Raw genomic sequence first — 54,358 nt, forward strand, 5'->3', positions numbered from 1 at the left:
TACGCCGCCCTGAACGCCCTCTCCGCCGTTGTGCGCGAAGGCAGCTTCGAACGCGCCGCGCGCGCGTTGCACGTCACGCCTTCGGCGGTGTCGCAGCGCATCCGTCAGCTGGAGGAGAAAACCGGCGGGGCGCTGCTGGTGCGCGGCCAGCCCTGCGTGGCGACCGAAGCCGGCCAGCAACTGTGCCGGCACGTCGAGCGCGTGGGCATGCTGGAGCACGAGCTGCGCGACGCCCTGCCCGCCCTCGGCATGGGCAGCGGCGAAGCGGGGGACGAGCGCGTCACGATCCGCGTGGCGGTCAATGCCGACACGCTTGCGACCTGGTTCATCGCAGCGGCGTCGGCCTTCACCGCGCAGGAACCGGGCGCGCTGCTCGACCTGACGGTGGACGACCAGGACCACACGGCCGAGCGCCTGCGCAGCGGCGCGGTGCTCGCGGCGGTCACCGCGCTGGCCCAGCCGGTGGCGGGCTGCAACAGCGAGGCCCTGGGCACGACGCACTACGTGGCGGCGGCCAGCCCCGGTTTCGTGCGGGAGCATTTCGCAAAAGGCGTGGGCGCCCGCACGCTGGCGAGCGCGCCCAGCCTGGTGTTCGACCGCAAGGACAGGCTGCAGGCGCGCTGGGTGCGGCGCATCTGCCACCGCAATGTCGAGACGCCGAGGCACTGGATTCCGTCGCCCAGCGCTTTCGTCGAAGCTGCGTGCTCGGGGATGGGCTGGGGCATGCACCCGGTCAGCATGGTGGCCGGGGCACTCAAGGAGGGAAGGCTGGTCGAGCTGGTGCCCGATTCGATGCTGCCGGTGCCGCTCTACTGGCAGCACGCGCGCGCGGCGCCGAAACTGCTCGAACGGCTGGGCGCCGCGGTGCGCGCGGCCGCCACCAGCGGGCCGCACGCATTGGCCCAGTAGCTATTGCTGCGCCTTGGCAGTACTGGCGTCCTTGCCGCCCACCACCACCGTCACCATGCGTTCGGGCTGCAGCTTGCGCTGGAACGCGGCCTTCACGTCGGCGGCGGTGACCGCGTTCATGCGCGCGGTCCAGGTGTCGAGATAGTCCAGCGGCAGGTCGTGCCAGGCGATGTTGGCGACGTTGCCGATCAGCTTGCGGTTGCTGTCCAGCAGCAGCGGGAAGCCGCCGATCAGGTTGTCCTTGGCCGCCTTCAGCTCGGCGGCGGTCGGGCCCTCAGCCACGAACTTCGCGAGCACTTCGCGCGACACCTTGACGGCCTCTTCGGCCTGGTCGGGACGGGTCTGGAAGCCGATGCGGAACGCGCCTGCCTCGAGCCCCGGCGCGAAGCCGCTGTAGATGCTGTAGGTGAGGCCGCGCTTCTCGCGCACCTCGTTCATCAGGCGCGAGACGAAACCGCCGCCGCCCAGCACATAGTTGCCCAGCGTGAGCGCGAAGTGGTCCGGGTCCTTGCGCGGATAGCCGGGCTGGCCGATGAGCACATGGGCCTGCGCCGAGTCGAAGGCGATGCGCTCGTTCTTCGGCGCGGTCAGCGCAGCAACCGGGGCGACGGCCGGCAGCGGCGTGCAGGCCTCGGGGCCGGGCAGGCGCGACAGCAGCGTGGTCGCGATGGTCTCGGCCTCCGCGCGCGTGACGGCACCGACGATGCTGAGCTTGGCGCGGCACGGCACGATGAGCTGCTGGTAGCGCTGGCGCATGGCGGCGGTGTCGATGCGCGCGAGCGTCTCTTCCGTCACTTCCTGGCCGTAGGGGTGCGTGCCGTACACGTCTGCAGCGAAGGCGCGGCCAGTAACGGTGGCGGGCTTGGTGTTGGCCTCCTTGATGGCGGCGTTGATGCGCTCGCGCTCGCGCTGCCACACGTCGTCGGGGAAGGAGGGTTCGCCGATCTCGCGCGCGGCCAGCGCCACCGCCTTGTTCAGCAGCGCCGGATCGGACAGCGAGCGCAGCGAATAGCTGGTGCGATCGGTGCCGGCGCTCACGTCGAAGCTGGCGCCCAGATCGGCCCAGGCTTCGCCCAGCGCGTTCTGGTCGAGCGCGGGCTCGCCATTCTTTCCTGCACGCACGCCCTTCTCGACCATGGTCGCGGTCACGCTGGCCAGGCCGGCCTGCGCGGCGGGGTCGCGGCGGCTGCCGGCGTCGAAATCGATCTGCGCGTCGACGATCGGCAGCGCGTTGGTCGACACGAGATAGATCTTCGCGCCGTTGGCCAGCGTCCAGTGCTGGATGGGCAGCGCGGCCTGCGCGCCGGTGATGCCCGCCACGGCGACGGCACCCGCGATCAGGGCGCGACGCGCGGTCTTCATGAAAGTCTTCTGCATGGGAATCGTCACCTTTCAGCGCATCTCGCCCGCGGGGGCGGCGAAGCCACGGCCACGCGGCTTGGCCTCGGGTGGCAGGGGGCGCAGCGTGGCGACGGTGAGCTGGTCGTCGCCGAAGTACTTTGCGGCCACGGCCTGCACCTGGGCGGCCGTGACGGATTGCAACCGGGCGACGATGCGCTCGCTGGCGTCCAGCGGCAGGCCCTGGATCCAGTTGCTGCCGAGCTCGCGCGCCTGCGCCATCACGGAGTCGCGCTTGTAGGTCTCGCTCGCCACCCACTGGGTCTTGACGCGGGCCAGTTCGGCCTCGCCCACGCCCTCCTTGGCAATGCGCACGACCTGTGCACGCAAAGCGGCCTCGACCACCTCCGCGCTCTTGCCGGCGGCCGGAACGCCGTCGAGCACGAAGAGCTGCGGGCCGCGGCCGACGAAGCCCGAGTAGGCGCCCGCGGAATCGGCGACGCGATCGGGTCCCTGGGTCAGCGCGCGGTCGAGCCGGGCGCCGGAATAGCCGTCGAGCACGGCCGAGAGCACCACCAGCGCCCAGGCGTCGCTGTTCACGTCGTCGATATTGGCGAGCTGCGGCACGCGGTACGCGAGCGACACGTAGGCCTGTTCAGCCGGGGCCTTCAGCTCGATGCGGCGGATGCCGCGCTGTGGCGGCTCGATGCGCGGCTTGCGCGCGGGCACGGCGCGCGAGGGGATGCGGCCGTAGTACTTCTCGGCCATGGCGCGCACCTGCGCCACGTCGACGTCGCCGGCCACCACGAGCACGGCGTTGGCGGGCACGTACCACTGCTTGAAGAAGGCGCGCGCATCCTCGGGCGTCATGGCGTCGAGGTCGCTCATCCAGCCGACCACGGGGCGGTGGTAGGGAGAGGCGGTGAAGACGGCGGCGTTCTGCTGCTCGCCCAGCAGGGCGCGCGGCTGGTCTTCGGTGCGCAGGCGGCGCTCTTCCTTGACCACCTCGATCTCGCGCTTGAACTCGTCGTCGGGCCACTGGTTGTTGGCGAAGCGGTCCGATTCGAGCTTCATCACCTGCTCCAGGCTGCCGACCGGGATCTGCTGGTAGTAGCCGGTGTAGTCGCGGGTGGTGAAGGCGTTTTCCTGGCCGCCGAGGGCGGCCACGCGGCGGGAGAACTCGCCGGGCTTGATGTCCTTGGTGCCCTTGAACATCATGTGTTCGAGCGCATGGGCCACGCCGGAGGTGCCGTCGACCTCGTCGATGGAGCCGACGCGGACCCACACCATCTGCACCGCCGTCGGCGAGCGCCGGTCGGGCTGCACGATCAGCGTCATGCCGTTGGCGAGCGTGAATTGCTGGGGACCGGGAGCCGCGGCGGCGGCTGCGGCGGAAGGCGAAGCGGATTGAGCCTGGGCAGGCACGGCCCATGGCGCCAGGAGCGCCATCGCCAGCACCGCACCAGACGCAGCGCGGCGTGGCGGGAGGTGTTTCATAGAATGGCTCGGATTGTAAAAAGCTCCCGATGTTCAGTTTCTTCAAGAAAAAACCGTCTGCCGAGGCCCCCGACGCGCCGGCGCCCACCCCGCCGGCCCCGGCGGCGCCTGCCCCGGAGCCCGCGCCCGCACGCTCGGTGTTTTCGCCTTCGAGCTGGTTCGGCTCGAAGCCGGCGGCGGAAGAAACGCCGGCGCCCGCACCCGTCACCACGCCAGCGTCCGTACCGGTTCCCTCCCCCGCTCCCGCACCGGCCGCTACACCGGTCGTGCCATCCTCCCCGGCCCCCGCTCCTTCCGCCACGCCTGCGCCCGCGCCGACTCCGGTGGCCGCCGCGCCGGTTGCCGAACCCGTGATCGCCACCGAGCGCAAGGGCTGGTTCGACAAGCTCAAGACCGGCCTGCGCAAGACCGGCACCGGCATCCAGGCCGTGTTCGTCAATGCGAAGATCGACGAAGAGCTCTACGAGGAGCTCGAATCCGCCCTGCTGATGGCCGACACCGGCGTCAAGGCGACCGAATACCTGCTCGAAGACCTGCGCGGCCGCGTGAAGCGCCAGATGGCCACCGATGCTTCGCAGGTCAAGGCACTGCTGGCCGAGACAGTGGCCGACCTGCTGAAGCCGCTCGAGAAGCCGCTGGTCATCGGCCAGTTCACGCCCACCGTGATCATGGTGGCCGGCGTCAACGGCGCGGGCAAGACCACCTCCATCGGCAAGCTCACCAAGCACCTGGCCGACGAAGGCGCCTCGGTGCTGCTGGCGGCGGCCGACACCTTCCGGGCGGCGGCGCGCGAGCAACTGCTGGTCTGGGCCGACCGCAACACCGTCGAGATCGTGAGCCAGGAAGGCGGCGATCCGTCGGCCGTGAGCTTCGACGCGGTGAACGCCGGCAAGGCGCGCGGCAAGGACGTTGTGCTGGTCGACACGGCCGGCCGCTTGCCGACGCAGCTGCACCTGATGGACGAGCTCAAGAAGATCAAGCGCGTCGTCACCAAGGCCGACGGCACCGCGCCGCACGAGGTGCTGCTGGTGATCGACGGCAACACCGGCCAGAACGCGCTGGCGCAGGTCAAGGCCTTCGACGAAACGCTGGGCCTCACCGGCCTGGTCGTGACCAAGCTCGACGGCACGGCCAAGGGCGGCGTGCTGTGCGCCATCGCGCGGGAGAGGCCGATTCCGGTCTACTTCATCGGTGTGGGCGAGAAGCTGGAAGACCTGGAAACCTTCAACGCCCGCGAGTTCGCGCAGGCGCTGCTCGGATAAAAAAAACGGCCCCGGCTTGCGCCGGGGCCGCTCACTTTCTCTCTCCCCTACCTACTACTCCATCGCGAGCGACGCGATGCAGTGAAGATAGGTCACGGCGCCGTTACCCGCCAGTGTCGAAAGTCATGGGCGCTGCCGAACACGACGCCTACTCGCCGCATCTGGCGTCAAAAATAATACAAATGAATTCAAATGCAGCCGGACCTGTTGCGGTCGGCTGGCGCTATCTGGCAACGGCAACCTCGGCCATCGCCTGCAGCAGCAGGTCGGCCACCACCGGCTTGAAGAGCACCGGCACCTGCGACTCGCGCACACGCTGCAGCCGGTCCGGCGAGGTTTCGCCGGTGATGAGCAGCAGCGGCGTGGCAGCGCCCTCGGACTGGCTCAGCCGCAGGCCGGCATCGAGCCCGTCGACGCCGTCGGCCAGCCGGTAGTCGCACAGCAGCAGATCGAAGGGCCGGCCCTCGCGCGCAGCCTGGCGCAGGGCGGCCGCGGCACCAGCCTCGTCCGACACGGCGTGGGCGTCGATGGCGTGGGAGCGCAGCAGGCCGGTCATGGCCTCGCGGATTTCCAGTTCGTCGTCGAGCAGCAGCACGCGGCCAGGCAATGCCAGAGTCGACACCTTGCGCTCCCCGGCGGAGGCTGCCTCGTTCAGGGAGGCCGCAGCCAGCTCGGCCTGCGCCCGCTCCGGCGCACTCGCGATAGGCACCACCACGCGGAAATGCGTGCCCCGCCCCGGACGTGAATGCATCTGCACCGGATGGCCAAGCAGCCGCGACAGCCGCTGCACGATCGACAACCCGATGCCCAGCCCCCGCGAACGGTCGCGGCCCGGATTGTTGATCTGATAGAACTCCTCGAAGATCCGCCCCGACTGCTCGGGCGCGATGCCGATGCCGGTGTCGCGCACCTCGATCCACACAGCTTCGCCGCGCTCGCGCGCCGTGACGGTCACGCCGCCGCGCATCGTGTACTTCAGCGCGTTGTCCATGAGGTTCGACAGCATGCGGTGCAGCAATTGAGGGTCGCTGTACACCCACAGGCCGCTGGCGCGCACGCGCAGTTGCAGCTCCTTGTGCTCGGCCCGCGCCGCGAAGGTGTGGTTCAGCGGCAGGAAGAGCGCGTCGAGCTGCACCGGCTGGGGCGCTGGCGTGATCACGCCGGCATCCAGGCGCGAGACGTCGAGCATGGTGTCGAGCGAGGCGCCCAGCGCGTTCACCGCTCGCATCAGGCGCTCGGCGTTGCGGCCTTCGGGGCGGTCGCGCAGCTCGTTCTCGAGCGCGGCACCGAAGAGCGCGATGGCGTGCAGCGGCTGCCGCAGGTCGTGGCTGGCCGTGCCGAGGAAGCGCGTTTTCTCCTCGCTCGCGCGTTCGGTGGCGGCGATCTGCTCGCCGAGCCGGGCGGCGAGTGCCTCGTTCTCGAAGCGCAGCATGAGCGATTCAGTCAGCAGCTTGTGCTGGCCGATGCCCGCATACAGCGTGAGCAGCAGGTAGGCCGCGCCGGCCGCCGCCAGGAACAGGTGCAGCCCGTCGCCCTGCCAGGCCAGCGCGGTGATCATGCCCAGCGACATCGGCATGGTGTAGCCGAAGAGCGCCGGCTTCAGCGGCCAGAGCGACTGCGCCGCCCGCGCGCAGCTGCCGACGATCACCGCCATCAGCAGCGAGGTCATCGGCAGGTTGTTATGCGGCACGATGAGCCAGGGCACCACCGCCGTGACCATGCTCACCAGCGTGACCACGCGCGAGATCTTGCGCGCCCAGTAGGCACTCTCCCGCACCGGCCGCGACGGGTTCCAGCGCGGCGTGAAGAAAACGTAGATGTCGGCCATCAGCAGGCCGGCGAGCCAGAACAGCAGGCTCGGGTCTTTCAGCTGCGAATAGATGATGCTGCCGAACACGACCACGAAGGCCATGTGCGTGAGCGTCGAGGCGCTGTAGGTGCTGTAGACCGAGGCGACGTGCTCGCGCAGCACCCGCTGGCCGAGCGCGTGGTCGGCGGTCGGGGCGTTCGGCGCGGCGGGCTGCACGCTCAATGCAGGGTGCTGATCAGCTGGGCACGCGAGCGCATGCCGAAGAGCAGCAGGATGGTCGAGACATGGTTCTTCACCGTGCCTTCGCTCAGGTTCGCGAGCTGGGCGATTTCCTTGTTGGCCTTGCCTTCGAGCACCCACTGCAGCACCTGCATCTGCCGGGGCGTGAGTTCCTGCCAGGCGCTGGCGTGGGCGAACTCGGCATATCCGCTGAGTGCCTTGCCGGGCATGGCCGGGGCCGCCGGTTGCTGCTGCTGTTGCGTGGCGTCGGGGCCGCCGTCGAGCAGGCCGCAGGCGCGGATGAAGCTCACGACCTCCTTGAGATCGGCCGACTTCGGCAGGAAGGCGGCGGCGCCCAGCGCGAGCACGCCTTGCGCCAGGGTGCTGTTGCCGGTGCCCGAGAGCACGACGATCCGTGCCTCGGGAAAGCGCATCCGGAACTCGGCCAGGCCGCTCAGGCCGTGGGTGTCGGGCAGCGCCAGGTCGAGCAGCACAAGGCCGATGGAAGCCCGATGGGCCTCGTAGAGCCTGAGCGCATCGGCGACGTTGCTGGCCTCGAAGACCTCGATGCGCGCGTCGGAGGGACCGGCCTGGGCCTGCACCAGGGCGCAGACACCCAGGCGCAGCAGATCGTGATCGTCCACGACGAGGATCGCCCGGGGCATGCGGGTGGCCGTACCGGTCTCCGCGGCCGGCGACTGGGATGCGGGTGGAGAGTCGAAGGGAGGCACATGCCGATCTTAGCGATGTAACCTTCTTGTGACAGTGTAGAAAGTCACGGCAACAACCGTGGCTGTAGTACCTTATGCTACTTATTTGATAGCATTTTCACATGGCGGCCGCCCTTGCCATCGGGCTTCTCTGTGGGCACCATCGAAAGCCTCGCCGCATCGCACGGCGCCCACGGAGACTTGCCATGACGCACACCGCTGCCGCCCCCCTCGAGTCGAGTGATCGCAAGGTCGACCGGCTGCTCGCCCACTACGAGGAGAGCCACCGCAATCCGACCAACGAGCTGATCCACTTCGCGGCGATCCCGGCCATCATGCTGAGCATCGTGGGGCTGCTGTTCGCGATCCATCCCTGGGTGGCCTACGCCTTCGTGGCGGCCAGCCTCGTCTACTACGTCCTGCTGCGGTCCCCCGCTTTCCTGGTGGCCATGCTCGTGCTGACCGCCCTGGCCCTGGTGCTGGTGCATGCGATGGGGGGACTTGTATTGCCGGTTTCCGCCGCTATCTTTGTAGTGGCCTGGGTCTTCCAGTTCGTGGGCCACAAGATCGAAGGCAAGAAGCCCTCGTTCTTCGAAGACATCCAATATCTCTGGGTCGGTCCCCTTTTCGTCTTGTCCAAGCTCTTCCTAAGATTGGGCATCCGCTGGTAGCCATTGGCTATTCCGGCGATAGAAATTCAAGGGAACCCTTGGATTAGCACTCCCTCTAACCGAGTGCTAATATGGCCAACACAAAGGAGTTCCCCCTGATGACAACGCTGTCTGGAGTCTCTGCCAACCAGCTGGCCGTCGCCAACCCGTGGTCGATGGTTCCCCCGCTGGGCAACCTGGACGCCTATATTTCGGCCGCCAACCGCCTGCCCATGCTCACGCTCGAAGAAGAGCAAGGCTACGCACGCAAGCTGCGCGACCACAACGATCTCGAAGCCGCCGGCGCGCTCGTGCTGTCGCACCTGCGCCTCGTGGTCTCCATTTCCCGCCAGTACCTGGGCTACGGGCTGCCGCACGGCGACCTGATCCAGGAAGGCAACGTCGGTCTCATGAAGGCCGTGAAGCGCTTCGACCCCGACCAGGGCGTGCGGCTCGTGAGCTACGCCATGCACTGGATCAAGGCCGAGATTCACGAGTACATCCTGAAGAACTGGCGCATGGTCAAGGTCGCGACGACCAAGGCCCAGCGCAAGCTGTTCTTCAACCTGCGTTCGATGAAGCAGGGCTTCAAGGCCGACTCTGCCGCTGCCGACAACGGCACGCATCGCGAAACGCTGAGCTCCGACGAGGTTTCGCAGATGGCTACCCGCCTGAATGTGAAGCCCGAGGAAGTGCTCGAGATGGAAACCCGCCTCTCCGGCGGCGACGTGATGCTCGATCCGGGCCCGACGGACGACGGCGACGAAGCCTTCGGCCCGATCGCCTACCTGGCCGACGCTTCGCAGGAACCGACTGCCCTGCTCGAATCGCAGCAGCGCGACCGCCTCTCGAGCGACGGCATCGCGACTGCGCTCGAAGCGCTGGACGACCGCAGCCGCCGCATCGTCGAAGAACGCTGGCTCAAGGTCAACGACGACGGTTCGGGCGGGATGACGCTGCACGATCTGGCTGCCGTGTACGGCGTGAGCGCCGAGCGCATTCGCCAGATCGAAGTGGCGGCAATGAAGAAGATGAAGAAGGCCCTCGCGGACTACGCGTAAGTACCTTCCCCCTTCCACAAAGACAAAGCCCGGCAGTGCCGGGCTTTTTTCATTGTCTGGACAGCGTTCGCAGCGCCCGCTTCGCGATGTAGCGGGTCTCGGCGGCATCCGACTCCGCCAGCCAACGCGCGCAGAGCTTGTCGACCCACTCGGGCTGGCTCTTGCTCGCGTCGTTGAGCCAGTTCGCCACCGAGTTCTGCACATAGCGGCTGGTGTCGGCGCGCAGCGGTTCGATCAGCGGCAGCGCGCGCCAGGGCTCGGCCTTGAGCACCTCGATCTGCGCGCACCACACGCCGCGCGGCCGCGTGAGTTCGCTGGCGAAGCGGCGGATGTTGGGGTCGGCGTCGCGCACCCAGGGCTGCAGCAGCACGAGCGCCTCGTCGAGCGATGCATTCACAGCGTCGCGCACCGCCATCCACGCGATCTCGCGCACGCCGAAATGCGGGTCGGCGGCGAAGCGGCGCACCGATTCCAGCTGCGCCGCCAGCGGCAGGCCCGAGAGCGTGACCCACTGCGCCGCCCAGCAGCGGGCCACGTCGCTGGCGTGCGTGGCCAGCCGGTGAGCGACGGCATCGCGCTCGTCGTGCAGCGCGGCCAGGTCGTAGAGCGCACGCGCGATGTGCCCGTGCCGCTGCATCGGCTTGAGGGCGCCCAGCATCGCGATCGTGTCGGCCAGCCGCTCGCTCTGCGCGTCCAGCCCGATGTGCCCCGCCACGCTGCGCGCCAGCCGGGGCAGTTCCAGCGCGAGGAATTCGTTGAGATTGACGGTTTCGATCAACCCGTCGTTGAGGGCATCGAGCACCTCGGGCGGGATCAGCGCGATGCGGAACGCGCCCTTGCGCCCCTTCAGGTGCCCGAGGGGATCGATGGCGGACATCGGGTGGCGGCCCCTTTCAGGAAGCCAGCAGCGTTTTCAGGTCGGACACCATCGGCGCCACGCCCGCGCCGTAGCGCGCATAGAGCCGCAGCCGGCCCTGCGTGTCATAGACGTAGCTGGCGGCCGAGTGGTCCATCGAGTAGCTGGTCGGCGTCTTGCCGTCGACCTTCTTGTAGTAGACCTTGTAGTCCTTCGCGACCGCAGCCAGCTGGTCGGCCGTGGGAATCAGCGCGACGAAGCTCGGGTCGAACGCGCCCATGTAGGCCTTGAGCACCTCCGCGGTGTCGCGAGCCGGGTCGACCGTGATGAACAGCACCTGCAGCTTGTCGCCGTCCTTGCCGAGCTGCTGCTTGACCTGCGCCATCTCGGTCATGGTGGTCGGGCAGACGTCCGGGCACTGCGCGTAGCCGAAGAACAGCACGACCAGCTTGCCCTTGAAGTCGGCGAGCGTGCGGACCTTGCCGTCGGCGTCCTTCAGCGAGAAGTCCTTGGCGTAGTCGGCGCCGGTGATGTCGACGGCATTGAAGCTCTGCCTGGTCTCGCTGCACGCCGAGAGACCCAGGCCGAGCGCGGCGCTGACGCCCACCCAGCCGGCGCCGGCAGCCATCAGTCGAAGAACGTTGCGCTTGTTCATTGAAACTTGATGCTCACTGGATGTAGTGATCCACCAGCAGCGCCAGGAACAGCACGCTCAGGTGGATCAGCGAGAAGCGGAAGGTCTTGCGCGCCAGCGCGTCGGAGTAATTGCGCCACAGCGCGAAGGCATAGCCGGTGAAGCCGATGCTCACCGCGACCGCCACCGCCAGGTACAGCCAGCCGCTCATGCCGTGGATGAAAGGCATCAGGCAGGCCGCGAAAAGGATGAAGGTGTAGAGCAGCACCTGCAGCCGCGTGAACTCGTTGCCGTGCGTCACGGGCAGCATCGGAAGGCCGGCCTTGCGGTAGTCCTCCACGCGGTAGAGCGCCAGCGCCCAGAAGTGCGGCGGCGTCCAGAGGAAGATGATGAGAAAGAGAATCCAAGCGCCCGGATCGAGGCTGCCCGTCATCGCGGCCCAGCCCAGCACAGGCGGCATAGCACCCGAGGCGCCGCCGATCACGATGTTCTGCGGCGTGAGCGGCTTGAGGATCACGGTGTAGATCACCGCATAGCCCACGAAGGTGGCGAAGGTCAGCCACATGGTCAGCGGGTTGACCATGAACCACAGCAGCGCCGAACCCGCCGCGCACAGAAGCGCCGAGAACACCAGCGCCTGCCGGTCGCTGAGCTCGCCGCGCGCCGTCGGGCGCCAGGCCGTGCGCTTCATCTTCGCGTCGATGCCCTTCTCGACCAGGCAGTTGAAGGCCGCGGCCGCGCCGGCCACCAGCCAGATGCCGATGCAGGCGACCACCGCGCGCTTCACCTCGGCCCACGAAGGCAGCCCCGGAACGGCCAGCACCATGCCGATCAGCGCGCAGAACACGATCAGCTGCACCACGCGCGGCTTGGTCAGCGCGTAGTACTGGCGCAGCACGTTGGCGCTGGCGGTTTGCTGAACGGAAATCGGGGTGCTCACGCGGCGGCCTTCCTTTGACTGTTGTTGCGACCGGCCGTATTTTCACTGGCATGGGCGATCTGCGCCGCCGGAGCGCGCCGGCTCTCGCACAGCGCCCAGGTGAGCACCACGGCGAGCGCCGCGGCGCCGCCGGTATGGAGTACCGCAGCGGCCAGCGGCCAGCCGAGCAGCACGTTGCCCAGGCCGGTGGCCAGTTGCAGCAGCGCGAGGCCCGCGAGCCACCGCGCCTGCGGGCGCAGCGCGCCGATGCGGCGCATGTGCCAGGCCAGCACGCCGAGCGCGACGAAGACCGCATAGGCCATCAGCCGGTGCGCGTAGTGGATGGCGGTGAGCGCGGAGAAATCGAGCGGCTGGCCGTCACCGGTCACGCCCAGGTGGCGCCAGATCTCGAAGCCCTGCGCGAAATTCATGGTCGGCCACCAGCTGTCCTGGCAGGTCGGAAACTGCGTGCAGGCCAGCACCGCGTAGTTGGTGCTGACCCAGCCGCCCAGAGCGATCTGCAGCACGAGCAGCACGGTGGTCGCGATGAGGCCGTTGCGCAGCGCGGGCGACACGGGAGTGGGCAGCCGGTCGGCGGCCGCCTGCCGGTAGTGCACGGCCTGGATGCACAGCAGCGCCAGCAGCACCACGGCGCCGAGCAGGTGCAGCGTGACGATCGCGGGGAACAGCTTCCACGTCACCGTGAGCGCGCCGAAGGCTCCCTGCAGGCACACCCAGACCAGCGTGAAGGCCGGCCACCAGGCGCTCAGCGTGGCGTGGTGCTCTCCGCCCTTCTCAGGCGGGATGCGGCTCTGGCGCCGGCGCACGATCCAGGTGGCCGCCGCGAGCGTGAGGATCAGCACCCCCACCCCAGTGGCCAGGTAGCGGTGGACCATCTCGACCCACGCCTTGCTGTGCGTGACCGGGCCGGTCGGCTGCGCCGACTGCGCCATCGCGATCTCGTGGCGTGCGCCGTGCGGACTGGCGTTGCCGTAGCAACCCGGCCAGTCGGGGCAGCCCAGGCCCGAATCGGTGAGCCGCGTGAAGGCGCCGAACAGCGTCAAGTCGAAGGTGAGGAAGAGCGTGAGCACCGTCAGCGCATGCAGCCGCCGCGCAGGTCCACTGCCTGCATTGCGGCGCCACACCCACACCAGCGGCCCGAGCGCGATCAGCACGCCGACCGCCATGAGCCAGGCGATGGGCGTCAGGTCGTAGAGCGAGCTCGTGGTGTCCATGCGGCGTCCGTCGTGCCGTCAGCGGCCGGGTTCGTCCCACGACGCCGAGGCGCGCAGCAGGCGGTCGAGGTCGCGCTTGGCGCGGCTCGCGCCGGCGACGTCCATGCGGGCCGGAAAACGCATCATCCAGTTGCCCATGGGGTCGACCACGTACAGGTGTTCGGCCAGCGAGTGGCCTTGCGCGGGCGCTAGCCATTTCGAGAGCTGGTCGGCCGGCACGCGCAGCACGGTCGCGCCGTGCAGGCCGTTGTTCAGGCGCTCGGGCACGGGAGCGGCGTCGCTCACCAGCCAGACGCGGTCCATGCGATCTTTCTCGCGGCCCAGGCTCTCGCGCAGCTGCCGCGCCAGATAGAGCTGCTGCTCGCACAGCGTGTCGCACGCGGCATCGGCCACCGTCACCAGCAGCCACTGGCCCTTGAGCGTAGCGAGATCGACCGGCGCACCGCTGCGGTCGGTGGCGGCGATCTTCGGCAGCTCGCGCTGCGGGTCGATCAGCTCGCCGTAGACGCTGCGCCCTTCGGGCCGGATCACGTAGTACGTGAAGTACGAGGCGATGACGGGCGATGCGCACATCAGCATCACCGCGATCATCTTCCAGCGTCCCATGGCCGTGCGCCGGCCCTCCGCGCCGTCGAGCGCCTGGTTGGGCGACGGCATCGAATGCACCGTCAGGCCCAGGGGCTCGTCAGAAGCGGTCATCGCGTGCGCGGCGCCTTGAGCGGCGGATGGGCGTGATGAATTGGAACCAGACATAGAGGATGACGACGAGGGCCGACAGGCCGAACCACTGGAATGCGTAACCGTAGTGCCTCTCGAGGCCCAGTGCCGGCGCCGGCCAGTCGCGCTGCAGGCCCTCGGAAGCCGGGCCGCCCTGCTGCAGCGACACGTCGGTGCGCAGAGGCAGCCTGGTTTCGGCACGGAAGGCCTCAAGGTCGAGATTCTGCCGGATGGGCGAATACCCTTCGGCGACCGGTGCCGCAGCGGCGGTGGAAGCCGGGGCCGAGGCCGCCGCGGCAGGCGCGGAGGCTGCGGGCACGGGCGCCGGCGCGGCGGAGCCCAGTTCCAGCAGGTGGCTCGGCGGCGGCTCGATCAGGCCGGTGACTTCGACGATGCCGGCCGGCGTCTCGACCGCGCCCAGCTTCGTTCGGTCGACGAAATTGCGCTGGATCCAGCCGCGCTGCACCATCACCGTCTGCTCGGTGCCCTCGAGGGCGAAGGGCGTCAGCACGTAGAAGCCGGGCGTGCCGTGCATCTGGCGGTTGTCGAGATACACAGTCTGCGGCGTGAGCCAGAGGCCGCGCAGGCGCACTGCGCGATGCATCGCGTCGGAGGCCTTGCCGAGGGCGAGGAACTCTGCCTGCGTCAGCGGCGGCTTCAGCTTCTCGGCATCGATGCTGGCCTGAAGCGCTTCCTTCTGGGCGGCGCGCGAGAGCTGCCAGCGGCCCAGCGAAATGGTGGCCGACACGGTCAGGGCGGCGGCAATGGTCATCACCCAGAAGCGGCCCCGGCGCAGGCGAGGTTCGTCGGGATACAGGGATACGGGAGTCACTGGAGGGGGCGGGGCGTGCGGCCGATAATGCGGGTCATGAAATACTTCGTCGCCCTGGTGTTTGTGGGCATCTTCGCGAGCCTCGCGTTTGCCCTGTACTTCATGCTGAAGGACGGGCGCAACGGGCGCGCCAAGAGCGGCGGCATGGCGCGCGCGCTCACCGTTCGGATCGGCCTCTCGGTGTTTTTGTTCCTCTGCATGCTGCTCGCCTGGAAGTTCGGATACATCCAGCCAACCGGGCTCCCGCTCGGCAAGTAGATGATGCTCGTGCCAGGAGAACCAAGAAAAAGGCGCCTTCCGGCGCCTTTTTTTTGGAATGCCGCGAGGTTCTTCGCTCAAAGCCAATAGACCAGCAGATAGAGGCCGAGCCAGACCACGTCCACGAAGTGCCAGTACCAGGCCGCGCCCTCGAAGCCGAAGTGGCGCTCGGGCGTGAAGTGGCCCTTGCGCAGTCGCAGCGTGATGAACAGCAGCATCAGCATGCCGATGAACACGTGCAGGCCGTGGAAGCCGGTCAGCATGAAGAAGGTCGAGCCGTAGGTGCCGGAGCTGAGCTTGAGGTTCAGTTCGGTGTACAGGTGGTGGTATTCGTAACCCTGCACGCCCAGGAAGATCACCCCCAGCAGCACAGTGAGCCACATGAAGCGGATCGTCTGCGCACGATGGCCGGCGCGCAGCGCGTGGTGGGCGATGGTGAGCGTCACGCCCGAGCTCAGCAGCAGCGCGGTGTTGATCGTGGGCAGCCAGAACGGGCCGACGGTCTGGAAGGGCTCGACGATGCCTGCCGGCGAGGCGGTGGCGCCGGCGGCGACGCTGGGCCACACGGCCTTGAAGTCGGGCCACAGCAGCGCGTTGTCCAGGCTGCCGAGCGATGGCAGCGCGTGAGTGCGTGCCCACCAGAGCGCGGTGAAGAACGCGCCGAAGAACATCACTTCCGAGAAGATGAACCAGCTCATGCTCCAGCGGAACGAGAGGTCGATCTTGTGGCCGTACTGGCCGCTCTCGCTCTCGCCGATGGCGGCGCGGAACCAGACGAAGAGCGTGCCGAGCCAGATCACCATGCCGGCCAGCAGGGACCATGCGCCCCACTGGTGGCCGTTGATCCATTGCGCGGCGCCAAGGATCACGAAGAACAAACCGATCGCGGCCGAGACCGGATAGGCCGAGGGGCCCGGCACGAAATAGTAGGGCGTGGTGCCGTGGGTGGTTGAACTCATATCAGCTCCTGGCTCTCTTTCTTCTCTTCTCGGTTCAATGGATTCTGCTTGCCGTGGAAGGCTTCTTTTCCGTCAGGCCCCGGCCGACGCGACCACATGGCGCACCACCAGCACGAGGGCGACCACGAAGACCACCACCGCCACGAACGCCACCGCGATGATGTGCAGCGGGTTGAGCTTGCGCAGGTCTTCCTGGTAGGCGCTGTTCTTGCGCACACCGAAGAACGACCAGCCCACCGCCTTCACCGTGTCCCACAGCGAAGCCTTCGGCCGGTTCGAGGGATCGGTCACGAGCGGGGCTCATTCGTGGTGCCGGAAACTGCGGCCACCGGGGCCGCGGGCGTCTTGCCGCCCACCTCGAAGAAGGTGTACGACAGCGTGATGGTCTTCACGTCCTTGGAGATCTTCGGGTCGATCACGAACGCGACCGGCCACTGCTTCTTCTCGCCCGGATCGAGCGTGTACTGGTTGAAACAGAAGCACTCGAGCTTGTTGAAGTACGGCGCGGCCTGCTGCGGCGCGTAGCTCGGGATGGCCTGCGCGGCCATGCGGCGGTTCTGCACATTCTGGAATTCGTACATCACCGTGTTGAGCTCACCCGGGTGCACCTGGATGGTCCGCTCCGCGGGCTTGAAGTCCCAGAGGCCGCCGCGCACGTTGGAATCGAACTCGACCGTGATGGTGCGGGTCTTGTCGACCTGCGTGTTGTCGGGCACGCGCACGTTCTTGCCGCCGCTCGCACCGCCGGGCACCTCGAGCTCGGAGAGCGCGAGGATGTTGATGCCGGTCATCTCGCAGATCGCGCGGTACATCGGCACCAGCGCGTAGCCGAAGGCGAACATGCCGCAGGCCACGAAGGCCAGCTTGCCGACCATGCGGACGTTGGCGCGGCGGATGCGAGGACCGAGGCTCATGCGCGTGTGCTCCCGTTCGTTGCCTGCTCGAATGCCCGGTTCAGCGGCCGCTGAACCAGACCATGCGGACGATGAAGCCGATGAAGAACACCACGGCGATGGAGGCCAGCGTGAGCCCCATGCGGCGGTTATTCCTTTTCTGCTCGGGCGTCATCGTGCTGCGTAGACTGACAGTGCGTTCAACCGATCACCTTGGTGGCGGTCGCGTCGAGCTTGGGCGGGTTCTCGAAGGTGTGGAACGGTGCCGGCGACGGCACTTCCCACTCGAGGCCCTCGGCAGCTTCCCACGGCTTCTGGGCAGCCTTCTCGCCCTTGCCGCGCATCGTGGGCAGCACGATGAACAGGAAGAAATACAACTGGGCAAAACCGAAGAAGAAGGCACCGACAGACGCGACGGCGTTGAAGTCGGCGAACTGCATCGGGTAGTCGGCGTAGCGTCGCGGCATGCCGGCCAGGCCCAGGAAGTGCATCGGGAAGAAGGTCACGTTGAACGAGATCAGCGACCACCAGAAGTGCACCTTGCCGCGCGTCTCGTTGTACATCACGCCGGTCCACTTCGGAGCCCAGTAGTAGAAGCCCGAGAACATGGCGAACAGCGAGCCGGCCACCAGCACGTAATGGAAGTGGGCCACCACGTAGTAGGTGTCCTGCAGCTGCGTGTCGATGGGTGCGACGGCCAGGATCAGGCCGGTGAAGCCGCCCATGGTGAACACGAAGATGAAGCCCACCGCGAACAGCATCGGGGTCTCGAAGGTCATCGAGCCTTGCCACATCGTCGCGATCCAGTTGAAGATCTTCACGGCCGTGGGCACCGCGATCAGCATGGTCGCGTACATGAAGAACAGCTGGCCGGTCAGCGGCATGCCGGTCGTGAACATGTGGTGAGCCCACACGATGAACGACAGGATGGCGATCGACGAGGTGGCGTAAACCATCGAGGCGTAGCCGAAGAGCTTCTTGCGGGCAAAGGCCGGCACCACCTGGCTGATGATGCCGAAGGCCGGCAGGATCATGATGTAGACCTCGGGGTGGCCGAAGAACCAGAAGATGTGCTGGTACATCACCGGGTCGCCGCCGCCGGCGGGGTTGAAGAAGCTGGTGCCGAAGTGGCGGTCGGTCAGCGTCATCGTGATGGCGCCCGCGAGCACGGGCATCACGGCGATCAGCAGGTAGGCGGTGATGAGCCAGGTCCAGCAGAACATCGGCATCTTCATCAGCGTCATGCCGGGGGCGCGCATGTTGAGGATGGTCACGATGATGTTGATCGAGCCCATGATCGACGAGGCGCCCATGATGTGCATCGCGAAGATGCCGGCGTCCATCGAGGGGCCCATCTGCAGCGTGAGCGGCGCGTACAGCGTCCAGCCCGCGGCGGGCGCGCCGCCGGGCATGAAGAAGGAGCCCACCAGCATCAGCGCCGCCGGGATCAGCAGCCAGAAGCTGAAATTGTTCATGCGCGCGAACGCCATGTCGGAGGCGCCCACCTGCAGCGGGATCATCCAGTTCGCGAAGCCCACGAAGGCCGGCATGATCGCGCCGAACACCATGATCAGGCCGTGCATGGTGGTGAACTGGTTGAAGAGCTCCGGGTTCACCAGCTGCAGCCCGGGCTGGAACAGCTCGGCGCGGATCAGCAGCGCGAGCACGCCGCCCACCATTAGCATCGTGAAGCTGAACAGCAGGTACAGCGTGCCGATGTCCTTGTGGTTGGTGGCGAACACCCAGCGGCGCCAGCCGGTGGGCGCGTGGTGGTCGTGATGATCGTCGTGTGCGTGGTCGCCGTGGCCTGCTGCGTGACCGTGGGGGTCGAGAACTGCGCTCATTTCGTTGTTCCTTGCAATTTCTTCGTCGCGGGGCGCTCGCGCATCACTTGGCGCGCAGGGCCAGCACTTCGGCCGGCTGCACCAGCTGGCCCGTCTTGTTCGACCAGCTGTTCTTGGTGTACGTGGCCACGGCCGCGAGGTCGGTATCGCTCAGTTGCTTCCAGGAGGGCATTGCACCGTTGTTCTGGCCGTTCAGCAGCACCGTCAGCTGGACCTTGTGGTCGGCGTCGGTCACCTTGGCCGAGCCGTCCAGCGGCTTGATCGGGCCGGCGCCCTTGCCGTTGGCCTGGTGGCAGGCCGCGCAGTTGGCGGCATAGACCTTCTCGCCGCGCGCAAGCATGTCGGGCAGGGTCCAGACCTTGGTCGGGTCGTCGAGCTTGGCGGCAGCTTCCTTGCGCTTGGCGGCCACCCAGGTCGTGTAGTCGGCGGCCGAGACCACCTTCACGTGGATCGGCATGTAGGCGTGTTCCTTGCCGCACAGTTCCTGGCACTGGCCGTAGTAGTCGCCCACGGTCTCGGCGCGGAACCAGGTGTCGCGCACGAAGCCGGGGATGGCGTCCTGCTTGAGGCCCAGTTGCGGCACGGCGAAGGCGTGGATCACGTCGTTCGCGGTGGTGATGATGCGGACCTTCTTGTTGACCGGCACGACCAGAGGGTTGTCGACCTTGAGCAGGTAGTCGTCGGGCATCTGGCCCCTGGCGCCCGCGTCGGACATGGCGCGCTGCGAGCTGTCGAGCGTGGAGATGAAGGCCAGGCCCTCGCCTTCGCCGTTGAGGTAGTCGTAGCCCCACTTCCACTGATAGCCAGTGGTCTTGATCGTGAGGTCGGCGTTGGTGGTGTCCTTCTGGGCCACCAGCACCTTGGTGGCGGGCAGCGCCATGATGATGACGATGAGGAAGGGCACGATGGTCCAGATGACCTCGACCACCACCGATTCATGGAAGTTGGCGGCCTTGTGGCCCACCGACTTGCGGTGCTTCCAGATGGAATAGAACATCACCGCGAACACGCCGACGAAGATGACCGTGCACAGGATCATCATGATCGTGTGGAGCAGATGCTGCTCCTGCGCGATCTTGGTCACGCCGACCGGAAGATTCAACTGGCGCACCGAAGGGCCGCCGGGCAGATCGTTGACTGCGTGCGCCGCGCTGCTGAAAGCCGCGCCGGCCGCCAGCAACAGATTCGCCGGCCTGTACTTATTGCGCCAAATGCTCTTCATCGTGTTCACGTTTCTTCAATTTTTCGACAAACCCAACCGTGCAGCACTGCGCGAGCCCCCTCAGGCGCCACGCAACGCCATTCGAATCTCGCGGGCCAAGGCCGCACGCAACTCCGGGCGTACATAGCGCCCCACCCTGACCGATCGACCCTGCCCCGAGACCTCGATCAGCGAGCGATCGCCGGTCTGGGGTTCGATCCGCACCTGGTGCGGAAGAAATTCCGTGCGCTCGTAGTGCCCGCCGTTTTCGAGCTCCACGACGAGCCGTCCCTCCTGCAATGCGATCTTCTCGCCGTCTGTCGCATGCCGTGCGTAGACCATGAACGCAAACCCGACAGCGGCCAGTTCGAGCCAGGCAAAAGGCAGCACCATGGGCGCACCGTGCAGCCAGAACAGGGTGCCGATGCCGAGAGATACCACGCACAGCGAAGCGTAGAGCCAGCCCAGCTGGCTCGGCGTCACCGAGCAGTTGCGCTTCAGGAACCAGTGGATGCTCTGGCCTGAAACGGTGGCAAATCGAAACACGGAATTCGACACGGGCGAGTTCAGCAAATCGGTGCGTCGACGGTCGCCAAACCCTCTCGTACGAACAGGATCCGACACCCCTCGATCGCGGGACAATACCCGCGAGTTTCACGCAACGGCGGATTGTAGCGGGTAGATACCTGCGCCCGAGTGCCCTGTGGGACGCCTACGGGTCACTACTAGTAGGCAAGAAACGCCCTGTACGACTAGCGTTTCCGACACGCGTTTTCCACACGCGCCCGCCGCGATCGCTCAGGCGCCCGGACGCCCGCGCTGGAGCATCGATCGCATCTCGCGCAACGACACCGCGCTCTCGGCCGCGAGCGACACGCGCGGCACCGGCTTGAACGCGTGGCCGTAGACGACCTCGAAGGTCAGCGCGATGCGCCCGTCGCCGCCCTCGGCCGGCGCGAGTTCGGGCAGCGCCTTCTTCAACGACTGGAGCCAGCCCTTGCCCCGCAGCGCCGGAAAGCGCGCCGGATGCAGGTTGCGGCCCAGCGTGCGCAGCTCGGCCAGCGCCGCCTCGGGCGTGGCCCAGGTCAGCACGATGCGCTCCATGTCCATCACCGGCTCGGCGAAGCCGGCATGCACCAGCATGTCGCCCCAGTCGTGCATGTCGGTGTACTCGTGGCCCGCGGCCGGCCAGCCGAGGCGGGCATGCAGCGCGCGCAGCTCGCGCACGGTGTCAGGGCCGAGGCAGGAGAACATGAGGAAGCCGTCGGTCGCCACCAGCCTGTGCCAGTGCGAGATCAGCGCCTCGGGGTCGGCCGCCATGTGCAGCGACATGTTGGCCCAGAGCAGGTCGACGCCGTCTTCGGGCGGTGCCTCGAAGCGCGCCTTGCCGGCCTGCCAGCGCCGCGCGCTCCACCACGGCGCGGCGAGCGCCTGGCCGGTGGCCGCGGCGAGCGCGGGCTCGGGTTCGATCACGTAGGAGGCCGCGTCCTTGTAGCGGCGGGCGACGAGTTCATGCGCCTCGAGGCCGCTGCGCAGCGGGGCCCAGTCGGCCCAGTGGCGGGGCTGGGCCTTGATCCATTGCAGCCGGTCTTCCATGCGGCGGCCGATTTCCTCGTGCAGCCAGGGAGAGGCGCCATCGGCGGGCGCGAGCCGGCGCCAGCGGGCGGCCGCCGTGGCATCGATGGTCGGCGGTCGTCTTGTGGGGTCGGTGGCCATGGGGCCGTGAGTATATTGAGCCGATGTCCAGCCACCGGGCCATGTGGCCTTTCGCTCCTCTTTCCCCTTTCGCGTCCTTCGGCTCGCTGCTCGCGCAGCTGCCCAGCCAGTGCGCGGTCTGCCGCGCCTGGCCCTCGCGCCCCGTGTGCGACGCCTGCGTGGCCCGCTTCGCGCCGCCAGCCGCGCGCTGCGGGGGCTGCGCCCTGCCCGTGCCCGATGGCGTTAGCCGCTGCGGCGTGTGCGTGAAGAACCCGCCGCCGCTGGATGCCTGCCTCGCCGCCTGCACCTACGCCTGGCCCTGGCCGGACGCCATCGCCGCCTTCAAGTTCCGTGGCGAGGCCGGCTGGGCCGGTCCCTTCGCCACGCTCCTGCGCAGCGCGCCCTGGGTGGAGCCCGCGCTGGAAGCCGGCGACATCGTGCTGCCGATGCCGCTTGCGCGCGGCCGATTGCGCGAACGCGGCTTCAACCAGGCGCACGAACTGGCACGCCGACTGGCGCCAACGAAGACCGACGCCACCCTGCTCCTTCGCACGCGCGAAACGCCGGCGCAGAGCGGCCTGTCGCGCGCCGAGCGGCTGCGCAACCTGCGCGGCGCCTTCGTGGTGGAGCCGCTGCGCGCCCACAAGCTGCGCGGCCGGCGCGTCGTGCTGGTGGACGACGTGATGACCAGCGGCGCATCGATCTTCACCGCCGCGGAGGTGCTGCGGCAGGCCGGCGCGGCCCACGTCACCGCCATCGTGCTCGCCCGGACCGATCCGCCGCGCTGAGCCTCGTGCCGCCCCGCCGACAATCGCCGCATGTTCAATATCGTCCTGGTCCACCCCGAAATCCCGCCGAACACCGGCAACGTGATCCGGCTCGCAGCCAACACCGGCTGCAAGCTGCACCTCGTGGAGCCGCTGGGTTTCTCGATGGACGACCGCCTGCTGCGTCGTGCCGGCCTCGACTATCACGAGTACGCCGAAGTCAGGCGCCACGCCGACTGGCAGGCCCTGCTCTCGGCCGAGCAGCCGGCCACCGATCGCATGTTCGCGCTCACCACGCGCGGCTCGCGTCCGGTGCACGACATACGCTTCCAGCCCGGCGACTGGCTGGTGTTCGGCTCGGAAACCAGCGGCCTGCCATCCGCGCTGCGCGACGGCTTCCCCGAGGCCCAGCGCCTGCGGCTGCCGATGCGCGAGGGCCAGCGCAGCCTGAATCTCTCGAACGCGGTGGCGGTGACGGTGTTCGAAGCCTGGCGGCAAAACGGCTTCGGCTGAACCATCGGCCGCCCCTACGGGCAACAGGGGCGGACACATCCGACCGGCGAGGTGCGCCGTAAGGAAGACATGCCGGCCATCAGCCGACCGGCATTTGCTCCATCCACCACCTTGCTCCAAGGAGTCCCGCCATGAACGCCAAGCCGATTGCCCTCGCCGCCTTCGCCACGCTCGTTTTCGCCAGCGGCGCGCAAGCCTTCCAGGGAGAGCAGAACCCGCTGCCGCCCGCGCCGTTCCAGTCGACGCTGTCGCGCGCGCAAGTGCAGGCCGATGCGCGCCAGCCGCTGCAGATCGGCAACGGCGGCACCGGCGTGACGCAGGCCAGGAACGGCAATACCGACCGAGACGCAGTGCGCGCCAGCGCCCGCAGCATCACCCGCCAGGGCGCAGCCACCTATGGCGAAGTGACCGACCGCCGGATCTAGAAAGAAAGAGAAAGAGAAAAGAAGGCCGCCGCGCCTTCAGCGGTAGCGGCGCACCACCGACTCGGCCACGCAGGCCGGCTTGGCGGCACCCTCGAGCTCGATGGTGGTTTCCCAGGTCATCTGGAAACCATCGTCGGCAATGGGCTCCGCCGTCAGCAGCTTCATGCGCGCCCGCAGGCGCTTGCCCACCGGCACCGGCGACATGAAGCGCACCTTGTTGAGGCCGTAGTTCACGCCCATGCGCGACTCGACCACGTCCAGCGCCGTCTCGTAGAAGCGCGGCAGCAGCGACAGCGTGAGAAAACCATGCGCGATCGGCCCGCCGAAGGGGCCAGCCTTGGCCCGCTCGATGTCGACGTGGATCCACTGGTGGTCGCCCGTCGCCTCGGCGAACTGGTTGACCTGCTCCTGCGTGATGGCGATCCAGTCGCTCACGGCGACTTCCTGGCCGACGCAGGCGGCGAGATCCTGAAGGGTCTGGAATGTCTTCTTGGTCATGCGGGGCATTCTGGCGTCTGGGGTCGCCGCGCGGCTGTCGGCCTCGCGACAACCGGGATCAGGGTAAACCGGGAGCAGGCAGCACGCCGTTCAGGCGTCGAGCCATTCGCAGATCGGCTGCCACTGCTCCAGGTCGCGCTGCACGCGCCCGGGTGCGATGTCGAACAGCGTGAGCCCGCGCGCGGCCAGCTGCACGTAGTTCTGCGTGTCGCGCAGCTCGCCGATCACCGGCACGCCAAGCCCCGCGATGAACTCGTGGAGCCGGTCGGCCGCCAGCGTGCGGGCGTTCACCCGCATGCCGACGAGGCCGATCTTCGTCTTCTCGGCGCGGCGGTTCTCCAGCAGCCGGTCGAGGAAATCGCGCGTGGCGTAGATGTCGAAGATGCTGGGCTGCAGCGGCACGATCACCCGGTCGGCCAGCGCCAGCACTTCCTTGAAGCGCCAGCCGTGCAGGCCGGCGGGCGTGTCGAGCACCGCGTGCGTGGTGCCGCGCGGCGGGCGCACCACGGTGCTTTCGCCGGTGGCTTCCCAGGTGGAGATCGGCCGGGCCATCGGCGGGCGCAGGCCCAGCCACAGGCGTGAGGATTGCTGGCGGTCCACGTCGCCCAGCATCACGGCATGGCCGCGGCTTGCGAAGTAGCCCGCGACGTTCGTCGCGATCGTCGACTTGCCCACGCCCCCCTTGGGATTGGCGACCAGAACCACCGGCATAAAAGCACTCCTCCAGAACGGCAACAGCGCAAATGGTAGTCGCTGAGCGTTTTTGCCCGGCGAAACGCCTTGCAGCGTGCTCTTGAGATATGTTCGCGGGATGACGACAACAACACCGACGGGAACTCCCGCCGAGGGCACCGAAACCGGCTCCGGCGGCATCTATGTGCTGGCCGCGCACCCCCACTGGCGCGACTCGCGCGTCAACCGCCGCATGCTCGCAGCCGCGCGCGGCGTGCCGGGGGTCGACGTCAACGACCTCTACGGCAGCTACCCCGATTTCGCCATCGACGTCGAGGCCGAGCAGGCCCGGCTCGCCAGGGCCAGCCTGGTGGTGCTGGTGCATCCGATCCAGTGGTACTCGATGCCCGCGCTGCAGAAGCTCTGGCTCGACGACGTGCTCGCCTACAGCTGGGCCTACGGCCCCGGCGGCACCGCCCTGCAGGGCAAGGACCTCTGGCTGGTCGCCACCACCGGCAGCCCCGAGGCCAGCTACCACCCGCAGAACTACCACCGCTATTTCTTCGATGCCTTCCTGCCGCCCTACGAGCAGACCGCCGCGCTGTGCGGCATGCGCTTTTTGCCGCCGATGATCTTCTACGGCGCGCGCAGCGCCGGCGAGGCGGCGGTGAAGGCCCATGTCGACACCTTCGCCCAGCGGCTGGGCAGCTATCCCGACTGGCCGGAGATCGAGGAGATCGACGCCTGCATCGCCTGCCCCGTGCCCGAGAGCGACCGGCCTGCCGACAACGACGAGGTCGGCAAGGTGGTCTCCGACGCATTCCGCGCGGCAATGACCCATGGGCTGGCCACCACCACAGCCTCCACTGGCGGAAACGGGAAGGCGGCCTGAATGGAACACGCACCCGCCTGGCTGACCAACAGCCTGATCTACCTGAGCGCCGCCGTGCTGGTGGTGCCGCTGTCGAAGGCCCTGGGCCTGGGCTCGATCATCGGCTACCTCGTGGCCGGCATCGCCATCGGCCCCTGGGGCCTGGGGCTGGTCTCCAGTGTCGAGGACGTGCTGCACTTCGCCGAGTTCGGCGTGGTGCTGATGCTCTTCCTGGTGGGCCTGGAGCTCGAACCCAAGCGCCTGTGGAACCTGCGCCGGCCCATCTTCGGCTGGGGCACGGCGCAGGTGCTGAGCTGCGCCGCCGTGCTGTTCGCGGTCGGCTGCGCCGTGGGTGCCAGCTGGCGCGTGTCGCTGGTGGCCGCGCTGGGACTGGCGCTCTCTTCCACCGCCATCGCGCTGCAGGTGTTCGGCGAGCGCAACCTGCTGAAGACGCCCAGCGGGCAGGCCGGCTTCTCGATCCTGCTGTTCCAGGACGTGGCGGCCATTCCGATCCTCGCGCTGCTGCCGCTGCTGGCCGGCGCCACCGCGGCAGAGCAGTCGATGACCGGGCTGGAGCGCGCGCTGGAGGCAGCGAAGATCATCGGCGTGATCGGCGGCATCATCCTCGGCGGCCGGCTGCTGCTGCGGCCCATCCTGCGCTGGATCGCGCGCAGCGACACGCCCGAGATCTTCACCGCCGCCGCCCTGCTGCTGGTGGTGGCCATCGCGGCACTGATGCAGCTGGTGGGCCTGTCGATGGCGCTGGGCGCCTTCCTCGCCGGCGTGCTGCTGGCCGAGAGCGAATACCGGCGCGAGCTGGAGACCGACATCGAGCCCTTCAAGGGCCTGCTGCTGGGCCTCTTCTTCATCGCGGTGGGCATGTCGATCAACTTCGGCGTGCTGATCGCGAGCCCGTGGATCATGGCGATGCTGGTGGTCGGCTTCATGGTCGTCAAGCTGGTGGTGATCTACGCGCTCGCCAAGGCCATGGGCATCGCCTACCAGGAGCGGCCGGTGTTCACGCTGCTGCTCGCGCAGGGCGGCGAATTCGCCTTCGTGGTGTTCCAGGCGGCGGGCCCCGACGTGCTGCCGCCCGAGGTCACCTCGCTGCTGATCGGCGCGGTGGCGCTGTCGATGCTGCTGTCGCCGCTTCTGCTGGTGCTGCTCGACCGGTTCGTGCTGCCGCGCTACAGCCGCAACGGCGGCACCAAGCTCGAGGAGATTTCGGAGCAGCAGGACGCCAAGGTGCTGATCTGCGGCTTCGGCCGCTACGGCCAGATCGTCGGGCGCATGCTGATGTCGCAGGGCCTGCGCGTGACGGTGCTCGACCACGACGCCGACACCGTCGAAGGCCTGCGGCAGTTCGGCTTCCGCGTGTTCTACGGCGACGCGACGCGGCTCGACCTGCTGCGCACCGCAGGCGCGGGCACGGCCAAGGTGATCGTGGTGGCGGTGGACGACATCGAGCAGTCGCTCGAAATCGTCGACCTCGTGAAGGAGAACTTCCCGCAGGCGCGCATCATCGCGCGGGCGCGCAACGTGACACACCTGTTCCAGCTGCGCGACCGCGGCGTGACGGAGGTGGAGCGCGAGGTGTTCGAGTCCTCGCTGCGCAGCGCGCGCTCGACGCTGGAGGCGCTGGGCTGGCCAGCGCACGAGGCGCGCGAATCGGCGATGCGCTTCCGTCGCCGCAACATCGAGCTCAGCAACGAGATCTACCCGCACTACAAGGACCGCGCCAAGCTGATCGCCGCCAACAAGGCCGGCCGCCAGCAGTTCGAGGAGCAGATGGCACGCGAGCGCGAGGAGCGCCAGCGGCGGCTGGGGCGCGACTGGGGCAAGCTCGACGACGAGGAAGTGCCGGCATCGGAAGCCGAGCCGGAATCGCAGTCCGCGCCCTGAGCGCAGGCGCAGCTAGATCGGCACCGTCAGGTACACGCCCTCGCGGCCCACCAGCGGCGCGCGCGTGGGCATGAAGATCGTGCAGTCGTCGCAGGGCGAGCGGATCTCCTGCCCCGCGTCGGTCGCGATCAGCTCGCCCTTGCGGAAGACTTCGAAGCCCAGCACCGGTCGAGCGAAGGCGAAGCTCTCGGTCTTCACCATGTGCACTTCGAGCAGCCGGAAGCGCCGCGCGGGCGCCTTCGCCGCTGCACTGGCCGGCGCGTCGACCAGCCCCAGGTGCGCGAGGAAGCGCAGCGTCACGTCGGTCGCCAGGTCGGCCGCCGACTGGCTGAAATGCTGGCCGCATTCCACGACCACCGCGCCGCCGTCGACGCCCTCCTCGCCATGGCGGCCGTAGGCCGTCACGCCCGTGCCCGGAGCGCCACCCACCGGCATCACCAGGTGCACCAGCGGATTGCCGATGGTCAGCGCCAGCCCGGCGTTGCGCTCGAACTCCGGGTATACCCAGAAGGGCTGCACCGGTGCGCGGGTCGAATGGATGTCGAGCACGTAGTCGGCCGCGTCCAGCACCGGCCGCAGCTCGCGCGCCCGGCGCAGTTCGGGGCTGTCCTCGCTGCCATCGAGCATGGCCTTCGACCAGATGCGGTTGAGGTTGTGCACCAGCTGGCGGTTCTCGTAAGGCAGCGTGATGTCGAAGGCGTTGTAGGCCTCCACGTTCGCGAAGCTCACGGTGAGCGTGCCGGTCTTCGGCCGCACGCCGGTGTCCAGCAGGTGCGTGGCGGCGACCATGCCGCAGATCTCGTTGCCGTGGGTCAGCGCGTTGACCAGCACGTGCGGCCCCGGCCGGCCCGACTCGAAGCGGTGCACGTAATCGATGCCTGTGTTTCCCTGCCGGTAGGCTGAGATGTCACGCGGCAGCACTTCCAGCGGCGCCGTGTCGGGTGCGAAAGATGGCTCTGTCATGCGGCGCTCACTCGCCGCGGATGCCGGCGCGCTTGACCAGGTCGCCGTAGACCGCGAGCCGCTCCGACATCATGGCGGTGAACTGCGCGGGCGACTGAGCCTCGGGCGGCAGCGAGCCGCGCGACTGCAGCGCCTCGACCATCGAGGGCTGGTCGGCCACCGAGCGCACGGCCTTGTGCAGCGCCTCAACGATCTCGGGTGGCGTCTTCGCGGGCGCGGCCAGGCCGATCCACGAAGTGGTGTTGAGCACCGGATAGCCCAGCTCCGCGAAGGTCGGGATGTCGGGCAGCGCCGCCACGCGCGTGGGCGCGGCCACGGCGAGTGCGCGCAGCTTGCCCGACTGGATCAGCGGCAGGAAGGGCGCGAGGTTGTCGAGGCCGAACTGCACTTCGTTCGAGATCAGCGCGGTGACCAGGGGACCACCGCCGCGATACGGCACGTGCGTGGCGTTGAGCTGCAGCTGCGACTTCATCAGCTCCACGTTGAGCTGCCCCATGCTGCCGGGGCCGGCGCTGCAGAAGTTGAGCTCGCCGGGGCGCGACTTCACCAGCGCGATGAATTCCTTGAAGTTCTTTGCAGGCACCGCCGGATTGACCAGCAGCACGTTGATCGAGCGCGCGAGCTGGCTGATCGAGGCGAAGTCCTTGATCGGGTCGTAGCCCGGGTTGGGCTGGGTCAGCGGATTGGCCAGGTGCGAGCTCTGCGACGAAGCGACCAGCGTGTAGCCGTCGGGCTTGGCGCGCGCCACCTGCGCGCTGGCGATGGAGCCGCCTGCACCGGCGCGGTTGTCGATGACCACCGCCGTACCCAGCGCCTTCGCCAGCGGATCGGCGTACAGCCGCGCGATCAGGTCCACCGAACCGCCCGCCGGGAACGGCACCACCAGCGTGACCGGCCGCGAGGGCCAGGCCTGCGCGTGCGCCGCCAGAGGCAGCACCGATGCGAGGCCGGCGGCGAGGAGCTCGCGGCGGCGCAGTGCCGCGGCGGTGAAGAAGGATTCCATGGGGCGTCCTGTCGTGCAATAGAAAGTGCGTGCATTGTTGCAAGATGATTTAATTTTTGCAATGATCATTGCAAAATTGGGTGTAACAGCGCTGCGCGTGCAGAATGCCCCCGACCATGAACCTGAACCAACGCATCGCGGGCTACGGCAGGAAGCTCACCCGGAGCGAGCAGCGCCTGATCGACGAACTGCAGACGCGCTACCCGCAGGGCCTCCTCGAATCTGCAACGAGCCTTGCAAAGAAGGTGGGCACCAGCGCCTCGACCGTGGTGCGGCTGCTGGCCAAGCTGGGCTATCCCAGCTACGCCGACGCACAGATCGAGGCGCGCTCGGAGGTGACCGCGCGGCTGTCGTCGCCGGCCACGCGTGCGGACGCCGTCATCGCCGATGACGCCTCGGTGCGCAGCTGCCTGGACAACGCGCTGCTGCACGACCAGCACAACCTGGCCTCGACCTTCGCGGCGCTCGACGTCGCGGCCTTCGAGGGCGCGGTGCGGCTGCTCACGCAGCGCAGGACGCGGGTGCACGTGACCGGCCAGCGGCATGCCGCCGCGCTGGCCGGCCATCTATCGCTGCACCTGAACATGTGCCTGCCCGACGTTCGTCCGATGAACGGCGGCGGCCCGCTGCTGCTGGAAGACCAGCTGCTGTGGATCGGCGAGAACGACGTGCTGCTGGCCCTCACCTTCAGGCGCCACGGGCTCGCCACCGCGCGCGCGGTCAGGTACTTCAGGGAGAAGGGGGCGAAGGTCATCGTCATCACAGACGGCCCGTCGGTCGCTGCGGCCTCTGCGGCCGACCATGTGATGCTGGTGCGCACGTCGAGCGCGTCGCCCTTCGATTCGTACACGGCGGCGCTGTCGCTGTGCAACGCGCTGGTCACCGCCGTCGTGCAGCGGCGCAAGAAGGAGCTGGGCGCAGCGCTCGAACGTGGCGACGCCCTGTGGGAGCAGCACTGGAACGACACGGCCGCGCCGGCCGGCCGTTCGCGCAAGGCGGCTTCAGCCGGCTGACGGCGCGGGAGCGGCCGGCGCGGCATCGAGCCGCAGCAGCCGAATCGCGTTGCCCTTGAGGATGCCGGGCATCACCTCGGGCTTGAAGCCCGCGTTCTCGAAGTCGCGCATCCAGCGGTCCGGCGTGATCAGCGGGTAGTCGCTGCCGAAGAGCACGCGGTCCTTCAGCAGGGTGTTGGCGTACTGCACCAGCTGCTTCGGAAAGTACTTGGGGCTCCAGCCCGACAGGTCGATCCACACGTTGGGCTTGTGCGTGGCCACGCTCAGCGCCTCGTCCTGCCAGGGGAAGCTGGGGTGCGCCATGACGATCTGCATGTCGGGGAAGTCGATGGCCACGTCGTCCAGGTGCATCGGGTTGCTGTACTCCAGCCGCAGGCCGCCGCCGCAGCGCATGCCCGAACCGATGCCGCTGTGGCCGGTGTGGAAGATGGCCGGCAGGCCGTATTCGGCGATGACCTCGTAGATGGGCCAGGCCATGCGGTCGTAGGGGTGGTAGCCCTGCACCGTGGGATGGAACTTGAAGCCCTTCACGCCGTGCTCCTCGATGAGCCGGCGCGCCTCGCGCGCGCCCATCTTTCCCTTGTGCGGATCGACGCTGCCGAAGGCGATCATGATGTCGCTGTTGTTCTTCGCGGCCTCGGCGATCTCCTCGTTGGGGATGCGGCGGCGGCCCATGTTCGATTCGGCGTCGACCATGAACATCACCAGGCCGATCTTCCTTTCGCGGTAGTACGCCACGCTCTCCGCAATGGTGGGCCGGCCGCTGGAGCCGAAGTACTTGTCGGCCGCGCGGTCGTATTCCTCGCCGTAGTTGTCGAACGGGTTCCAGCAGCTGACTTCTGCGTGGGTGTGGATGTCGATCGCGATCAGGTTCTGATGGTCCATGCGCTGTCTCCTGTACGGGTAAATCCCTAGTCTCTGGGGGCTCCAAATTCCTTGAATTGATTATTTCCCATAACCATAATTCGACGCAACCCCGGACCCCATCATGACCAATCCAGACCTCCAACTCGACATCCGCGACGAAGTCGCCATCGTCCGCCTGACGCGCGGCTCCAAGCGCAACGCGCTGTCCGACGGACTGATCCTCGCGCTGCGCGACACCTTCGAGAAGCTGCCGTCCAGCGTGCGCGCCGCGGTGATCGACGGCGAGGGGCCGCACTTCTGCGCCGGCCTCGACCTGAGCGAGCTGAAGGAGCGCGACGCCGGCCAGGGCATGCAGCACTCGCGCATGTGGCACGCCGCGCTCGACCTGATCCAGCACGGCCCGGTGCCGGTGATCGCCGCGCTGCACGGCGCGGTGGTCGGCGGCGGGCTCGAATTGGCAAGCGCCTGCCACATCCGCGTGGCCGACCGCACCACCTTCTACGCGCTGCCCGAGGGCTCGCGCGGCATCTTCGTGGGCGGCGGCGGCTCGGTGCGCATCCCCAAGCTGATCGGCGTGGCCCGCATGACCGACATGATGATGACCGGCCGCGTCTACAACGCCGAGGACGGCGAGCGCGCCAACTTCGCGCAGTACCTCGTCGACGAAGGCCAGGCCTTCGACAAGGCTTTCGAGCTCGCCAGGCGCGTGGCCACCAACGCGCCGCTCACCAACTACGCGCTGATGCACGCGCTGCCGCGCATCGCCGAGCAGTCGGCCGACCATGGCTTCTTCACCGAGGCGCTGATCTCCGGCATCACGCAGGCCGCGCCCGAGGCCAAGCAGCGCGTTCGCGACTTCCTCGAAGGACGCGGCGCGAAAGTGAGCAAGGGATGAGCGCCCCCGCCGTCCGCTACCGCCCGCTGGTCTTCGGCGTCACCCGCGCGGTGCTGCGCGACGGCGCGCCGGGCACGCAGTACCTGAGCGCCGAAACGCCGCTCGCCCCCTACCGCGAGCGCATGACCGACCGCCTCGCCCACTGGGCAGAGCGCACGCCCGACCGCACCTTCATCGCCCGCCGCGAACGGCTGGCCGACGGCAGCACCGGCGACTGGCTGCGCGTGAGCTACGCGCAGGCGCTGGAGGAAGCACGCGGTATCGGACAGGCACTGCTGGAGCGCGGCCTGAGCGCCGAGCGCCCGGTCGCGATCCTCAGCGAGAACGGCATCGAGCACGCGCTGATGGCGCTGGGCTGCCTCTACGCCGGGGTGCCCTATTGCCCCGTCTCGCCCCCTTACTCGGTGGTGAGCCAGGACTTCGAGAAGCTGCGCCACGTCTTCGACACCCTCACGCCCGGCCTCGTCTTCGCGAGCGACGCGGCGCGCTTCGCCAAGGCTATCGCCGCCGTGGTGCCCACCGGCACAGAGGTCGTGCTGGCCGAGGGCAGCCTCGAGGACCGGCCCGTCACCGCGTTCAGCGCCCTCGCCTCCACGCCGGCCACGAGCGCCATCGACGAGGCGATGCGCGCCACCGGCCCCGACACCATCACCAAGTTCCTCTTCACCTCGGGCTCGACCAAGATGCCCAAGGCCGTGATCAACACGCACCGCATGTGGTGCGCCAACCAGCAGCAGCTGCGCCAGTCGATACCCGCCCTGGGCGACGAGCCGCCCGTGCTGGTCGACTGGCTGCCCTGGAACCACACCTTCGGCGGCAACCACAACGTGGGCATCGTGCTGGACAACGGCGGCACGCTCTACATCGACGACGGCAAGCCCACGCCCGCCGGCATGGCCGAGACGCTGCGCAACCTGCGCGAGATCGCGCCCACCATCTACTTCAACGTGCCCACCGGCTTCGAGGCCATCGCGCAGGCGATGGAAACCGACGAGGTGCTGCGCCGCAACCTGCTGTCGCGCGTGAAGATGTTCTTCTACTCGGGCGCGGCGCTCTCGCAGCCGGTGTGGGACAGCCTGCACCGCACGCAGGAGTCGGAAGTCGGCGAGCGCATCGTGATGGGCACGGGCCTGGGCATGACCGAATCGGGCCCCTTCGCGCTCTACGTGACCGGCCCCGACGTGAAGTCGGGCGACGTGGGCCTGCCTGCGCCGGGCATCGAGCTCAAGCTGATCGAGGTCGACGGCAAGACCGAGGTGCGCTACCGCGGCCCCAACATCACGCCCGGCTACTGGCGCGCGCCCGAGGCCACGGCCGAGGCCTTCGACGAGGAAGGCTTCTTTTCCACCGGCGACGCGGTGAAGTGGATCGACGAGGGCAACATCCATCGCGGCCTGCGCTTCGACGGCCGCATCGCCGAAGACTTCAAGCTCGCCACCGGCACCTTCGTGAGCGTGGGCCCGATGCGCGCGAAGATCATCGCGGCCGGCGCACCCTACGTGCAGGACGCGGTGCTGACCGGCATCAACCTGAAGGAAGTGGGCGCGCTGATCTTCCCGACGCAGAAGGTACGCGATCTCGCCGGCCTGCCCGCCGACGCCACCATGCAGCAGGTGCTGGAAAGCGCGCCCGTGCAGGCGCACTTCCAGCAGGTGGTCGACACGCTGGCCGCCGCCTCCACCGGCAGCGCCAACCGCATCGCGCGGTTGCACCTGATGGCAGAGCCGCCTTCCATCGACAGGGGCGAGGTCACCGACAAGGGCTCGATCAACCAGCGCTCCGTGCTCAAGCACCGCGCCGCGCTGGCCGATGCCATGCACGACGGCAGCCTGCCCTTCACCCTGAAGCCGCGCTGAGCTTTTTCCAACCTTTCCTGGAGACGAGACACATGAAGATCGAAGGACAAGCCGCACTGGTCACCGGCGGCGCATCGGGCCTGGGCGAAGCCACCGCGCGCGAGCTCGCGCGGCTGGGCGCGAAGGTCGCGGTGCTCGACCGCAACGGCGAATTGGCCGAGAAGGTGGCGGCCGAGATCGGCGGCGTCGCCTGCGCCTGCGACATCACCGACACCGACAGCGTGAACGCCGCGCTCGACAAGGCCGAGGCCGCGCACGGCCCCGCGCGCATCCTGATGAACGTGGCCGGCATCGGCAGCGCCAAGCGCATCGTCGGCAAGGACGGCAGCCCCGCGCCGCTGGAAGACTTCGTGCGCGTGGTCAACATCAACCTGATCGGCGGCTACAACATGGCGCGCCTGTTCGCCGCGCGCTGCGCGAAGCTGGAGGCGCTCGACAACGGCGAGAAGGGTGTGATGCTCTTCACCGCCTCGGTCGCCGCCTTCGACGGACAGGTGGGCCAGCAGGCCTACAGCGCCTCCAAGGGCGGGCTGGTCGGCATGACGCTGCCGATGGCGCGCGACCTCGCGCAGCACGCCATCCGCGTGTGCACGGTGGCGCCGGGCATCTTCGCCACGCCGCTGCTGCTGGAGCTGCCCGAGCCGGTGCAGCAGTCGCTGGCCGCCTCCATCCCCTTCCCGCCGCGCCTGGGCAAGCCCTCGGAGTTCGCCGAGCTGGCCTGCCACATCGTCACCAACGGCCACCTCAACGGCGAGGTGATCCGCATCGACGGCGCGCTGCGCATGGCGCCGCGCTGAGGCCCTTCTTTCTTTTTCGCGTTCGTTCCGCCCGCTTCACAACGTACCCAGGAGACACCGATGACCTTCAAGAAGACCACCCTTGCCGCCGTGCTGGCGCTCATGGCCATGGGCCTCGCCCATGCCGACATCACCGTGGGCGTGGTGCAGCCGCTCACCGGCCCGGCCTCGGGCCTGGGCATTCCGGTGAAGAACGGCATCGCCATCTGGCCGAAGACCATCGCGGGCGAGACGCTCAAGGTGGTGGTGCTCGACGACGCCACCGACCCGACCACCGGCGTGAAGGACGCGCAGCGCCTGGTCACCGAAGACAAGGCAGACATCATCATCGGCTCCAGCGCCACGCCCGTCGCCATCCCGATGGCCGACGTCACGGCCGAGTCGGGCACGCCGCAGCTGTCGACCGCGCCTGCCGGCCTGCCGCCGGGCAAGGACAAGTGGTTCTTCCGCCTGCCGCAGTCGAACGACGTGATGGCCTACGCGGTGGTCGCGCACATGAAGAAGCAGAACGTGAAGACGGTCGGCTTCCTCGGCTACACCGACGCCTACGGCGAGCTGTGGCTCAAGGCGCTGACGGCCGAGGCCGCCAAGAACGGCATCAAGATCGTCGCCACCGAGCGCTTCGCGCGCGCCGACACCAGCGTGACCGGCCAGGTGCTCAAGCTCACCTCGGCCAATCCCGACGCGATCCTGATCGTGGCTTCGGGCAGCGGCGCCGGCATGCCGCAGAAGGCGGTGATGGAGCGCGGCTACAAGGGCAAGGTCTACCAGACGCACGCCGCCGCCACGCAGGACCTGATGCGCACCGCGGGCAAGGACGCCGAGGGGACCTTCGTGGTCTCGGGCCCCGCCACCGTGGCCGAGCAGCTGCCCGACAGCCATCCCTCGAAGGCCGCCGCCGTCGCCTTCGTGCAGGGCTACGAGAAGGCCTACGGCCCCGGCTCGCGCAACCAGTTCGCCGGCCACGCGGCCGACGCGCTCACGGTGCTCGAGAAGGCCGTGCCGGTCGCGCTCAAGAAGGCCAAGCCCGGCACGCCCGAGTTCCGCGCCGCGCTGCGCGACGCGCTCGAGGGCATGGGCCGCACGGTGCTCGCGCACGGCGTGCTGAACTGGACGGCGCAGGACCACTGGGGCTACACGACCGAGACCGGCGTGATGCTCAAGGTGGTGAACGGCGCGTTCAAGGTCGAGCAGTAATCCTCTTCTTCAGCCGCATCGAACACACGCCATGGATCTCTCGATCGCCAGCATCCTGACGCTGGACGGCCTCACCAATGGCGCGATCTATGCCCTGCTGGGCATGGGCATCGTGCTCGTCTTCACGGTGACCCGCGTCATCTTCATTCCGCAGGGCGAATTCGTGGCGTACGGCGCGCTGACGCTGGCGATCTTCCAGACCGGCAAGACGCCGGGCACGGTGTGGCTGCTGCTCATCCTGGCCGGCGTCGCGGCGCTGATGGACCTGGTCACCACCTGGCGCCACAACGGCAGCGCGGCGGCCGGGCTGAAGGCTGCCTTGCGCACGCTCGCGGCACCCGCCGTCATCTGCGCGATCTCGGCCTGGGCCGGCCCGCGCAACCTGCCGATCGGCGTGCAGGCGCTGCTCACGGTGTTCATCGTCACGGCGTTCGGGCCACTGGTTTACCGCGTGGCCTACCAGTCGCTGGCGGGTGCGAGCTCGCTGGTGCTGCTGATCGTCTCGGTGGGCGTGCACTTCGCGATGACCGGGCTGGGCCTGCTCTTCTTCGGCGCGGAGGGTTTCCGCAACCCGCCGTTCTGGGACGAGCGCATGGCGCTCGGGCCTCTCAACGTGAGCGGGCAGGCGCTCATCATCTTCGGCATGTCGGCCGCGCTGATCGTGCTGCTGTACCTGTTCTTCGAGCGCAGCCTGTACGGCAAGGCGCTGCGCGCCACCGCCGTGAACCGGCTGGGCGCTCGGCTCATGGGCATCTCCACCCAGGCGGCCGGGCAGCTCACCTTCGCGATGGCGGCGCTGATCGGCGCGCTCTCGGGCCTGCTGATCGGTCCGACCACCACGGTGTTCTACGACTCGGGCTTCCTCATCGGCCTGAAGGGCTTCGTGGCCGGCGTGATCGCAGGCCTGGCGAGCTACCCCGGCGCGCTCGTCGGCGCGCTGGCCGTGGGCGTGATCGAGTCCTTCGGCTCCTTCTGGGCCAGTTCGTTCAAGGAAGTGATCGTGTTCACCATCATCCTGCCGGTGCTGCTATGGCGCTCGCTGAAAAGCGGCCATTCGGACGAGGAACATTGACATGGAAGCGCTCCTGAATCCCTCGACGGCCCATGCGCCCGACAAGAGCGCGCTGCGCACCTGGGGCCCGCTCGCGCTGGTGCTGGTGCTCATCGCGCTGCCGCTGCTGCCGCTGCCCGACTTCTGGATCATCCAGCTCAACTACGTCGGCATCTACACGCTGCCGGTGCTGGGCCTGGTGCTGCTCACCGGCGTGGGGGGCCTCACCTCCTTCGGGCAGGCGGCCTTCGTGGGCATCGGCGCGTACACCACCGCCTACCTCACGGTGAACACCGGCCTGTCGCCGTGGGTCACGCTCTTCATCGGCATGGCGCTCACGGGCATCAGCGCGGCGATCATCGGCGCGATCACGCTGCGCATGTCGGGCCACTACCTGCCGCTGGCCACCATCGCGTGGGCACTGTCGCTCTACTACCTCATGGGCAACCTGGAGGCGCTGGGCAAGTACGACGGCATCCTCGGCGTGAAGGGCCTCACGGTGTTCGGCTTCGAGATCGGCCAGCAGCGCATGTTCTATGCGGTGGTGTGGATCTTCGCGCTGCTCGCGGCCTTCGCGGTGATCCGCCTGCTCGACTCGCGAAGCGGCCGCGCCATCCGCGCGCTGGCCGGCGGCTCGCAGATGGCCGAGGCCATGGGCGTGAACACGCTGCGCTTCAAGATCGGCATCTTCGTACTCGCCGCCCTCTTCGCATCGGTCTCGGGCTGGCTCTTCGCGCACTTCCAGCGCACGGTGAACCCGTCGCCCTTCGGGCTGAAGATGGGCATCGAGTACCTGTTCATGGCGGTGCTCGGCGGCGCGGCCCACGTGTGGGGCGCGATCGCCGGCGCGGGCGTGGTCAAGCAGCTCGAAGACCAGCTGCAGGTGCTGCTGCCCAAGCTGATCGGCACGGCCGGCAGCTACGAGCTGATCGTCTTCGGCATCATGATCGTGCTGGTGCTCAAGTACCTGCCCGACGGGCTCTGGGCCTTCGTCGACCGCCGCCTGCCGCGTCCGCGCCGCGCGGTCGACTGGCGCGATGCCGGCGACCTGCCCGCGCGCGCCAGGCCTGCCGCCGGCGAGGTGGTGCTCGACGTGCGGGCCATCCGCAAGACCTTCGGCGGACTGGTGGCGGTGAACGACATCAGCTTCCAGACACGCGCCGGCCAGATCGTCGGCCTGATCGGTCCGAACGGCGCGGGCAAGTCGACCACCTTCAACCTGATCACCGGCGTGCTCGGGCTCTCGGGCGGCGCGGTGAGCTTCCGCGGCGAAGCCATCGGCGGACTGGGCGCGCGGCAGATCGCGCAGCGCGGCGTGTCGCGCACCTTCCAGCACGTGAAGATGGTGGCCGACATGACGGTGCTGGAGAACGTGGCGCTGGGCGCGCACCTGCGGGGGCGCAAGGGCGCCGTCGCCGCCATGCTGCGCATCGACCGCGCCGAGGAGCGCGCGCTGTTCCGCGAGGCCGAGCGCCAGCTGCAGCGCGTGGGCATGGGCGACTACCTGCACGAGCTCGCGGGCAACCTCGCGATGGGCCAGCAGCGCCTGCTGGAAATCGCGCGCGCCCTGTGCGCCGACCCCGCCCTGCTGCTGCTCGACGAACCCGCCGCCGGCCTGCGGCACAAGGAGAAGGAAGCGCTGGGCAAGGTGCTGCGCCAGCTGCGCGGCGAGGGCATGAGCATCCTGCTGGTCGAGCACGACATGGGACTGGTGATGGACATCTGCGATCACATCGTGGTGATGGAATTCGGCACGCACCTGATGGAGGGCACGCCCGCCGAGGTGCAGGCGAGCGACAAGGTGCGCGCTGCGTATCTGGGAACGGAGCACTGACATGACATCTCCATTGCTCCGCATCCGCGGCCTGCACGCCGGCTACGGCCGCGCCGAGGTGCTGCACGGCATCGACCTGCAGGCCGGCCAGGGCAGCGTGGTCACGGTGATCGGACCGAACGGCGCCGGCAAGTCCACGCTGCTGAATTCGCTGATGGGCGTGCTGCCCTCCAAAGGCACCATCGAGTTCAAGGGCCAGCCGGTCAACGGGCTGTCGCTGGAGGAGCGCGTGATGCTCGGCATTGCGCTCGTGCCAGAGAAGCGCGAACTGTTCGGCACCATGCCGGTGGAAGACAACCTCGTGCTCGGCGCCTTCCGCCAGGTGCGGCTGCGCAACCGCCAGTGGCGCGACCGCATCGACGAGGTCTACACGCTGTTCCCGCGCCTGAAGGAGCGCCGCGCGCAGCTGGCCGGCACGCTCTCGGGCGGCGAGCGGCAGATGCTGGCGGTGGGCCGCGCGCTGATGTCGCGCCCCACGCTGCTGATGCTCGACGAGCCCAGCCTCGGGCTCGCGCCGCTGGTGGTGCAGGAGATCTTCCGCACCGTGGAGGCGCTGCGCGCCACCGGCGTGACCATCCTGCTGGTGGAGCAGAACGCGCGCGCCGCGCTCGAAGTGGCGGACCACGGCTACGTGCTCGAGATGGGCAGCGTCAGCCTGGAGGGCGAGGCGAAGAAGCTGGCCGTCGACTCGCGCGTGATCGACACCTACCTGGGCGCCGCGAGAAAAGCCGCCTGAGCCAACGACAACGCCGCGACCCGCGCGGCCGCAAGGAGACCACAGCATGAAGAAGCCACAGCGCCGCTTCCATCCAGCCCTGTGCGCGACCGCGCTCGGCGCCGCCGCGCTGCTCGCGGCCTGCGCGAGCTGGTCCACCGCGCCTCCGGCGCCTCATGCGCCGCTGGCCGCCGCGCGCCCCGGCACGCTGCAGTCCTGCACCGACCTCGCCGCCCGCGCGGCGCTGCCCGGCACCGTCTACACATCGGCCACCGAGGTGGCGGCCGGCACCGTCACGGTCGGCGGCGTCGCGATGGCGGCGCCTGCGCACTGCCTCGTGCAGGGCCGCATGAACGAGCGCACCAGCCCCGTCGACGGCCAGCGCTATGCCATCGGCTTCGAGATGCGGCTGCCGGTCGCCTGGAACGGCCGCTTCTTCTACCAGACCAACGGCGGGCTCGACGGTGTAGTGGTGCCCGCGCTCGGCGGCATCGGCGGCGGCGGGCCGCGCAGCAGCGCGCTGCAGATGGGCTTCGCGGTCATCAGCTCCGACGCCGGCCATGCGGGCTCGATGGGTCCGCGCTTCGGGCTCGACCCGCAGGCGCGGCTCGACTACGGCTACAACGCCGTCGCGCAGCTCACGCCGATGGCCAAGAACCTGATCGCCAAGGCCTACGGCCGCGGGCCCGACCGCTCGTACATCGGCGGCTGCTCCAACGGCGGCCGGCATGCGATGGTGGCGGCCGTGCGCTCGGCCGGCCAGTACGACGGCGTGCTCGCGGGCGACCCCGGCTTCAACCTGCCGAAGGCGGCGGTGGCGCAGCTCTACGGCGCGCAGCAGTACGCGGCGGTGGCCAGCGCGAAGACGCCCGCCGGCCAGCCCGACCTGCAGAGCGCCTTCACGCCTGCCGAGCTGAAGCTGGTGGCCGACAAGGTGCTGCAGCGCTGCGATGCACTCGACGGCTTGGCCGACGGCATCGTGTCGGACGTCAACGCCTGCCGCACGCGCTTCGACATCCAGCGCGACGTGCCGACCTGCGCCGCCGGCACGCGCGACGCCATGTGCCTGAGCGCGCCGCAGAAGAACGCGCTCGCCAACGTGTTCAAGGGCGCGCGCAACAGCGCGGGCCAGCCGATCTACAGCGGCTTTCCGTTCGACGCGGGCGTGAGCGGCGCCAACTGGCGCGAATGGAAGTTCGCGAGCCCGCCGACGCGCGACGCAGGCGCGGTCGGCTTCATCTTCAGCACGCCGCCGCTGGCCGACCGGCCGCAGGGCCTGCCCTTCGCGCTGGGCTTCGACATGGACCGCGACGCGCCGCGCATCGCAGCCACCGACGGCGTGTTCCGCGAATCGGCGCTGTCGTTCATGACGCCGCCCGACGCGGCCAACCTGGGCGCGCTGCGCGAGCGCGGCGGCCGCATGATCGTCTACCACGGCACCAGCGACCCGGTGTTCTCGTCCGACGACACGCAGGCCTGGTACGAGCGCGTGCGCGCCGCGAACGGCGGCGATGCCTCCTCGTTCGCGCGCTACTTCCCGGTGCCCGGCATGAACCACTGCGCGGGCGGTCCGGCCACCGACCAGTTCGACATGCTCAGCGCGCTGGTCGACTGGGTCGAGCAGGGCAAGGCGCCCGCATCCGTTACCGCCTCGGCACGCGGCGCGGGCACGCCGGTGCCGAATGCCGAAGTGCCTGCCGGCTGGGCCGCGCAACGCACGCGGCCGCTGTGCCCCTATCCGCAGGTCGCCACCTACACCGGCGGCGATGCCGAGCGCGCAGGCAGCTTCGCTTGCAAGCTGCCCACGCCCTGATATCTAGCCAGTTACCGAGCCTCCGATGGATTACCAGCCCCGCCCCGATGACGTCCGCTTCCTGCTGAACGCGGTGCTCGATGCGCCCGCGCGCCTTGCCGCGCTCGCGCCCTTTGCCGAAGTCGACGAGGCGCTGCACTCGCAGGTGCTCGAGGAGGCGGGGCGCTTCGTCGGCGAAGTGGTCGCGCCGATCAACCGGGCCGGCGATGAAACAGGCTGCAGTTTTTCCAATGGCGAAGTCACCTCGCCGCCTGGCTTTCGCGAGGCGTACCAGGCCTTCGTCGACGGCGGCTGGCCCGCGCTCTCGGCCGCGCCGGAAGACGGCGGCCAGGGCCTGCCGGCGGTGCTCGAAGCGGTGCTCTACGAGTGGCTGGCCGCCGCCAACCACGGCCTCACGATGGCGCCCGGTCTGCTGCACGGCGCGTACGCCTGCCTCAAGCACCACGGCAGCGACGAGCTGAAGCAGCGCTACCTGCAGAAGATCGCCACCGGCGAATGGCTCGCCACCATGTGCCTCACCGAGGCCCACGCAGGCAGCGACCTGGGCCAGGTGCGCACGCGCGCCGTGCCGCAAGCCGACGGCAGCCTGCGGGTGAGCGGCAGCAAGATCTTCATCTCCGGCGGCGAGCACGACCTGACGCCGAACATCGTCCACCTCGTGCTGTGCCGCCTGCCCGATGCGCCGGCCGGCCCCAAGGGCCTGTCGCTGGCGCTGGTACCCAGGCTGCTGCCCAACGGCACGCGCAACACGGTGCACTGCGAGCGAATCGAGGAAAAGATGGGCCTGCACGGCAGCCCCACCTGCAGCATGCGCTTCGACGACGCCACCGGCTGGCTGGTCGGCGAGCCCGGCCGTGGGCTGGCCGCGATGTTCGTGATGATGAATTCGGCGCGCCTGCACGTGGCCCTGCAGGGCATCGGCCTGCTCGACGCGGCCTGGCAGAAAGCCGACGCCTACGCGGCGGAGCGCCGCCAGATGCGCGCGCCGGGCCCGGTGCCCGCGAGCCGCGGCGGCGAGAGTGCCGACCTGATCGCCGAGCATCCGGCGGTGCGCCGCATCCTCGACACGCAGCGCGCCTGGATCGACGGGGCGCGCACCATCGCCTACCGCAGCGCGCTGATGCTCGACGTGGCCGCGCACGACGCCGACCCCAAGGCCCGCGAGCGCGCGCAGCGCTGGTGCTCGCTGGTCACGCCGGTGCTCAAGGCCGCGTGCACGCACCAGGCCTTCCACGGCGCGAGCGAGTGCTTGCAGGTGTTCGGCGGCCACGGCTACGTGCGCGAATGGGGCATCGAGCAGATCGTGCGCGACTCGCGCGTGACGATGATCTACGAGGGCACCAACGAGATCCAGGCCATCGACCTGCTCGTGCGCAAGGTGCTGCCCGACGGCGGCGCGGCCATGTCGGCCGTGCTGCTGGAGCTGCGCGACACGCTGGACGCCTCCCGCGAGGCCGACGCCGACGTGCAGCGCCGGCTGGCGCAGCTGCGCTACCTGGGCACCACCGTGGCCATGGCTGCGCATGCCGACCCGGCGCTGCCGTACCAGGTGGCCGACGACTACCTGCGCTCGACCATGCTCGCGATGCTGGCGTGGGCCTGGGCGCGCATCGAGGCGGCCTCGCCCGGCGATGCGGAGAAGGCGCGCGTGGCGGCCGCCTTCAGGCGCTGGGTGCTGCCTGAATTCGAGATGCGGATGGGCATCGTCAAGAAGGCCTGCGAAACGGTGGCGCTGACCCATGCGGCCGCGCCCGGTGGCGGTGTCTCCAACTAGCCACTCCGGGCGTTCGCGGGCGTCCGGGCGGGGTTACGCTCGGGCCATGGCCTCCACCCCGAAATCCGCTCCCGCCAAAGGCGAGCAGGCCGCGGCGCCGCAAGGCAAGCCGGACCGGCTCGATGCGCGCATGCTCGAAACCCTGGTCGGCTACAACGCCCGCCGGGCCTGGCTGATCGTCAGCGCCTTCTTCGCGGAGCGCATGGCGCCCTACGGGCTCAAGCAGATCGATTTCTCGGTACTGTCGCTGCTGGCGCACAACCCCGGCGCCACTTCGCGGCAGCTGTGCAATGCGCTGGACATCCTGCCGCCGAACCTCGTGAGCCTGGTGGCGACGCTCGACAGCCGCGGATTGATAGAACGCCGGCCTCATCCGCATGATGGCCGCGCGGTCGGGCTGCATCTCACGGCGGCCGGAGAGGCGCTGATCCGCGAGGCGGAGCAGACCGTGATCCAGCTGGAAGCCGATGCCAGCGCCAAGCTCACGGCGCGGGAGCGCGAGACGCTGATACGGCTGCTGCAGAAGATCTATCTGTAGCAGCGGTCGTGGGGCTCAGAGGCCCCGTTCGACCATGTCGATCAGCTGCTGGCCCAGCTTGTAGGCCGCTTCGGGCGGGATCTCGCGCAGCGGCCCGTCGATGATGAGCAGCGCCAGCCCGTGCACCGCGCTCCAGGCGCAGTACTCGGCATTCGGGCGCCGCGCCGCATCGAGCACGCCGGCATCCACCAGCCGGTCGATGGCCTTGCCCAGCAGCTGGAACGGATCGAGCCCGCTCTCACCGGCCTTGCCTGGGCCGAGTTCGCCGCGGCCCTCGTCGGAGATCACGAAGGCCGTGCGGAACAGGCCCGGCTCGGCCTGGGCGAAGCGCAGGTAGGCGGTGCCGATGGCGCGCACCTGCCCGCGCGCGAAGTCGGCGGGGGGCTGGTCGCAGGGCTGGGCCGCCAGTTCTTTTTCCATCGCCTGCGCCGCCGCGGCCAGCGCTGCCTCGCGCACCGCGAGCAGCAACTCCTGCCGGCTTTCGAAGTGGCGGTAGGCCGCGTTGGGCACCACGCCGACGCGCCGGGTGGCCTCGCGCAACACGACCGCGTCGGGACCGCCGTCGCGGGCCAGTTCGATGCCTGCTTCCAGCAGCGCCCGGCGCAGATCGCCGTGGCGATAAGTGCTGCGGGCGGGCGGCAGGCTCTCGGGGACGTTGTTGAGCTTCATCGCTTCTCCATGTGGACACTGTCCATTATCTCTGCTATTCTTTGTGGACGGTGTACACAAAGTAATCCGATTGTTTGCGGCCCGAGACACCGGGGGCCTCCGAGTCACCTCTTCAGTCCAAAGGAATCGTCATGAAAGTCCAGTCGTATCTCTCATTCGAAGGCCGCTGCGACGAAGCGCTCGGCTTCTACAGGAAGGCGCTCGGCGCCGAAGTCACCCAGCTCATGCGCTACAAGGAAGCACCCGCGGGCGCCCCTTCGGAGAATGCCGAAGCCGGCTGTGCCGGCGGCACGCCCGATGCCGAGAAAGTGATGCACGCGGTGTTCCGCATCGGCGAGACCGAGCTGATGGCCTCCGATGGCCGCTGCTCGGGCCAGCCGAAGTTCGAGGGCGTGATGCTCGCCCTCACCGCCAGCACCGACGCCGAAGCCGTCAAGTGGTTCGACGCGCTGGCCGAAGGCGGACAGGTCATGCAGCCGCTGATCCCGACCTTCTTCACCTCCAAGTTCGGCATGCTGACCGACCGCTTCGGCGTGGGCTGGCTGCTGGTCGTCGCACACCCTGCCTGATCGCACCCGCCCGCGCCGCCAATCTCCCGGAAGCCCCGCCATGCTCAAGAAAATCGCCCTCGTCATCGTGCTCGCGATCGCCGCGCTGCTGGTCTTCGCGGCCACCCGGCCCGACACTTTCCGCGTCGAGCGCACCGCGCGCATCGAGGCGCCGGCCGAGAAGATCTTTCCGCTGATCGACGACTTCCACCGCTGGGGCGCCTGGTCGCCCTACGAGAAGCTCGACCCCGCCATGAAGCGCAGCTTCGGCGGCAGCGCGAGCGGCAAGGGCGCGACCTATGCCTGGGAAGGCAACGACAAGGCCGGCGCGGGCCGCATGGAGATCGTCGAGTCGGCGCCTTCGTCGAAGGTCGCGATCAAGCTCGACTTCATCAAGCCCTTCGAAGGCCACAACACGGCCGAATTCACGCTGCAGCCCCAGGGCAATGCGACGCAGGTCACCTGGGCCATGTACGGCCCGAGCCCCTACGTCGCCAAGCTCATGGGCATCTTCTTCAACATGGACCAGATGATCGGCAAGGACTTCGAGACGGGCCTTGCCAACCTGAAGGCCGCCACCGAAAAGTAATTCCCGAAAGGAAAAATCATGCCCCACATCCACGCCTACCTCACCTTCGACGGCAACGCAGCCGAGGCCATGCGCTTCTACGAGAAGACGCTGGGCGGCACCATGCAGATGATGATGACCGTCGGCGAAGCGCCCGACACCGAGCAGTTCCCGCCCGAGGCGAAGAAGCGCATCATGCATGCCTCGCTCGCCTACGGCCAGGGCATCCTCATGGCCTCCGACTCCATGCCCGGCCAGCCGTACGAAGGCATGAAGGGCTTCGGCGTCGCGCTGACCATCGAGACCGTGGCCGAGGCCCGCCGCGTGTTCGACGCCTTCGCCGAGGGCGGCCATGTCGGCATGCCCTTCGAGAAGACCTTCTGGGTCGAAGGCTTCGGCATGGTGACCGACCGCTTCGGCACTCCGTGGCTCATCAACGGCGGCAAGCCGCTGGTCTGAGCCGCTTCCTGTCCACTCCAAGAAACCCGCTTCCCATGACCAACCAACTCGACAGCCGCAAGCGCTGGCTCGCATTGATGGTGCTGTGCCTCGGCGTACTGATGATCGTGCTCGACACCACCATCGTGAACGTGGCCCTGCCCTCGATCCGCACCGACCTGGGCTTCACCGAGACCTCGCTGGTCTGGGTGGTGAACGCCTACATGCTGACCTTCGGCGGCTTCCTGCTGCTGGGCGGCCGGCTGGGCGACCTGTACGGCCACCGCCGCGTGTTCCTCGCGGGCCTGGTGCTGTTCACGCTGGCATCGCTGGCCTGCGGGGTCTCGACCTCGCAGGGCCTGCTGGTGGCGGCACGCGCGGTGCAGGGCCTGGGCGGCGCGGTGGTGTCGGCCGTGTCGCTCTCGCTCATCATGAATCTCTTCACCGAGCCGGCCGACCGCGCAAAGGCGATGGGCGTGTACGGCTTCGTGTGCGCCGGCGGCGGCAGCATCGGCGTGCTGCTCGGCGGCCTGCTCACCAGCACGCTGAGCTGGCACTGGATCTTCCTGGTCAACCTGCCCATCGGCATCGCGGTGTACGCGCTGTGCGTGGCGCTGCTGCCGAGCGCGCGCGGCCATGCGCACGGCGAGAAGCTCGACGTGGCCGGCGCCGTCACCGTCACGCTCTCGCTGATGCTCGCTGTGTACGGCGTGGTCAACGGCAACGAGGCCGGCTGGACCTCCACCCAGACGCTCGGCCTGCTCGGCGCCGCCGTGGTGCTGCTGGCGATCTTCATCGCCATCGAATCGCGGGTGCAGCATCCGCTGATGCCGCTGGGCCTGTTCAAGCTGCGCAGCGTGTCGGTGGCCAACGTGGTCGGCGTGCTGTGGGCCGCGGCCATGTTCGCGTGGTTCTTCATCTCGGCGCTCTACATGCAGCTGGTGCTGAACTACACGCCAATGCAGATCGGCCTGGCCTTCCTGCCGGCCAACATCATCATGGCGGTGTTCTCGCTGGGCCTCTCGGCGAAGATCGTGATGCGCTTCGGCATCCGCAAGCCGTTGGCCGCCGGGTTGTGGCTCGCGGCCATCGGGCTGGCGCTGTTCGCGCGCGCGCCGGTCAACGGCAGCTTCGTGGTCGACGTGCTGCCCGGCATGATGCTGCTGGGCTTGGGCGCGGGCATGGCCTTCAACCCGGTGCTGCTGGCCGCGATGAGCGAGGTGAGCCCTGCCGACTCGGGCCTGGCCTCGGGCGTGGTCAACACCTCCTTCATGATGGGCGGCGCGCTGGGCCTGGCCGTGCTGGCGAGCGCCGCAGCGGCGCGCACCGCGTCGATGGAAGCCGCCGGCGCGCAGATGCCGCTGGCGCTCACGGGCGGCTACAACCTCGCGTTCCTCGTCGGCGCCGTGTTCGCGGCGGTGGCGGGTCTGCTCGGTGCCTTGCTGCTTCGCTCCGCCATGCCGGGGCAGATGCAGAACAACGAAGAAACAGCGGCACCCCAGGGAACGGCGGCATCGCAATGAGCGGCAACGTGCCATGCAGCCGCCGGTCTTCTTTCTTCAACGGTTCCACAGACTCTTCAGGAGAACAAACATGGCTCGCTATGTAGACGGCTTCATCATCGCCATCCCCACGGCCAACGTCGAGGCCTACCGCAAGCTGGCGCGCAAGGCCGGCAAGGTATGGATGGAGTACGGCGCGCTCGAATACGTGGAGTGCATCGCCGACGACGTGAAGCCGGGCAAGCTCACTTCATTTCCGCAGAGCGTGAAGCAGAAGCCCGACGAGACCGTCGCTTTCTCGTGGATCGTCTACAAGTCGCGCAAGCACCGCGACACGGTCAACGCGAAGGTGATGGCAGACCCGCGCATCGCCGGTATGGACCCCAAGTCCATGCCCTTCGACGGCAAGCGCATGATCTTCGGTGGCTTCAAATCCATCGTCGAGTTCTAGGCTCGCCCCCAGGCTTCGCGCACTTCGTGTCGCTACGCCACCCCCTACCGGGGGCAACACCTGCGGCCCGGCAAAGCCGGTTCCGCGGTGTTCGCGAAAAGGCCTCGCTTCGCCGGCCTCAGGCCAGGAAGCCGTCATAGACGAGCTTGAGGCCGGTCAGAAACATCCCGAGATAGACGAAGCGATAGAACCACGTCGCATCGATGCGCCGCGCGATGCGGATGCCGACCCACACGCCGAAGGGCGCGATCGGCATCAGCACCAGCGAGGTGGCCAGCGTGCGGAAGTCGAGCAGGCCGAGCCACGCGTAGGGAATCCACTTGCTGAGATTCACCACGAAGAAGAAGTAGGCCATGGTGGCCGTGAAGATCACCGGCGAGAGCCGCAGCGGAATCACGTAGGCGTTGATCGGCGGCCCGCCCGCGTGGGCGATGAAGCTGGTGAAGCCCGACACCGTGGTCAGCACCGCGCCGACGCCGCGCGAGGGCAGCGGATCGTCGGGCTTCGGCGGAAACAGCAGGCGCTGCGCCAGAAAGAGCAGCGTGAACACGCCGACGATGCCCGCCACCGTGTGAGCCGAGAGCATGCGAAACAGCAGCGTGCCGATCACCGTGCCCAGCAGCCCGAACGGAATCAGGAACTTCAGCAGCGAGCGGTCGAAGTCGCGCCGGAACGCGGCAAGGCCCAGCACGTCCATCAGCAGCAACAGCGGCATCAGGATCGCCGCCGCCTGCGGCACGGTGACGGCCAGCGCCATCATCGGCACCGCCAGCGAGCCGAAGCCCGCGCCGAAGCCGCTCTTGCTGATGCCGAGCAGGAGCACGGCGGGAATGGCGACCGCGTAGAAGTACGGGTCGGTGATCAGGGGAAAAGCCATGGAGGGAGGAAGCAGCCGCACAAGCCCCGCCATCGCGGCGGGCCTGCCGAGCGTAGCAGGACGGTGCCGGCCGCGCCCGCCAGGGGACTACTCCGTCCGCTGCAGAACAGCCGCTATCCCTGCTTCAGCGGATTGAGCACGAAGTCGAAGTCGAGCCGCCAGCGGCCGTTGTCCTGCTTCGTCCAAGGCGCGACCAGCGACTGGCGCACCGCGAACACGGCATCCGAGTCGAGGTACTCGTCGCCCTCGCGGAACACGTGCGTGATGAGCCGCTCGTAGCCCGGCGCCTCGATCTTGAAATGCAGGTGCGCGGGCCGCCACGGATGGCGCTTCGTCGCGCGCAGCAGGTCGCCCACCGGCCCGTCGACCGGGATCGGATACGCCACCGCCACCACGCTGCGGAAGTGCAGCGAGCCGTCGGGCCCCGTGCGCAGCGTGCCCCGGTTCTCCGCGTGGTCGAGCCCCGCGTGCTGCACGTCGTAGTGCCCGCCCGCATCGGCCTGCCAAACATCGACGACCGCATTCGCCACTGGCTCGCCGTCGAGACCGCGCACCGTGGCGAACACGTCGCAGGGCTCGCCCTCGGCGCCGTTGGCCACGTCGTCGCCATGCTCGTACTCGGGCGCGCCATCGAAATAGAAGGGGCCGAACACGGTGGCCTCCGTGCAGCCGGCCGGCTTGTCGTTGTTCATCGCGATGGTGAGCATCGAGAGCCCCAGCACGTCCGACAGCAGGATGAACTCCTGCCGCTTGTCGTCGCACTTCCGGCCGGTGGCCGTAAGGTACTGGATGCCCTGGAACCACTCGTCCTCGGTGAGCTTCACCTCGCGCGCGAAGGCGTGCAGGTGCTGCACCAGGCTGGTCAGGATCTCGCGCAGGCGCGGGTCGGGCGTGTCGGCGAAGCGCGCGAGCACGGCCTGCGTGATGTTGTCCTGGTTGAGGTTGCGCATCGTGGCTGTCTCCATGTTGTCCGGTCGAACTTCGACTTCGCCAGACTGTAGGCCGCTCTCCGCGCCGGTTGAAGCACCCCGGGCGCAAATGATTTTTCCGTGCAGCGGAAAGGTCGTTCGCCCTGTGGCGGCGTTCCGTCTGCGGCTGGCTATCGGGGAGACGCGCTCACCGCTTCCGGCCGCTGTCACCACAGGCGGGGGAGCAACCTCCAGCGCACGCGACCGGCATAGTCCGCGTAACCGGAAAGCTCTGCCTGCAACAGGCGATCTTCCCAGGAGGTTCGCAGTACCAGCAACGCCGAAGCGAGCGCGGCGGGCAGGAGCGCCCACAGCGAGCCCAGCGCGAGCGCCATGCCGAAGAACAGTGCGAGCGCCGCGGCATAACCCGGATGCCGGATGAACCGGTAAGGCCCCGCATCGATCACGCGCTGATGGCGCTCCGACTGGATTCGAACGCCGGGCTCGAAGAAAGGATTCACGGCCTGTGCCCAAGCGGTCATTGCGATCCCGGCGAGCAACGCGACGTGCCCCACCACCATGACCCAGGCCGGCACTGGTGACCACTGATAGCGCCCGGCATCGAGCGCCGCGACGGGAAGAATCGCCACCATCGCCGGCAGGATGACCGCAAGCAGCGCCTTGTCCCAGTCTTTCGTCCCCGGCTGGAAGCGACTGCGTGCACGATAGATCATCGGGTTGACTCGCGCGAGCACCAGTGCCGAGACACCGAACCCAAGAAGCAGCACTGCAAGGAACACCCACCCAGGTCGCCAGCCGATGGAGCCTGCGGGCAGGAAGATCAGGACGAGCAAGGCCAGCGGCAGGCCGATCGCATAGGCGATCGCTGCAGGCGGTGAGATCGATGGCGGTTGCCTGGGGGCTTCCATGACTGGTGCTCCTTCCGGGGTCATCCGATCTGGCGCGCTTCTTCGTCATTGCGCTGCCGCGCGCGAGCCGATGACGTGCGTTGCGGGTCTCGATGATGTGGTCATCATGCCGGATCAGGCATGTCAATTTTCTTCAAGACAGGCGTTTCCTGCGCTGCAAGAATGGCTTCATGCGAGAAGACGGACACCGTGAAGAAGCACTCGGGCCTGATGCCCCCCGATCCCGCAACGCGCTGCGGGACGACGCACGCTTCTTCACCTCGGGGTGCATGACAGGCGAGGAACGGGTGGACTGCCTGACCGCGACCTTCAGGAAGCACCGCTATGCCCTGCATGCGCACGAGACTTTCGTGATCGGAGCGATTACCTCGGGCTGCGGCACCTTGTGGCTTCAAGGTACGCGGCATCGCGCCAGCCCGGGAGACCTGACGCTGCTCAACCCGGAAGACGTGCACGACGGGACGCCCCATGACGACACGGGCTACAGCTACCGGGTGACCTACCCTTCCGCGTCGCTCGTTCAGCGCCTGGCGGCCGAGATCACCGGCCATGAAGTCCAGCCGCATTTCCGGTGCCGGGTGATCCGGGACCCCGCCGCGGCCACTCGCCTGGTGGCCGCGCACCTGGCACTGGAGACCTCTGGCTGGTCGCTGGGCACGGAGGAAGCGCTGCTGCTGGCCTATGCCTGCTGCCTCGAGCGACACGCCGAGGGCTTCCGCCCCGAGGCCCCGCGAGGCCGGGAGCAGCAGCGAGTGTCCAGGGTCAAGTCGATGCTGGAAGATCAAGCCACGTCGAGCGACGTGTGCCTGGCCGACCTCGCCGGCGAAGTCGGCGTGAGCCGGTTTCACCTGATCCGCATGTTCCGCAATGAAGCGGGGACCACACCGCACGCCTATCTGGTCGGCCGCCGCATCGAGGCGGCAAAGCGCCGCCTGCGCCGGGGAGAAGCGCCGATCGCCGTGGCGTCGGCAACCGGCTTTGCAGACCAGGCCCACCTGACACGCGTCTTCAAGGCCAGGGTCGGCGTGACGCCCGGTGCCTACAGGGACGGGGTGTCGAAATGAGGCCGCGCGAAGGCCCCGCCTCATCCGCGGCTCCGCCGGATCGCCGACCCTCCTCGCTCGCCACAGCCGCCGAGGGCGCAAGGGACATCCTGCCTGCGGTGATGGTCGCGGTTCCGATCGGCCTGCTGCTCGGAGCCCTGTGCAGGTCCAAGGGCATCCACGCCGCGGAGGCCGGATGGATGTCACTGCTCGTCAACGCGGGCGCATCGCAGTTCGCGGCGGTCCAGCTGTGGGCGAACGACGGGCCGAGGCTCGGGCCGATCCTGCTGTCCACCTTGCTGATCAATGTGCGCCACGCGCTGATGAGCCTGACCCTCGTTCCGAAGCTCGCGAAGGCCGGCATGACGCGCCTGCGCATGTGCGTGGCGCTGGCCTTGCTCACCGATCCGACATGGGGATTCGCAGAGCAGCGTGCGCGCGCGGGCCTGCCGGTCACCTGGTCCTACTGGATGGGCCTGGCGCTCGTCTTCACGGCCGCGTGGGCTGGTGCGACCATGGCCGGCGCGTGGCTGGGCGCCTATCTCGGCGATCCCCGGCAGATCGGCGCGGACTTCGCGCTGGCGGCCTTGTTCATCGGCATGACGGCCAGGTTCTGGATGGGGTGGCGGCGCACCGGTTTTGCCATCGCCGCCAGCGGCCTGTCGTCGGCGGCCGTGTTCCACACCCTGGGTGCGCCGTGGCACGTGATGGCCGGCGCCATGGCCGGCATCGCGGTGGCCTACTTCGCGGCGCGGCCGGAGCAAGCACAGGAGCCGCAGCCCGCATGACGTTCCACGCGACAACCCTCGAGGCGATCGCGGCGATGGCCATCGTCACCTATCTCACCCGGGTCGCCGGCATGCTGTTGGTGCGCGGGGATCGGTTCGCCGTCCGCGGCCGCGCGAAAGCAGCCCTGGATGCCATACCGCCCGTCATGTTCGTCACGATCATCGCGCCGACCCTGCTGGTCACCGGCTGGCCGGAAACGCTGGCGGGTCTGCTGGCGGCGGTGGCCTCGGTCCGCCTTCCGCTTCTCGGAACGATCCTGGTGGGCGTCGTTGCAGTGGCCGTGCTGCGTCTTGGCCTCGGCATGGCAGGTGCGCCATGAGTGTCCGCGAGTACGGCAGCAACGGCTCGGATCGGCTTCCCGGTTCCTCGATACCCTGGATGCGATGAGCCCGGCCATACATTCCTTCCTGACGTCGAGCGATGCGATCTTCGAAGTGCACGACCACGACGCCGTGGTGAGCTTCGCTGAAGCGCAGCGCCTGCTTCCCTTCGATCCCGATGCGATGGTCAAGAGCCTGGCCTTCCGCCTGCCGGGCGATCGCTACGCGATCGCCGCCATGCGGGCGGCCGAGCGCGCGGACTACAAGAAGATCGCCGATGCACTTGGCGTGAGGAGAGCGGATCTCCACATGGCAACGGACATGGAACTGGCACAGTTCCTCGCGATGGTCCCGGGAGGCGTCGTACCCTTGCCGATCAACGGGGCACGGGTAGTCGTCGATTCGGGAGTGACGGCAATGGAAACGATCTATTGCGGCACGGGGCGGAACGATTCGACTCTGCAGATTCGCAGTGCCGAACTTGTCCGGGTAAGTCGCTGTGCGCTGCACGACCTCGTCAAGCGGTGATCGCCCGCATTTGCCGGACTGAGTCCAGCATTGCCGGTCGCGGCTCTTCGTTTGATCGCCAGAGTCAACGGGTCGGCCGCGCCTGAGTCCAAGAGATTCCTCGCAGCCATCAGGGCGCAGCCGCCGGCAGGCAGCCCCGCAGCTCTTCCTGCACATCGCTGCCTGGCAGGATGCCCCAGCGCACCCGCACACTGCGCGCATCTTCCTCGCCCGCCCAGGGCAGGCGCAGGCTGCCGGAGCAGCTGGCGGTGGCCAGCAGCGGCTCCAGCAGCGCGCCCTCGGAGCGGAACTCCGGCGTGTCGAGGATCAGCACCATGCCGCCCTCGCGCGCCAGCGCATCGGGCGGCAGCCATGGCGAGGTGCGGGGATCGCCGTCGATCAGCAGCTGTACGTCCGGGTCCATGTGCAGCACCACCGCGCCAGTGAACCAGGTGTCGCCCACCATGAGCTTCAGCGGACGGTCGCCGGCGCGCTCATGCCACACGGCCTGAACGGCTTCGGCGATCTGCCCCGATGGCAGGTTGGCGCGGGTGATGTAGCCATGGCGCGCGCTCCAGACGCCATCGACCCAGGCCTGGCCGAACGATCCGGCGATGTGGAGGATGGCAGCCACAGTCAGCGTGCCGACCCATCGGCGGCGCGTCCAGCGGTCGGCTTCGAGGCCCGGCACCACCATCACGGCCCACACGGCGACCGGCAGGAAGAAGGTGCTGAGCCACGAGGCCACCAGCCGCATGTGGAGCAGCACCGACATCGCCAGCACCAGGCACAGCGGCCCGAAGGTGGCCCAGGCGAGGAAGCGGCGGTCGAAGCCGCCTTGCGGCGTCTTCTCCTGCGCCGTGCCGCGCTCGCGCGTGAACCACGCCCACGCGACGAACAGCAGCATCGGCGACAGGCGAGCGACCTGCACCAGCAGGATGCGAAGCGGCCGCGGGTGCACATGCTTCAGCAGCGGCCCCGACGGATGCACCGAATGCCGCGCATAGCCGATGGTCTGGTCGCCGTGCTGCAACAGCCATGCGAGATGCGGCGCCATGAGCAGCAGCGCCACGCCGCCTGCGCGCAGCAGGTCGCGGCGCACGCGCGCGTCTCGCCACGATCCCTCGCGCAGGATGAAGCCCGCGCCCACCGCGAACTGCACCAGCGCGCTGTACTTGGTGAGCATCGACAGCGCCGCGAACACGCCGAGCCAGAGCCAATCGAAGCGGCCGCCTGCCGAAGGCCTGCGCAGCACGCGCCACAGCATCCACCAGTAGCCCGCCATCGGCAGCAGCTGCACGGTGTTGTGGTTGAAGATGGTGGCGCGCTGCACGTGGTAGGTCACC

The 54,358-nt window shown here is 68.5% G+C and carries 58 protein-coding genes (2 of these 58 only partly in view); 30 read left to right on the plus strand and 28 right to left on the minus strand.

Annotated elements, in window-relative coordinates:
* Positions 1-909, plus strand: partial view of a LysR family transcriptional regulator ArgP gene (locus ABL838_RS26190; protein WP_418122630.1) — the 3' portion only. Its footprint begins 9 nt before the window's first position; the window shows 909 of its 918 coding nt (coding positions 10-918); the start codon falls outside the window, past its left edge; its stop codon occupies positions 907-909.
* On the opposite strand, the gene ABL838_RS26195 is transcribed toward ABL838_RS26190, so the two are convergent.
* Together ABL838_RS26195 and ABL838_RS26200 are read right to left on the minus strand one after the other, a co-directional pair.
* Entirely contained in the window at positions 910-2,286 is a 1,377-nt protein-coding gene (locus ABL838_RS26195; protein ID WP_418122632.1) for a M16 family metallopeptidase, read from the minus strand.
* A gap of 15 nt (positions 2,287-2,301) precedes the next feature.
* Complete coding sequence (locus tag ABL838_RS26200) at positions 2,302-3,696, minus strand: M16 family metallopeptidase (protein WP_418125914.1); 1,395 nt, start codon at positions 3,694-3,696, stop codon at positions 2,302-2,304.
* Positions 3,697-3,773: 77 nt separating this feature from the next.
* Between ABL838_RS26200 and ftsY the strand changes: the two genes are divergently transcribed.
* Entirely contained in the window at positions 3,774-5,006 is a 1,233-nt protein-coding gene (ftsY, locus tag ABL838_RS26205; RefSeq protein WP_418122633.1) for a signal recognition particle-docking protein FtsY, read from the plus strand.
* 223 nt (positions 5,007-5,229) lie between these two features.
* On the opposite strand, the gene ABL838_RS26210 is transcribed toward ftsY, so the two are convergent.
* Both ABL838_RS26210 and ABL838_RS26215 read right to left on the minus strand, forming a co-directional pair.
* On the minus strand, positions 5,230-7,038 hold the full coding sequence (locus ABL838_RS26210; protein ID WP_418122635.1) for a hybrid sensor histidine kinase/response regulator: 1,809 nt from the start codon (positions 7,036-7,038) through the stop codon (positions 5,230-5,232).
* The gene (locus tag ABL838_RS26215) at positions 7,035-7,766 is read right to left on the minus strand and encodes a response regulator transcription factor (RefSeq protein ID WP_418122637.1); all 732 of its coding nucleotides are present in this window, start codon (positions 7,764-7,766) and stop codon (positions 7,035-7,037) included. The genes ABL838_RS26210 and ABL838_RS26215 overlap by 4 nt, the downstream gene beginning before the upstream one ends.
* Positions 7,767-7,951: 185 nt before the next feature.
* Here ABL838_RS26215 and ABL838_RS26220 point away from each other — a divergent pair, with 185 nt between their 5' ends.
* Positions 7,952-8,416, plus strand: coding sequence for a DUF962 domain-containing protein (locus ABL838_RS26220; RefSeq protein WP_126025549.1), 465 nt, complete (start codon positions 7,952-7,954; stop codon positions 8,414-8,416).
* 98 nt (positions 8,417-8,514) lie between these two features.
* Complete coding sequence (gene rpoH / locus ABL838_RS26225; protein ID WP_126025550.1) at positions 8,515-9,456, plus strand: RNA polymerase sigma factor RpoH; 942 nt, start codon at positions 8,515-8,517, stop codon at positions 9,454-9,456.
* A gap of 49 nt (positions 9,457-9,505) precedes the next feature.
* On the opposite strand, the gene ABL838_RS26230 is transcribed toward rpoH, so the two are convergent.
* The 6 genes from ABL838_RS26230 to ABL838_RS26255 are packed head-to-tail and all read right to left on the minus strand — an operon-like array spanning position 9,506 to position 14,649.
* Entirely contained in the window at positions 9,506-10,333 is an 828-nt protein-coding gene (locus ABL838_RS26230) for a DNA alkylation repair protein (protein ID WP_418122638.1), read from the minus strand.
* 16 nt (positions 10,334-10,349) lie between these two features.
* Positions 10,350-10,967, minus strand: coding sequence for an SCO family protein (locus tag ABL838_RS26235; protein ID WP_418122639.1), 618 nt, complete (start codon positions 10,965-10,967; stop codon positions 10,350-10,352).
* Between the two features lie 13 nt (positions 10,968-10,980).
* A complete protein-coding gene (gene cyoE / locus ABL838_RS26240; RefSeq protein ID WP_369660885.1) occupies positions 10,981-11,886 on the minus strand; it encodes a heme o synthase in 906 nt (301 codons plus the stop codon).
* Positions 11,883-13,100: a COX15/CtaA family protein gene (locus ABL838_RS26245; protein ID WP_418122641.1), complete on the minus strand. Its 1,218-nt coding sequence runs from the start codon at positions 13,098-13,100 to the stop codon at positions 11,883-11,885. Before ABL838_RS26245 ends, cyoE begins: the two co-directional genes overlap by 4 nt.
* An 18-nt stretch (positions 13,101-13,118) precedes the next feature.
* A complete protein-coding gene (locus ABL838_RS26250) occupies positions 13,119-13,799 on the minus strand; it encodes an SCO family protein (RefSeq protein ID WP_418122642.1) in 681 nt (226 codons plus the stop codon).
* Positions 13,786-14,649, minus strand: coding sequence for an SURF1 family protein (locus tag ABL838_RS26255; RefSeq protein WP_418122644.1), 864 nt, complete (start codon positions 14,647-14,649; stop codon positions 13,786-13,788). The genes ABL838_RS26250 and ABL838_RS26255 overlap by 14 nt, the downstream gene beginning before the upstream one ends.
* A gap of 27 nt (positions 14,650-14,676) precedes the next feature.
* Between ABL838_RS26255 and ABL838_RS26260 the strand changes: the two genes are divergently transcribed.
* The gene (locus ABL838_RS26260; protein WP_093206674.1) at positions 14,677-14,907 is read left to right on the plus strand and encodes a twin transmembrane helix small protein; all 231 of its coding nucleotides are present in this window, start codon (positions 14,677-14,679) and stop codon (positions 14,905-14,907) included.
* 77 nt (positions 14,908-14,984) lie between these two features.
* On the opposite strand, the gene ABL838_RS26265 is transcribed toward ABL838_RS26260, so the two are convergent.
* From ABL838_RS26265 to ABL838_RS26300, 8 genes are all read right to left on the minus strand, one after another.
* Positions 14,985-15,866: a cytochrome c oxidase subunit 3 gene (locus tag ABL838_RS26265; RefSeq protein WP_126025557.1), complete on the minus strand. Its 882-nt coding sequence runs from the start codon at positions 15,864-15,866 to the stop codon at positions 14,985-14,987.
* Positions 15,867-15,938: 72 nt separating this feature from the next.
* Entirely contained in the window at positions 15,939-16,157 is a 219-nt protein-coding gene (locus tag ABL838_RS26270) for a DUF2970 domain-containing protein (RefSeq protein WP_126025558.1), read from the minus strand.
* Positions 16,154-16,780 carry a cytochrome c oxidase assembly protein gene (locus ABL838_RS26275; protein WP_418122646.1) on the minus strand — a complete coding sequence of 209 codons (627 nt, stop codon included), beginning with the start codon at positions 16,778-16,780 and terminating at the stop codon, positions 16,154-16,156. The genes ABL838_RS26270 and ABL838_RS26275 overlap by 4 nt, the downstream gene beginning before the upstream one ends.
* A gap of 40 nt (positions 16,781-16,820) precedes the next feature.
* Positions 16,821-16,934: a cytochrome oxidase small assembly protein gene (locus ABL838_RS26280; protein WP_019656111.1), complete on the minus strand. Its 114-nt coding sequence runs from the start codon at positions 16,932-16,934 to the stop codon at positions 16,821-16,823.
* A 25-nt stretch (positions 16,935-16,959) separates the two neighbouring features.
* The gene (ctaD, locus tag ABL838_RS26285; RefSeq protein WP_126025560.1) at positions 16,960-18,603 is read right to left on the minus strand and encodes a cytochrome c oxidase subunit I; all 1,644 of its coding nucleotides are present in this window, start codon (positions 18,601-18,603) and stop codon (positions 16,960-16,962) included.
* A 43-nt stretch (positions 18,604-18,646) separates the two neighbouring features.
* Positions 18,647-19,825, minus strand: coding sequence for a cytochrome c oxidase subunit II (gene coxB, locus ABL838_RS26290; protein WP_126025561.1), 1,179 nt, complete (start codon positions 19,823-19,825; stop codon positions 18,647-18,649).
* A 60-nt stretch (positions 19,826-19,885) separates the two neighbouring features.
* Positions 19,886-20,362: a DUF2244 domain-containing protein gene (locus ABL838_RS26295; protein WP_126025562.1), complete on the minus strand. Its 477-nt coding sequence runs from the start codon at positions 20,360-20,362 to the stop codon at positions 19,886-19,888.
* Between the two features lie 240 nt (positions 20,363-20,602).
* The gene (locus ABL838_RS26300) at positions 20,603-21,520 is read right to left on the minus strand and encodes a class I SAM-dependent methyltransferase (RefSeq protein ID WP_126025563.1); all 918 of its coding nucleotides are present in this window, start codon (positions 21,518-21,520) and stop codon (positions 20,603-20,605) included.
* A gap of 41 nt (positions 21,521-21,561) precedes the next feature.
* Between ABL838_RS26300 and ABL838_RS26305 the strand changes: the two genes are divergently transcribed.
* The 3 genes from ABL838_RS26305 (at position 21,562) to ABL838_RS26315 (ending at position 23,204) form a co-directional block, all read left to right on the plus strand.
* Positions 21,562-22,287: a phosphoribosyltransferase family protein gene (locus ABL838_RS26305; RefSeq protein ID WP_418125915.1), complete on the plus strand. Its 726-nt coding sequence runs from the start codon at positions 21,562-21,564 to the stop codon at positions 22,285-22,287.
* A gap of 30 nt (positions 22,288-22,317) precedes the next feature.
* On the plus strand, positions 22,318-22,779 hold the full coding sequence (gene trmL / locus ABL838_RS26310; RefSeq protein WP_184640704.1) for a tRNA (uridine(34)/cytosine(34)/5-carboxymethylaminomethyluridine(34)-2'-O)-methyltransferase TrmL: 462 nt from the start codon (positions 22,318-22,320) through the stop codon (positions 22,777-22,779).
* A gap of 131 nt (positions 22,780-22,910) precedes the next feature.
* Positions 22,911-23,204 carry a DUF4148 domain-containing protein gene (locus tag ABL838_RS26315; protein WP_418122648.1) on the plus strand — a complete coding sequence of 98 codons (294 nt, stop codon included), beginning with the start codon at positions 22,911-22,913 and terminating at the stop codon, positions 23,202-23,204.
* 36 nt (positions 23,205-23,240) lie between these two features.
* Here the strand turns inward: ABL838_RS26315 and ABL838_RS26320 are convergent, their stop codons facing one another.
* Together ABL838_RS26320 and ABL838_RS26325 are read right to left on the minus strand one after the other, a co-directional pair.
* The gene (locus tag ABL838_RS26320; RefSeq protein ID WP_093206665.1) at positions 23,241-23,711 is read right to left on the minus strand and encodes a MaoC family dehydratase; all 471 of its coding nucleotides are present in this window, start codon (positions 23,709-23,711) and stop codon (positions 23,241-23,243) included.
* An 81-nt stretch (positions 23,712-23,792) separates the two neighbouring features.
* Complete coding sequence (locus ABL838_RS26325; protein ID WP_126025567.1) at positions 23,793-24,413, minus strand: ParA family protein; 621 nt, start codon at positions 24,411-24,413, stop codon at positions 23,793-23,795.
* A gap of 100 nt (positions 24,414-24,513) precedes the next feature.
* Here ABL838_RS26325 and ABL838_RS26330 point away from each other — a divergent pair, with 100 nt between their 5' ends.
* Both ABL838_RS26330 and kefC read left to right on the plus strand, forming a co-directional pair.
* Positions 24,514-25,266: an NAD(P)H-dependent oxidoreductase gene (locus ABL838_RS26330; protein WP_418122649.1), complete on the plus strand. Its 753-nt coding sequence runs from the start codon at positions 24,514-24,516 to the stop codon at positions 25,264-25,266.
* Positions 25,267-27,147, plus strand: a complete 1,881-nt coding sequence (kefC, locus tag ABL838_RS26335) for a glutathione-regulated potassium-efflux system protein KefC (protein ID WP_418122651.1) — start codon at positions 25,267-25,269, stop codon at positions 27,145-27,147.
* Positions 27,148-27,159: 12 nt separating this feature from the next.
* On the opposite strand, the gene ABL838_RS26340 is transcribed toward kefC, so the two are convergent.
* Both ABL838_RS26340 and ABL838_RS26345 read right to left on the minus strand, forming a co-directional pair.
* A complete protein-coding gene (locus tag ABL838_RS26340) occupies positions 27,160-28,110 on the minus strand; it encodes a succinylglutamate desuccinylase (protein ID WP_418122653.1) in 951 nt (316 codons plus the stop codon).
* A 7-nt stretch (positions 28,111-28,117) separates the two neighbouring features.
* On the minus strand, positions 28,118-29,113 hold the full coding sequence (locus tag ABL838_RS26345) for a Bug family tripartite tricarboxylate transporter substrate binding protein (RefSeq protein WP_418122654.1): 996 nt from the start codon (positions 29,111-29,113) through the stop codon (positions 28,118-28,120).
* A 116-nt stretch (positions 29,114-29,229) separates the two neighbouring features.
* Between ABL838_RS26345 and ABL838_RS26350 the strand changes: the two genes are divergently transcribed.
* Positions 29,230-30,126, plus strand: coding sequence for a MurR/RpiR family transcriptional regulator (locus tag ABL838_RS26350; RefSeq protein WP_418122656.1), 897 nt, complete (start codon positions 29,230-29,232; stop codon positions 30,124-30,126).
* Here the strand turns inward: ABL838_RS26350 and ABL838_RS26355 are convergent.
* Entirely contained in the window at positions 30,115-31,011 is an 897-nt protein-coding gene (locus ABL838_RS26355; protein WP_418122658.1) for an amidohydrolase family protein, read from the minus strand. The two genes, ABL838_RS26350 and ABL838_RS26355, sit on opposite strands and share 12 nt — an antisense overlap.
* Positions 31,012-31,114: 103 nt before the next feature.
* Between ABL838_RS26355 and ABL838_RS26360 the strand changes: the two genes are divergently transcribed.
* From ABL838_RS26360 to ABL838_RS26405, 10 genes are read left to right on the plus strand one after another with little or no spacing between them, the layout of a single operon-like run.
* Positions 31,115-31,888, plus strand: a complete 774-nt coding sequence (locus tag ABL838_RS26360) for a crotonase/enoyl-CoA hydratase family protein (RefSeq protein ID WP_184640712.1) — start codon at positions 31,115-31,117, stop codon at positions 31,886-31,888.
* Positions 31,885-33,744, plus strand: a complete 1,860-nt coding sequence (locus ABL838_RS26365; RefSeq protein ID WP_418122661.1) for a feruloyl-CoA synthase — start codon at positions 31,885-31,887, stop codon at positions 33,742-33,744. The genes ABL838_RS26360 and ABL838_RS26365 overlap by 4 nt, the downstream gene beginning before the upstream one ends.
* Before the next feature lie 32 nt (positions 33,745-33,776).
* Positions 33,777-34,541, plus strand: a complete 765-nt coding sequence (locus ABL838_RS26370; RefSeq protein ID WP_418122663.1) for an SDR family NAD(P)-dependent oxidoreductase — start codon at positions 33,777-33,779, stop codon at positions 34,539-34,541.
* Positions 34,542-34,601: 60 nt separating this feature from the next.
* The gene (locus tag ABL838_RS26375; protein WP_019656130.1) at positions 34,602-35,738 is read left to right on the plus strand and encodes an ABC transporter substrate-binding protein; all 1,137 of its coding nucleotides are present in this window, start codon (positions 34,602-34,604) and stop codon (positions 35,736-35,738) included.
* 31 nt (positions 35,739-35,769) lie between these two features.
* The gene (locus ABL838_RS26380) at positions 35,770-36,810 is read left to right on the plus strand and encodes a branched-chain amino acid ABC transporter permease (protein WP_184640716.1); all 1,041 of its coding nucleotides are present in this window, start codon (positions 35,770-35,772) and stop codon (positions 36,808-36,810) included.
* Position 36,811: 1 nt separating this feature from the next.
* Positions 36,812-38,623, plus strand: coding sequence for an ABC transporter permease subunit (locus tag ABL838_RS26385; protein ID WP_184640717.1), 1,812 nt, complete (start codon positions 36,812-36,814; stop codon positions 38,621-38,623).
* Between the two features lies 1 nt (position 38,624).
* Positions 38,625-39,359 (plus strand): ABC transporter ATP-binding protein, encoded by a 735-nt coding sequence (locus ABL838_RS26390; RefSeq protein WP_126025577.1) that lies wholly within the window; start codon positions 38,625-38,627, stop codon positions 39,357-39,359.
* 46 nt (positions 39,360-39,405) lie between these two features.
* A complete protein-coding gene (locus tag ABL838_RS26395) occupies positions 39,406-41,151 on the plus strand; it encodes a tannase/feruloyl esterase family alpha/beta hydrolase (RefSeq protein WP_418122665.1) in 1,746 nt (581 codons plus the stop codon).
* Between the two features lie 25 nt (positions 41,152-41,176).
* Positions 41,177-42,925, plus strand: a complete 1,749-nt coding sequence (locus tag ABL838_RS26400) for an acyl-CoA dehydrogenase family protein (RefSeq protein WP_418122667.1) — start codon at positions 41,177-41,179, stop codon at positions 42,923-42,925.
* Between the two features lie 46 nt (positions 42,926-42,971).
* A complete protein-coding gene (locus ABL838_RS26405) occupies positions 42,972-43,463 on the plus strand; it encodes a MarR family winged helix-turn-helix transcriptional regulator (RefSeq protein ID WP_369660870.1) in 492 nt (163 codons plus the stop codon).
* A 15-nt stretch (positions 43,464-43,478) separates the two neighbouring features.
* Here the strand turns inward: ABL838_RS26405 and ABL838_RS26410 are convergent, their stop codons facing one another.
* A complete protein-coding gene (locus tag ABL838_RS26410) occupies positions 43,479-44,132 on the minus strand; it encodes a TetR/AcrR family transcriptional regulator (protein WP_126025581.1) in 654 nt (217 codons plus the stop codon).
* Positions 44,133-44,263: 131 nt separating this feature from the next.
* Here ABL838_RS26410 and ABL838_RS26415 point away from each other — a divergent pair, with 131 nt between their 5' ends.
* The 5 genes from ABL838_RS26415 to ABL838_RS26435 all read left to right on the plus strand — a co-directional run bounded on the left by ABL838_RS26415 (position 44,264) and on the right by ABL838_RS26435 (position 47,639).
* Positions 44,264-44,701: a VOC family protein gene (locus tag ABL838_RS26415; RefSeq protein WP_369660868.1), complete on the plus strand. Its 438-nt coding sequence runs from the start codon at positions 44,264-44,266 to the stop codon at positions 44,699-44,701.
* Positions 44,702-44,741: 40 nt separating this feature from the next.
* Positions 44,742-45,269: an SRPBCC family protein gene (locus ABL838_RS26420; RefSeq protein ID WP_418122669.1), complete on the plus strand. Its 528-nt coding sequence runs from the start codon at positions 44,742-44,744 to the stop codon at positions 45,267-45,269.
* A gap of 18 nt (positions 45,270-45,287) precedes the next feature.
* Positions 45,288-45,707, plus strand: coding sequence for a VOC family protein (locus ABL838_RS26425; RefSeq protein WP_007833153.1), 420 nt, complete (start codon positions 45,288-45,290; stop codon positions 45,705-45,707).
* 35 nt (positions 45,708-45,742) lie between these two features.
* The gene (locus tag ABL838_RS26430; RefSeq protein WP_418122671.1) at positions 45,743-47,209 is read left to right on the plus strand and encodes a DHA2 family efflux MFS transporter permease subunit; all 1,467 of its coding nucleotides are present in this window, start codon (positions 45,743-45,745) and stop codon (positions 47,207-47,209) included.
* A 70-nt stretch (positions 47,210-47,279) separates the two neighbouring features.
* A complete protein-coding gene (locus ABL838_RS26435) occupies positions 47,280-47,639 on the plus strand; it encodes a DUF1428 domain-containing protein (RefSeq protein ID WP_126025586.1) in 360 nt (119 codons plus the stop codon).
* Between the two features lie 118 nt (positions 47,640-47,757).
* On the opposite strand, the gene ABL838_RS26440 is transcribed toward ABL838_RS26435, so the two are convergent.
* The 3 genes from ABL838_RS26440 to ABL838_RS26450 form a co-directional block, all read right to left on the minus strand.
* The gene (locus tag ABL838_RS26440) at positions 47,758-48,516 is read right to left on the minus strand and encodes a sulfite exporter TauE/SafE family protein (RefSeq protein WP_126025587.1); all 759 of its coding nucleotides are present in this window, start codon (positions 48,514-48,516) and stop codon (positions 47,758-47,760) included.
* 113 nt (positions 48,517-48,629) lie between these two features.
* Positions 48,630-49,466, minus strand: coding sequence for an intradiol ring-cleavage dioxygenase (locus tag ABL838_RS26445; RefSeq protein ID WP_126025588.1), 837 nt, complete (start codon positions 49,464-49,466; stop codon positions 48,630-48,632).
* A 185-nt stretch (positions 49,467-49,651) separates the two neighbouring features.
* Positions 49,652-50,353 carry a methyltransferase family protein gene (locus tag ABL838_RS26450; protein ID WP_418122672.1) on the minus strand — a complete coding sequence of 234 codons (702 nt, stop codon included), beginning with the start codon at positions 50,351-50,353 and terminating at the stop codon, positions 49,652-49,654.
* 170 nt (positions 50,354-50,523) lie between these two features.
* On the opposite strand from ABL838_RS26450, the gene ABL838_RS26455 reads away from it, so the two are divergent.
* The 4 genes from ABL838_RS26455 (at position 50,524) to ABL838_RS26470 (ending at position 53,033) form a co-directional block, all read left to right on the plus strand.
* Complete coding sequence (locus ABL838_RS26455) at positions 50,524-51,417, plus strand: AraC family transcriptional regulator (protein ID WP_418122674.1); 894 nt, start codon at positions 50,524-50,526, stop codon at positions 51,415-51,417.
* Positions 51,418-51,518: 101 nt separating this feature from the next.
* A complete protein-coding gene (locus tag ABL838_RS26460) occupies positions 51,519-52,184 on the plus strand; it encodes an AzlC family ABC transporter permease (RefSeq protein WP_206169585.1) in 666 nt (221 codons plus the stop codon).
* Complete coding sequence (locus ABL838_RS26465) at positions 52,181-52,504, plus strand: AzlD family protein (RefSeq protein WP_126025591.1); 324 nt, start codon at positions 52,181-52,183, stop codon at positions 52,502-52,504. The genes ABL838_RS26460 and ABL838_RS26465 overlap by 4 nt, the downstream gene beginning before the upstream one ends.
* A 64-nt stretch (positions 52,505-52,568) precedes the next feature.
* Positions 52,569-53,033: a YbaK/EbsC family protein gene (locus ABL838_RS26470; protein WP_126025592.1), complete on the plus strand. Its 465-nt coding sequence runs from the start codon at positions 52,569-52,571 to the stop codon at positions 53,031-53,033.
* A gap of 109 nt (positions 53,034-53,142) precedes the next feature.
* Here ABL838_RS26470 and ABL838_RS26475 read toward each other — a convergent pair whose 3' ends face one another.
* A protein-coding gene (locus ABL838_RS26475; RefSeq protein WP_418122675.1) for a glycosyltransferase family 39 protein crosses the window boundary here: on the minus strand, positions 53,143-54,358 show its 3' portion. The gene runs 383 nt beyond the window's last position; 1,216 of the gene's 1,599 nt are visible here — the last part of the coding sequence; the start codon falls outside the window, past its right edge — the gene reads right to left on this strand; it ends in the stop codon at positions 53,143-53,145.

Source organism: Variovorax sp. 160MFSha2.1 (assembly GCF_048305075.1).
Taxonomy (GTDB): Bacteria; Pseudomonadota; Gammaproteobacteria; order Burkholderiales; family Burkholderiaceae_C; genus Variovorax; species Variovorax guangxiensis.

Bases quoted from the DNA above. Each gene is read 5' to 3' on its own strand.
- ABL838_RS26195 (WP_418122632.1), bottom strand. From the start codon at position 2,286: ATGCAGAAGACTTTCATGAAGACCGCGCGTCGCGCCCTGATCGCGGGT.
- ABL838_RS26200 (WP_418125914.1), bottom strand. From the start codon at position 3,696: ATGGCGCTCCTGGCGCCATGGGCCGTGCCTGCCCAGGCTCAATCCGCT.
- ftsY (WP_418122633.1), top strand. From the start codon at position 3,774: ATGTTCAGTTTCTTCAAGAAAAAACCGTCTGCCGAGGCCCCCGACGCG.
- ABL838_RS26220 (WP_126025549.1), top strand. From the start codon at position 7,952: ATGACGCACACCGCTGCCGCCCCCCTCGAGTCGAGTGATCGCAAGGTC.
- rpoH (WP_126025550.1), top strand. From the start codon at position 8,515: ATGACAACGCTGTCTGGAGTCTCTGCCAACCAGCTGGCCGTCGCCAAC.
- ABL838_RS26230 (WP_418122638.1), bottom strand. From the start codon at position 10,333: ATGTCCGCCATCGATCCCCTCGGGCACCTGAAGGGGCGCAAGGGCGCG.
- ABL838_RS26235 (WP_418122639.1), bottom strand. From the start codon at position 10,967: ATGAACAAGCGCAACGTTCTTCGACTGATGGCTGCCGGCGCCGGCTGG.
- ABL838_RS26245 (WP_418122641.1), bottom strand. From the start codon at position 13,100: ATGGACACCACGAGCTCGCTCTACGACCTGACGCCCATCGCCTGGCTC.
- ABL838_RS26250 (WP_418122642.1), bottom strand. From the start codon at position 13,799: ATGACCGCTTCTGACGAGCCCCTGGGCCTGACGGTGCATTCGATGCCG.
- ABL838_RS26260 (WP_093206674.1), top strand. From the start codon at position 14,677: ATGCGGGTCATGAAATACTTCGTCGCCCTGGTGTTTGTGGGCATCTTC.
- ABL838_RS26265 (WP_126025557.1), bottom strand. From the start codon at position 15,866: ATGAGTTCAACCACCCACGGCACCACGCCCTACTATTTCGTGCCGGGC.
- ABL838_RS26275 (WP_418122646.1), bottom strand. From the start codon at position 16,780: ATGAGCCTCGGTCCTCGCATCCGCCGCGCCAACGTCCGCATGGTCGGC.
- ABL838_RS26280 (WP_019656111.1), bottom strand. From the start codon at position 16,934: ATGACGCCCGAGCAGAAAAGGAATAACCGCCGCATGGGGCTCACGCTG.
- ctaD (WP_126025560.1), bottom strand. From the start codon at position 18,603: ATGAGCGCAGTTCTCGACCCCCACGGTCACGCAGCAGGCCACGGCGAC.
- coxB (WP_126025561.1), bottom strand. From the start codon at position 19,825: ATGAAGAGCATTTGGCGCAATAAGTACAGGCCGGCGAATCTGTTGCTG.
- ABL838_RS26300 (WP_126025563.1), bottom strand. From the start codon at position 21,520: ATGGCCACCGACCCCACAAGACGACCGCCGACCATCGATGCCACGGCG.
- ABL838_RS26305 (WP_418125915.1), top strand. From the start codon at position 21,562: ATGTGGCCTTTCGCTCCTCTTTCCCCTTTCGCGTCCTTCGGCTCGCTG.
- trmL (WP_184640704.1), top strand. From the start codon at position 22,318: ATGTTCAATATCGTCCTGGTCCACCCCGAAATCCCGCCGAACACCGGC.
- ABL838_RS26315 (WP_418122648.1), top strand. From the start codon at position 22,911: ATGAACGCCAAGCCGATTGCCCTCGCCGCCTTCGCCACGCTCGTTTTC.
- ABL838_RS26320 (WP_093206665.1), bottom strand. From the start codon at position 23,711: ATGCCCCGCATGACCAAGAAGACATTCCAGACCCTTCAGGATCTCGCC.
- ABL838_RS26325 (WP_126025567.1), bottom strand. From the start codon at position 24,413: ATGCCGGTGGTTCTGGTCGCCAATCCCAAGGGGGGCGTGGGCAAGTCG.
- ABL838_RS26330 (WP_418122649.1), top strand. From the start codon at position 24,514: ATGACGACAACAACACCGACGGGAACTCCCGCCGAGGGCACCGAAACC.
- kefC (WP_418122651.1), top strand. From the start codon at position 25,267: ATGGAACACGCACCCGCCTGGCTGACCAACAGCCTGATCTACCTGAGC.
- ABL838_RS26340 (WP_418122653.1), bottom strand. From the start codon at position 28,110: ATGACAGAGCCATCTTTCGCACCCGACACGGCGCCGCTGGAAGTGCTG.
- ABL838_RS26345 (WP_418122654.1), bottom strand. From the start codon at position 29,113: ATGGAATCCTTCTTCACCGCCGCGGCACTGCGCCGCCGCGAGCTCCTC.
- ABL838_RS26350 (WP_418122656.1), top strand. From the start codon at position 29,230: ATGAACCTGAACCAACGCATCGCGGGCTACGGCAGGAAGCTCACCCGG.
- ABL838_RS26355 (WP_418122658.1), bottom strand. From the start codon at position 31,011: ATGGACCATCAGAACCTGATCGCGATCGACATCCACACCCACGCAGAA.
- ABL838_RS26360 (WP_184640712.1), top strand. From the start codon at position 31,115: ATGACCAATCCAGACCTCCAACTCGACATCCGCGACGAAGTCGCCATC.
- ABL838_RS26365 (WP_418122661.1), top strand. From the start codon at position 31,885: ATGAGCGCCCCCGCCGTCCGCTACCGCCCGCTGGTCTTCGGCGTCACC.
- ABL838_RS26370 (WP_418122663.1), top strand. From the start codon at position 33,777: ATGAAGATCGAAGGACAAGCCGCACTGGTCACCGGCGGCGCATCGGGC.
- ABL838_RS26375 (WP_019656130.1), top strand. From the start codon at position 34,602: ATGACCTTCAAGAAGACCACCCTTGCCGCCGTGCTGGCGCTCATGGCC.
- ABL838_RS26380 (WP_184640716.1), top strand. From the start codon at position 35,770: ATGGATCTCTCGATCGCCAGCATCCTGACGCTGGACGGCCTCACCAAT.
- ABL838_RS26385 (WP_184640717.1), top strand. From the start codon at position 36,812: ATGGAAGCGCTCCTGAATCCCTCGACGGCCCATGCGCCCGACAAGAGC.
- ABL838_RS26390 (WP_126025577.1), top strand. From the start codon at position 38,625: ATGACATCTCCATTGCTCCGCATCCGCGGCCTGCACGCCGGCTACGGC.
- ABL838_RS26395 (WP_418122665.1), top strand. From the start codon at position 39,406: ATGAAGAAGCCACAGCGCCGCTTCCATCCAGCCCTGTGCGCGACCGCG.
- ABL838_RS26400 (WP_418122667.1), top strand. From the start codon at position 41,177: ATGGATTACCAGCCCCGCCCCGATGACGTCCGCTTCCTGCTGAACGCG.
- ABL838_RS26405 (WP_369660870.1), top strand. From the start codon at position 42,972: ATGGCCTCCACCCCGAAATCCGCTCCCGCCAAAGGCGAGCAGGCCGCG.
- ABL838_RS26410 (WP_126025581.1), bottom strand. From the start codon at position 44,132: ATGAAGCTCAACAACGTCCCCGAGAGCCTGCCGCCCGCCCGCAGCACT.
- ABL838_RS26415 (WP_369660868.1), top strand. From the start codon at position 44,264: ATGAAAGTCCAGTCGTATCTCTCATTCGAAGGCCGCTGCGACGAAGCG.
- ABL838_RS26420 (WP_418122669.1), top strand. From the start codon at position 44,742: ATGCTCAAGAAAATCGCCCTCGTCATCGTGCTCGCGATCGCCGCGCTG.
- ABL838_RS26425 (WP_007833153.1), top strand. From the start codon at position 45,288: ATGCCCCACATCCACGCCTACCTCACCTTCGACGGCAACGCAGCCGAG.
- ABL838_RS26430 (WP_418122671.1), top strand. From the start codon at position 45,743: ATGACCAACCAACTCGACAGCCGCAAGCGCTGGCTCGCATTGATGGTG.
- ABL838_RS26435 (WP_126025586.1), top strand. From the start codon at position 47,280: ATGGCTCGCTATGTAGACGGCTTCATCATCGCCATCCCCACGGCCAAC.
- ABL838_RS26440 (WP_126025587.1), bottom strand. From the start codon at position 48,516: ATGGCTTTTCCCCTGATCACCGACCCGTACTTCTACGCGGTCGCCATT.
- ABL838_RS26445 (WP_126025588.1), bottom strand. From the start codon at position 49,466: ATGCGCAACCTCAACCAGGACAACATCACGCAGGCCGTGCTCGCGCGC.
- ABL838_RS26450 (WP_418122672.1), bottom strand. From the start codon at position 50,353: ATGGAAGCCCCCAGGCAACCGCCATCGATCTCACCGCCTGCAGCGATC.
- ABL838_RS26455 (WP_418122674.1), top strand. From the start codon at position 50,524: ATGCGAGAAGACGGACACCGTGAAGAAGCACTCGGGCCTGATGCCCCC.
- ABL838_RS26460 (WP_206169585.1), top strand. From the start codon at position 51,519: ATGGTCGCGGTTCCGATCGGCCTGCTGCTCGGAGCCCTGTGCAGGTCC.
- ABL838_RS26465 (WP_126025591.1), top strand. From the start codon at position 52,181: ATGACGTTCCACGCGACAACCCTCGAGGCGATCGCGGCGATGGCCATC.
- ABL838_RS26470 (WP_126025592.1), top strand. From the start codon at position 52,569: ATGAGCCCGGCCATACATTCCTTCCTGACGTCGAGCGATGCGATCTTC.